Annotated in this window: 52 protein-coding genes and 3 pseudogenes (1 of these 55 only partly in view); 26 read left to right on the top strand and 29 right to left on the bottom strand. The window is 66.3% G+C overall.

The genetic code is table 11. The features are described 5' to 3' along the window. From IQ782_RS22525 to IQ782_RS22510, 4 genes are all read left to right on the top strand, one after another. A protein-coding gene (locus IQ782_RS22525) for an L-idonate 5-dehydrogenase (RefSeq protein ID WP_194136922.1) crosses the window boundary here: on the top strand, positions 1-244 show its 3' end. 797 nt of this gene lie to the left of the window's left edge; the window shows 244 of its 1,041 coding nt (coding positions 798-1,041); its start codon lies off the left edge, out of view; its stop codon occupies positions 242-244. Positions 245-336: 92 nt separating this feature from the next. After that, positions 337-813 carry an NAD(P)-binding domain-containing protein gene (locus IQ782_RS22520; RefSeq protein ID WP_240989487.1) on the top strand — a complete coding sequence of 159 codons (477 nt, stop codon included), beginning with the start codon at positions 337-339 and terminating at the stop codon, positions 811-813. A 79-nt stretch (positions 814-892) separates the two neighbouring features. Then, the gene (locus tag IQ782_RS29930; protein WP_338092627.1) at positions 893-1,072 is read left to right on the top strand and encodes a hypothetical protein; all 180 of its coding nucleotides are present in this window, start codon (positions 893-895) and stop codon (positions 1,070-1,072) included. A gap of 106 nt (positions 1,073-1,178) precedes the next feature. Then, the gene (locus IQ782_RS22510) at positions 1,179-1,790 is read left to right on the top strand and encodes a glutamate synthase-related protein (RefSeq protein WP_240989486.1); all 612 of its coding nucleotides are present in this window, start codon (positions 1,179-1,181) and stop codon (positions 1,788-1,790) included. A 174-nt stretch (positions 1,791-1,964) separates the two neighbouring features. Here the strand turns inward: IQ782_RS22510 and IQ782_RS22505 are convergent, their stop codons facing one another. From IQ782_RS22505 to IQ782_RS22455, 11 genes are all read right to left on the bottom strand, one after another. Further along, positions 1,965-2,696 (bottom strand): HpcH/HpaI aldolase family protein, encoded by a 732-nt coding sequence (locus IQ782_RS22505; protein WP_194136921.1) that lies wholly within the window; start codon positions 2,694-2,696, stop codon positions 1,965-1,967. Next, positions 2,693-3,517 (bottom strand): SDR family oxidoreductase, encoded by an 825-nt coding sequence (locus tag IQ782_RS22500; protein WP_194136920.1) that lies wholly within the window; start codon positions 3,515-3,517, stop codon positions 2,693-2,695. The genes IQ782_RS22505 and IQ782_RS22500 overlap by 4 nt, the downstream gene beginning before the upstream one ends. Beyond that, positions 3,514-5,190 (bottom strand): hydantoinase B/oxoprolinase family protein, encoded by a 1,677-nt coding sequence (locus IQ782_RS22495; protein WP_240989485.1) that lies wholly within the window; start codon positions 5,188-5,190, stop codon positions 3,514-3,516. Before IQ782_RS22495 ends, IQ782_RS22500 begins: the two co-directional genes overlap by 4 nt. 5 nt (positions 5,191-5,195) lie before the next feature. After that, positions 5,196-7,268, bottom strand: a complete 2,073-nt coding sequence (locus IQ782_RS22490) for a hydantoinase/oxoprolinase family protein (protein WP_194136919.1) — start codon at positions 7,266-7,268, stop codon at positions 5,196-5,198. A gap of 160 nt (positions 7,269-7,428) precedes the next feature. Continuing rightward, entirely contained in the window at positions 7,429-8,196 is a 768-nt protein-coding gene (locus IQ782_RS22485) for an ATP-binding cassette domain-containing protein (RefSeq protein ID WP_194136918.1), read from the bottom strand. Then, positions 8,189-8,962 (bottom strand): ABC transporter ATP-binding protein, encoded by a 774-nt coding sequence (locus tag IQ782_RS22480; RefSeq protein WP_194136917.1) that lies wholly within the window; start codon positions 8,960-8,962, stop codon positions 8,189-8,191. The genes IQ782_RS22485 and IQ782_RS22480 overlap by 8 nt, the downstream gene beginning before the upstream one ends. Continuing rightward, positions 8,959-9,972 carry a branched-chain amino acid ABC transporter permease gene (locus IQ782_RS22475; protein ID WP_194136916.1) on the bottom strand — a complete coding sequence of 338 codons (1,014 nt, stop codon included), beginning with the start codon at positions 9,970-9,972 and terminating at the stop codon, positions 8,959-8,961. The genes IQ782_RS22480 and IQ782_RS22475 overlap by 4 nt, the downstream gene beginning before the upstream one ends. Before the next feature lie 60 nt (positions 9,973-10,032). After that, complete coding sequence (locus tag IQ782_RS22470; RefSeq protein WP_194136915.1) at positions 10,033-10,902, bottom strand: branched-chain amino acid ABC transporter permease; 870 nt, start codon at positions 10,900-10,902, stop codon at positions 10,033-10,035. Positions 10,903-10,925: 23 nt separating this feature from the next. Further along, the gene (locus IQ782_RS22465) at positions 10,926-12,101 is read right to left on the bottom strand and encodes an ABC transporter substrate-binding protein (protein WP_194136914.1); all 1,176 of its coding nucleotides are present in this window, start codon (positions 12,099-12,101) and stop codon (positions 10,926-10,928) included. Between the two features lie 176 nt (positions 12,102-12,277). Beyond that, positions 12,278-13,222: a LysR substrate-binding domain-containing protein gene (locus IQ782_RS22460; protein WP_194136913.1), complete on the bottom strand. Its 945-nt coding sequence runs from the start codon at positions 13,220-13,222 to the stop codon at positions 12,278-12,280. 158 nt (positions 13,223-13,380) lie between these two features. Further along, positions 13,381-14,589: an aspartate transaminase gene (locus IQ782_RS22455; RefSeq protein ID WP_194136912.1), complete on the bottom strand. Its 1,209-nt coding sequence runs from the start codon at positions 14,587-14,589 to the stop codon at positions 13,381-13,383. 212 nt (positions 14,590-14,801) lie between these two features. Between IQ782_RS22455 and IQ782_RS22450 the strand changes: the two genes are divergently transcribed. Then, positions 14,802-15,530 (top strand): transporter substrate-binding domain-containing protein, encoded by a 729-nt coding sequence (locus IQ782_RS22450; protein ID WP_194136911.1) that lies wholly within the window; start codon positions 14,802-14,804, stop codon positions 15,528-15,530. 229 nt (positions 15,531-15,759) lie between these two features. Here IQ782_RS22450 and acnA read toward each other — a convergent pair whose 3' ends face one another. The 4 genes from acnA to IQ782_RS22430 all read right to left on the bottom strand — a co-directional run bounded on the left by acnA (position 15,760) and on the right by IQ782_RS22430 (position 21,543). Continuing rightward, complete coding sequence (gene acnA / locus IQ782_RS22445) at positions 15,760-18,369, bottom strand: aconitate hydratase AcnA (RefSeq protein ID WP_194136910.1); 2,610 nt, start codon at positions 18,367-18,369, stop codon at positions 15,760-15,762. Between the two features lie 165 nt (positions 18,370-18,534). Next, a complete protein-coding gene (locus IQ782_RS22440; RefSeq protein WP_194136909.1) occupies positions 18,535-20,073 on the bottom strand; it encodes a tripartite tricarboxylate transporter permease in 1,539 nt (512 codons plus the stop codon). Between the two features lie 9 nt (positions 20,074-20,082). Beyond that, the gene (locus IQ782_RS22435; RefSeq protein WP_194136908.1) at positions 20,083-20,514 is read right to left on the bottom strand and encodes a tripartite tricarboxylate transporter TctB family protein; all 432 of its coding nucleotides are present in this window, start codon (positions 20,512-20,514) and stop codon (positions 20,083-20,085) included. Between the two features lie 57 nt (positions 20,515-20,571). Next, positions 20,572-21,543, bottom strand: a complete 972-nt coding sequence (locus IQ782_RS22430; RefSeq protein ID WP_194136907.1) for a Bug family tripartite tricarboxylate transporter substrate binding protein — start codon at positions 21,541-21,543, stop codon at positions 20,572-20,574. A gap of 138 nt (positions 21,544-21,681) precedes the next feature. On the opposite strand from IQ782_RS22430, the gene IQ782_RS22425 reads away from it, so the two are divergent. From IQ782_RS22425 to IQ782_RS22380, 10 genes and pseudogenes are all read left to right on the top strand, one after another. Then, positions 21,682-22,572 carry a GntR family transcriptional regulator gene (locus IQ782_RS22425; protein WP_194136906.1) on the top strand — a complete coding sequence of 297 codons (891 nt, stop codon included), beginning with the start codon at positions 21,682-21,684 and terminating at the stop codon, positions 22,570-22,572. Positions 22,573-22,576: 4 nt separating this feature from the next. Beyond that, on the top strand, positions 22,577-23,311 hold the full coding sequence (locus IQ782_RS22420; RefSeq protein WP_194136905.1) for a GntR family transcriptional regulator: 735 nt from the start codon (positions 22,577-22,579) through the stop codon (positions 23,309-23,311). A 115-nt stretch (positions 23,312-23,426) separates the two neighbouring features. Continuing rightward, the gene (locus IQ782_RS22415) at positions 23,427-24,347 is read left to right on the top strand and encodes an SMP-30/gluconolactonase/LRE family protein (protein ID WP_194136904.1); all 921 of its coding nucleotides are present in this window, start codon (positions 23,427-23,429) and stop codon (positions 24,345-24,347) included. 41 nt (positions 24,348-24,388) lie between these two features. Beyond that, a complete protein-coding gene (locus tag IQ782_RS22410) occupies positions 24,389-24,922 on the top strand; it encodes a TRAP transporter small permease (RefSeq protein WP_194136903.1) in 534 nt (177 codons plus the stop codon). Continuing rightward, entirely contained in the window at positions 24,919-26,241 is a 1,323-nt protein-coding gene (locus tag IQ782_RS22405; RefSeq protein WP_194136902.1) for a TRAP transporter large permease, read from the top strand. Before IQ782_RS22410 ends, IQ782_RS22405 begins: the two co-directional genes overlap by 4 nt. Positions 26,242-26,268: 27 nt before the next feature. Next, complete coding sequence (locus IQ782_RS22400; RefSeq protein WP_194136901.1) at positions 26,269-27,264, top strand: TRAP transporter substrate-binding protein; 996 nt, start codon at positions 26,269-26,271, stop codon at positions 27,262-27,264. A gap of 493 nt (positions 27,265-27,757) precedes the next feature. Beyond that, a pseudogene (locus tag IQ782_RS22395) lies at positions 27,758-27,922 on the top strand (IS110 family transposase); the annotation flags it as partial. A 60-nt stretch (positions 27,923-27,982) separates the two neighbouring features. Further along, positions 27,983-28,315 (top strand): integrase core domain-containing protein, encoded by a 333-nt coding sequence (locus IQ782_RS30430; RefSeq protein ID WP_420832684.1) that lies wholly within the window; start codon positions 27,983-27,985, stop codon positions 28,313-28,315. Positions 28,316-28,543: 228 nt separating this feature from the next. Beyond that, the gene (locus IQ782_RS22385) at positions 28,544-29,950 is read left to right on the top strand and encodes an aldehyde dehydrogenase family protein (RefSeq protein WP_194136898.1); all 1,407 of its coding nucleotides are present in this window, start codon (positions 28,544-28,546) and stop codon (positions 29,948-29,950) included. Positions 29,951-30,016: 66 nt separating this feature from the next. Beyond that, positions 30,017-31,675: a GMC family oxidoreductase gene (locus IQ782_RS22380; RefSeq protein WP_194136897.1), complete on the top strand. Its 1,659-nt coding sequence runs from the start codon at positions 30,017-30,019 to the stop codon at positions 31,673-31,675. A 52-nt stretch (positions 31,676-31,727) separates the two neighbouring features. Here the strand turns inward: IQ782_RS22380 and IQ782_RS22375 are convergent, their stop codons facing one another. Together IQ782_RS22375 and IQ782_RS22370 are read right to left on the bottom strand one after the other, a co-directional pair. Beyond that, a complete protein-coding gene (locus IQ782_RS22375) occupies positions 31,728-32,678 on the bottom strand; it encodes a helix-turn-helix domain-containing protein (protein ID WP_194136896.1) in 951 nt (316 codons plus the stop codon). A gap of 204 nt (positions 32,679-32,882) precedes the next feature. Next, positions 32,883-33,377, bottom strand: a complete 495-nt coding sequence (locus IQ782_RS22370) for a MarR family winged helix-turn-helix transcriptional regulator (protein ID WP_194136895.1) — start codon at positions 33,375-33,377, stop codon at positions 32,883-32,885. Positions 33,378-33,458: 81 nt separating this feature from the next. On the opposite strand from IQ782_RS22370, the gene IQ782_RS22365 reads away from it, so the two are divergent. After that, positions 33,459-34,331: an EamA family transporter gene (locus IQ782_RS22365; protein ID WP_194136894.1), complete on the top strand. Its 873-nt coding sequence runs from the start codon at positions 33,459-33,461 to the stop codon at positions 34,329-34,331. Positions 34,332-35,039: 708 nt separating this feature from the next. Here the strand turns inward: IQ782_RS22365 and IQ782_RS30515 are convergent. From IQ782_RS30515 to IQ782_RS22315, 12 genes and pseudogenes are all read right to left on the bottom strand, one after another. Next, positions 35,040-35,269, bottom strand: a pseudogene (locus IQ782_RS30515) (transposase); the annotation flags it as partial. Continuing rightward, positions 35,266-35,585 (bottom strand): annotated as a pseudogene (locus tag IQ782_RS29920) (transposase family protein); the annotation flags it as partial. The pseudogenes IQ782_RS30515 and IQ782_RS29920, both read right to left, overlap by 4 nt. Before the next feature lie 97 nt (positions 35,586-35,682). Then, positions 35,683-37,152: a lipopolysaccharide biosynthesis protein gene (locus IQ782_RS22360; protein ID WP_194136893.1), complete on the bottom strand. Its 1,470-nt coding sequence runs from the start codon at positions 37,150-37,152 to the stop codon at positions 35,683-35,685. Between the two features lie 302 nt (positions 37,153-37,454). Next, positions 37,455-38,363: a glycosyltransferase family 2 protein gene (locus IQ782_RS22355; RefSeq protein ID WP_194136892.1), complete on the bottom strand. Its 909-nt coding sequence runs from the start codon at positions 38,361-38,363 to the stop codon at positions 37,455-37,457. 565 nt (positions 38,364-38,928) lie between these two features. Continuing rightward, on the bottom strand, positions 38,929-39,630 hold the full coding sequence (locus tag IQ782_RS22350; protein ID WP_194136891.1) for a GntR family transcriptional regulator: 702 nt from the start codon (positions 39,628-39,630) through the stop codon (positions 38,929-38,931). Positions 39,631-39,740: 110 nt separating this feature from the next. Beyond that, positions 39,741-40,526, bottom strand: a complete 786-nt coding sequence (locus IQ782_RS22345; protein WP_194136890.1) for an alpha/beta fold hydrolase — start codon at positions 40,524-40,526, stop codon at positions 39,741-39,743. Then, positions 40,523-41,803, bottom strand: a complete 1,281-nt coding sequence (locus IQ782_RS22340; RefSeq protein ID WP_194136889.1) for an LLM class flavin-dependent oxidoreductase — start codon at positions 41,801-41,803, stop codon at positions 40,523-40,525. The genes IQ782_RS22345 and IQ782_RS22340 overlap by 4 nt, the downstream gene beginning before the upstream one ends. Then, complete coding sequence (locus IQ782_RS22335; RefSeq protein ID WP_194136888.1) at positions 41,800-42,573, bottom strand: class II aldolase/adducin family protein; 774 nt, start codon at positions 42,571-42,573, stop codon at positions 41,800-41,802. The genes IQ782_RS22340 and IQ782_RS22335 overlap by 4 nt, the downstream gene beginning before the upstream one ends. Positions 42,574-42,607: 34 nt before the next feature. Continuing rightward, on the bottom strand, positions 42,608-43,447 hold the full coding sequence (locus IQ782_RS22330) for a carbohydrate ABC transporter permease (protein ID WP_194136887.1): 840 nt from the start codon (positions 43,445-43,447) through the stop codon (positions 42,608-42,610). Beyond that, the gene (locus IQ782_RS22325) at positions 43,447-44,382 is read right to left on the bottom strand and encodes a carbohydrate ABC transporter permease (RefSeq protein ID WP_194136886.1); all 936 of its coding nucleotides are present in this window, start codon (positions 44,380-44,382) and stop codon (positions 43,447-43,449) included. Before IQ782_RS22325 ends, IQ782_RS22330 begins: the two co-directional genes overlap by 1 nt. A 67-nt stretch (positions 44,383-44,449) precedes the next feature. After that, complete coding sequence (locus IQ782_RS22320) at positions 44,450-45,745, bottom strand: extracellular solute-binding protein (protein WP_194136885.1); 1,296 nt, start codon at positions 45,743-45,745, stop codon at positions 44,450-44,452. Between the two features lie 48 nt (positions 45,746-45,793). After that, positions 45,794-46,864 (bottom strand): ABC transporter ATP-binding protein, encoded by a 1,071-nt coding sequence (locus IQ782_RS22315; RefSeq protein WP_194136884.1) that lies wholly within the window; start codon positions 46,862-46,864, stop codon positions 45,794-45,796. 309 nt (positions 46,865-47,173) lie between these two features. Here IQ782_RS22315 and IQ782_RS22310 point away from each other — a divergent pair, with 309 nt between their 5' ends. The 10 genes from IQ782_RS22310 (at position 47,174) to IQ782_RS22265 (ending at position 56,596) form a co-directional block, all read left to right on the top strand. Beyond that, the gene (locus tag IQ782_RS22310; RefSeq protein WP_194136883.1) at positions 47,174-47,956 is read left to right on the top strand and encodes an SDR family oxidoreductase; all 783 of its coding nucleotides are present in this window, start codon (positions 47,174-47,176) and stop codon (positions 47,954-47,956) included. After that, positions 47,956-49,086, top strand: coding sequence for a pyridoxal phosphate-dependent aminotransferase (locus IQ782_RS22305; RefSeq protein WP_194136882.1), 1,131 nt, complete (start codon positions 47,956-47,958; stop codon positions 49,084-49,086). Before IQ782_RS22310 ends, IQ782_RS22305 begins: the two co-directional genes overlap by 1 nt. Positions 49,087-49,095: 9 nt before the next feature. Continuing rightward, on the top strand, positions 49,096-49,974 hold the full coding sequence (locus IQ782_RS22300) for an alpha/beta fold hydrolase (protein WP_194136881.1): 879 nt from the start codon (positions 49,096-49,098) through the stop codon (positions 49,972-49,974). 3 nt (positions 49,975-49,977) lie between these two features. Further along, positions 49,978-51,258: a M20 family metallo-hydrolase gene (locus IQ782_RS22295; protein ID WP_240989484.1), complete on the top strand. Its 1,281-nt coding sequence runs from the start codon at positions 49,978-49,980 to the stop codon at positions 51,256-51,258. Next, positions 51,255-52,181, top strand: a complete 927-nt coding sequence (locus tag IQ782_RS22290) for a cupin domain-containing protein (protein WP_194136880.1) — start codon at positions 51,255-51,257, stop codon at positions 52,179-52,181. The genes IQ782_RS22295 and IQ782_RS22290 overlap by 4 nt, the downstream gene beginning before the upstream one ends. Further along, complete coding sequence (locus IQ782_RS22285) at positions 52,181-53,122, top strand: nucleoside hydrolase (protein ID WP_194136879.1); 942 nt, start codon at positions 52,181-52,183, stop codon at positions 53,120-53,122. The genes IQ782_RS22290 and IQ782_RS22285 overlap by 1 nt, the downstream gene beginning before the upstream one ends. An 8-nt stretch (positions 53,123-53,130) precedes the next feature. After that, the gene (locus IQ782_RS22280; RefSeq protein ID WP_240989483.1) at positions 53,131-53,958 is read left to right on the top strand and encodes an ABC transporter ATP-binding protein; all 828 of its coding nucleotides are present in this window, start codon (positions 53,131-53,133) and stop codon (positions 53,956-53,958) included. A gap of 63 nt (positions 53,959-54,021) precedes the next feature. After that, positions 54,022-55,038, top strand: coding sequence for an ABC transporter substrate-binding protein (locus tag IQ782_RS22275; RefSeq protein ID WP_194136878.1), 1,017 nt, complete (start codon positions 54,022-54,024; stop codon positions 55,036-55,038). Between the two features lie 14 nt (positions 55,039-55,052). Continuing rightward, on the top strand, positions 55,053-55,838 hold the full coding sequence (locus IQ782_RS22270; RefSeq protein ID WP_194136877.1) for an ABC transporter permease: 786 nt from the start codon (positions 55,053-55,055) through the stop codon (positions 55,836-55,838). After that, positions 55,835-56,596 carry an ABC transporter permease gene (locus IQ782_RS22265; protein WP_194136876.1) on the top strand — a complete coding sequence of 254 codons (762 nt, stop codon included), beginning with the start codon at positions 55,835-55,837 and terminating at the stop codon, positions 56,594-56,596. The genes IQ782_RS22270 and IQ782_RS22265 overlap by 4 nt, the downstream gene beginning before the upstream one ends. Positions 56,597-56,686 lie beyond the last annotated feature (90 nt).

The following is a 56,686-nucleotide window of genomic DNA, read 5'->3' as shown; positions in this document are numbered from 1 at the left end:
GCAGCTCGGCCTCGGCGGCGACATTCCCCTGCCGGTGACCAAGATCGCTGCCAAGGAGCTCGACCTGCGCGGCTCGTTCCGCTTCCACGAGGAATTCGCGAATGGCGTGCTGGCGATGCGCCAGGGACGGCTCGACCTGCGCCCGCTGATCACCCACGAGTTCGCCCTCGAGGAGGCCGAGCAGGCCTTCCTCACCGCCTCGGACCGCAGCCGCGCCATCAAGGCGCAAATCCGGTTCTCGTGACCATCTTTAGTTATCGATATCTATATCGATGCCCGAGCAGACCCGAAGTGAGATCGCCGTGACCCAGACCTCCGACATCGGGCTCATCGGGCTTGGCACGATGGGCGCTGGCCGAGCGGCTGGTGCCGACCGAAGATCTCGCCGCCTTCGTCCGTTCGCTGCAGCGGCCGCGGACGATCATCCTCATGGTGCCCGCCGGTCCGGTGGTGGACCAGCAGAGAGAGGCGCTGCGCGGTCTGCTGGAGCCTAGGGATCTCATCGTCGATGCCGGCAATGCCAATTGCGCCGACACCAACCCGCGGGCCGAGGAGGCTGCAACGGCGCCCCATGACTTTATCGGGATCGGCGTCTCGGGGGGCGAGCAGGGCGCGCGGCACGGGCCGTCGATCATGGTGGGCGGCGACCGCGGCGGCTGGCTGCGCCTGGCGCCGCTGCTGCAGGCGATCGCGGCCAAGCACAAGGGCACCCCCTGCGCCGCCTCCACGGGACCGGCCGGCGCGGGCCATTTCGTCAAGATGGTCCACAACGGAGTCGAATACGCCGACATGCAGATGATCGCCGAGACCTAAAGCCTGAAGGGCCGCAGCCTCGGGCTCGACAAGGCCGGGCAGAAGGGCACCGGGCGCAGGACCGTGACGGCGGCGATCGGTGCGGGCATCGCGGTTCCCGCCCTTTCAGCAGGGCTCGCTTTGGTTCGACAGCCTGCGCACGCGCCGGAGTCCCGCCAACATGATCCGGGCGCAGCGCGATGTCTTCGGCGCGCATGGCATCGAGCGGCGCGACGGTCGCGACGCGCCGCATGAACCTTGGTTTGTAACGTCGGCCTGATACCAACCTGACGCCCCATCGGGGCGCAGCGCTGCTGGCGACGCTCTGCCTGCAGGATCTTTGCGATCTTTGGCAGCGCCGCCATCCGAGCCAGCGCAACCACCCGATGGCCGGACACCAGCGCTGCATCCTCGAGTGCATCCGCCCGGAGATGCGCCAGAACTTCTTCGAGGACCAAGACAAGAAAGCCTCATCGCACGAAGAGCGCACGCTGATCTACCAGCGCACCAGGAACATCGACCGCGCCCGGCCCTTCGGTACGCGCGAGTCGGTCGACTTCGAGCTCTGCCTCGGGCAGAGGCGCGAGCTCGTGCGCCCTGTGAAGGCGATAGTGGCCACCGGCATCACCCCCGACTTCATCGTCATCGGCGGCAAGGAGGGCAGCACGGGCGCGGCACCGCTGGAAGTCGCCAACTCCTTGGGCATGCCGCTGATCGAGGGGCTGGCCTTCGTGCACAACGCGCTGCGGGATGCCGGGCTGCGCGACCGCATCCGCCTTGGCGCCAGCGGCAAGGCGATGGCGCTTGGCGCCGACTGGGGAAAATTCCGTGCGCGGCTTCATGTTCGCTCTGGGGTGCATCCAATCGCAGTCCTGCCACACCAACCGCTGACCGAGATCCCCGGCGCCGCGGAGCTCGACCATCCCGGAGAAGTCCGCCCGCACCACCTGAGACTGCGCGAGAAGAACCGCAACGTGATCGTCGGCAACCAGAGCTAACCCGAGCTGCCGGTCGGCCTCCTGCTCGAGGGGCGGGACGAGGGCGCGGGCGCCCCCGCGCGTTTCAGGCCGACCGATGACGGGCTCTGAGCGCGCCTTCGCTGCCTCGAGCGGACAGGACAATGCCGCCGCCAAGGGAGCTTGGCGGCGGCACATGGCAATCTGGCGAAACCGTCAGAAGGAGGCTGCCATGGCGCTCGGCTGCCCCTGGCGGATGAGCGAATTCATCCGCGCCAGCCCTGCCTTCAGGAAGGGATCGGAATGGATGTAGAGGAATTGCCCGCCCTTCTCCGTCCAGTGGCCGATGTCGGCCTCGCGCACCAGCGTGCCGGTGGCCCGACCGGCGCCGCGGACCTTGCCGAAGACATGCTCGATCGCCTCGACGACCTCGGGCGGGCGCATCTCGGTGGCCGGAAGCGCCGGCGAGTAGCCCATGTTCTGCGACAGGTCCGACGGGCCGACGAAGAACACGTCCACGCCCTCGACCTTCAGCATCTCGTCGAGATTGGCGATCGCCTCGGGCGTTTCGATCATGCAGATCACCAGCCGGTCCTCGTAGGAGCCCGGCAGCGCGTAGCGCACGGCATCGACGACCGCCGCGCATTGCTCGGCAGTGTCGACCATCGGCACCATCAGCCCGTCGGCGCCCGCGTTGAGGTAGCGGATCATCCCCGAGCGGTCATGCGACTGCGGCCGGACGATCCCTGCCCCGCCGACGGACCGCGCCGCCTGCGCGTGGCTGCGGATGTCCTCGTGACTCCACATGCCGTGCTCGCAATCGAGGAAGACGGAATCGGCCCCATGCTCGATCAGCCGCTGCACCAGCCCGGACGAGACGTGGTGGGTGTTGAGCATGGTGATGACCTCGCCCGCACGCAGGCGGGAGCGGAGCTTGGCGCCGTTCATTGCTTTGCCTCCCTGCGCTGCGCGGGCAGGTCCGGAAGATCGTCCGGGGCACCCTGCCAACGGGCGATCTCGAGGTCCTCGCTGATGTCGCGCTGGAAGGTCGGACAGATGTGCAGTTCGGGCACCGTGGCGCGTGCCGGGAGCGACACGCACATCATGACCGCGGCGGCGACGTCCTCGGGGGCCAGCATGCGGGCGCGCTCGCTTTCGCTCGGCGGGCGGGCGCGGTTGTCGAGGATCGGCGTCGCCGCCTCGCCGGGCAGGATGCAGATCGAGCGGATGCCCTGGTGGCGATAGGTGTTGTGCAGGAAGCCCATGAAATTGCGCACCCCGGCCTTGGCCGCGCCATAGGCCGCCCCGCCCAGCAGGTTCGGGTTCACCGCCGCCAGCGACGACACCGTGAGGATCGTGCCCTCGCCCTGCGCCAGCATCCCCGGCAGCACCGCCTGCGAGAAGTTGAACACCGCCGTGAGGTTCACCTGCACGGTCGAGTCGAACTCTTCCTCGGAGAGCCAGCGCGCGTTCAGCACCTTGCTGGCGCTGCCGGCGTTGTTCACCAGGATGTCGATGCAGCCATCGTCGCCGGTCAACCGCTCGGCCAGCGCGAAGATCGCGCTTCGGTCGGTGATGTCGAGCGGCGCGGCCTCGGCGGTGCCCCCCTGCGCGACGATCTCGGCCGCCAGTTGTTCCAGCGGCGCGGCGCGGCGTCCGCAGAGCACGACCCGCGCCCCGGCTTCGGCCAGCGACAGGGCGATCTCGCGCCCCATGCCCGACCCGGCCCCGGTGACGACGGCCAATTTGCCGTTCAGTGCTTCGCTCATGCCTCTTCTCCTTCTTCGTAGCCGTAGGTTTCCGCGGCTGCCGCCGCGGTGACAAGCCCAAGCCGCAGATCCTCGCGCAGCAGGTCCACGGGGCGCGCCTCTGCCGCCCCCCAGCCGCCGCCGCCCGGCGTCTCGAGGGTGAGCCGGTCCCCCTTCTCGAGCGTGACCTTGCCCTTGGGCTGGTGCGGCGCGCCGTTCTTCAGCACCACGCCCTTGCGGCCAGACTGCCCGCCAACCACGCCAAAACAGGGCGTGCGGGTGCGCTCCGACGCGAGGTAGATCGACATCGGGCTGTCGCCGAGGTTCTCGAGGATCGCGCGCTGGCCGAGCCCGCCACGATACTTGCCGGCGCCGCCGCTGTCAGGGATCAGCTCCTTGCAATGGGTCAGCACCGGCACCACCAGTTCGAACATCTCGACCGCGGTGACCTTGCAGTTCGAGGGGAAGGACAGCGTGTCGAGCCCGTCGCTGTCCGAGCGCCCGCCCTGCCCGCCGTGGAAGTTCTGCACCGAGCCGTACTGGCTGCCGTCGGCGCGCTGCCCGACGCAGTTCGCCGCCCAGATCGGTGCGCCGCCGCTGTCGCCGATGACGCCTTCGGGAGCCACCTCCTCGAGCGCCTTGAAGATCAGCGAGGGGATCGCGTGGCCGATGAGGTTGCGCGAATTGCCCGCCGTCCAGGGCTGCGGGTTCAGGATCGAGCCCATCGGCGCCTCGTCGGTGAAGGGCGCGATACAGCCCTCGTTGTTCGGCGTTTCGGGGTCGAGCAGGCACTTCAGCGCATAGGCGGTGTGGGCGTAGCGGTAGTTGGTGCGGCAGTTGATCGAGTTCAGCACCTGCGCCGAGGAGCCGGTGTAGTCTACGTGGATGCGGTCGTCCTCGACCGTCACCGCGGCCTTCAGCACCACGTCCGGGGAGTAGCCGTCGAGCGTCAGCTCCGAGCGGTAGGTGCCGTTTGGCCAATTGCGGATGGCGGCGCGGGTCTGCCGCTCGGACAGGCCCTGGATCACGTCGGCCAGCGTGTCGACCTCGTCGAGCCCGTACTCGTCGAGGAAGCGCAGCAGCTCGCGGCCCATGACGTTGTTCGCCGCCACCATCGAGTCGAGATCGCCCTGCACCTCGGTGGGCAGGCGCACCGAGGCGGCGATCATTGCCAGCACGTCGCGGTTCGGCTCGCCCTTCTTCAACAGCTTGACGATCGGAAAGCGCACGCCCTCCTCGAAGATGTCCACCGCCTCGGAGTGCAGCGGGCGGCCGCCGATGTCGGGGAGGTGCGCGATCGAGCCGGCATAGGCGATGATCTTGCCGTTCTTCCAGATCGGCGTGATCATCGTCACGTCGGGAAGGTGGCCGGTGCCGATCTCGGGGTCATTGGTCGCCAGGACGTCGCCCTCTTCGAGCATGTCCGGGGTGAAGGTCGGCAGGAAGTGCTTCTGCGCCGCCGCCGGCAGCGACGAGATGAAGACCGGGATCGACCAGGTGCATTGCGCCAGCGCCCGGCCCCGGCTGTCGAGCAGCACGGTGACATAGTCGTGGTTCTCGCGCACGATCGGCGAGAAGGCGGTGCGCCCCAGCACGGTGTCGGCCTGGTCGGCGATGAAGATCAGCCGGTTCCACATGACCTGCAGGGTGATCGGATCGGTCAGGTCGGCCTTGAGAGTTTCCATTTTGCCCATGTCGATCACTCCTTGATGTCGATGATGAGGTTGCCCTTGGCGTCCACATGCGCGGTGCCTTCCGGGCCCATGACGATGCTGGACTCGCGCTGCTCGATGATCGCCGGCCCGGCGATGGGCGCATTCACCTCGAGCGCGTAGTGATCGTAGATCGGGGTCTGGACCGCGCGGCCGAGCGTGTCGAAGTAGATCTCGCGGTGCCCCTTCAGCGGCTGCGGGCCGACCTTCACCGCCACCGGCCGGCGCGCCTCGGCCTTCTGGCCGCTGGCCCGCATGCGCCATGTGATGATCTCGATCGCCGAGTTCTCGACCTTGCGGCCGAAGAGCTCGATGTAATGCGCGTAGAAGCGCGCCTCGAGTTCGGCGAGGAACTCGTCCTTCGGCAGCGCGAGGTCCGGCAGGATCACCGAGATCTCGTGGCCCTGCCCGACGTGGCGCATGTCGACCGAGTAGCGCAGGTCGATGGTCTCTGCCGCGACGCCCGCCGCGGTCACCACATCGGCGCCCTGCCGGGCGAGATCGGCCAGCAGCGGCTCGACCGTCGCCGCGTCCCAGTCGGCCAGTGCCATCGGCTGCGAGGCCGAGACGTCCACCGCCACCGGGGCGATCATCAGGCCCAGGGCCGAGGTGACACCCGCCCCCGTCGGGCAGATGATCCGCCGGATGCCGAGCTTGCGCGCGATGCCCCAGGCGTGCACCGGACCGGCGCCGCCGAAGGCGACCATCGGCAGCTGCCGCGGATCGACGCCGAGGTCGGTCGCATGCATCGAGGCGGCCTTGGCCATGGCCTCGTTGACCAGGTCATGGATGCCCCAGGCACAGCGCTCGCGGCTGACGCCCAGTTCCCCCGCCAGCCGGTCGATCGCCTCGATCGCCGCTTCTTTCGAGACCTTGAAGCTGCCACCGACGAAGTTCTCGGTGCCCATGTAGCCCAGCACGATATCGGCGTCGGTGACGGTCGGCTCGGTGCCGCCGCGCTGATAGGCCGCCGGCCCCGGCAGCGCCCCGGCCGAGCGCGGACCGACATTGAGCAGGCCGAGCGGGGTCTTGGCGGCGATCGAGCCGCCACCCGCGCCGATCTCGATCATGTGGATCGACTGGATCTTGAGCGGGAAGCCCGAGCCCTTGCGGAAGCGGTGGTAATGCGCCACCTCGAGCTCCGAGGCAATGGTCGGCTCGCCATTGGGGATCAGACAGAGCTTGGCGGTGGTGCCCCCCATGTCGAAGGAGAGCACGCTGGTCTCGCCGGCGATGCGGCCGAATTCCGCCGCGGCCACCGCTCCGGCGGCGGGGCCGGACTCGATCAGGCGCACCGGCAGCTTGGCGGCACGCGGGCTGGGCACCAGCCCGCCCGAAGAGGTCATCCACAGCAGGTCGCGGTCGATGCCGCGCTCGTGGAAGGCCGAGGCCAGCTCGGCCACGTGCTGTTCCATCAGCGGCCGGGTGTAGGCGTTCGCCACGGTGGTCGAGGCGCGGTCGAACTCGCGCACCTCGGGGCAGACGTCCGACGAGATGGTCACGAAGACGTCCGGCGCGACCTCGGCAAGGATGTCGCGGATCCGGCGCTCGTGGTCGGGGTACTTGTAGGCATGCAGCAGGCACACCGCGACCGAGCGCAACCCCTTGTCGGCAAAGCTCTGGCCGAGGGCGCGCACTGCCTCCTCGTCGAGCCCGCGGACCACCACGCCCTCGGCGGTGATGCGCTCCGGCGCGCCGAAGGTCTCGGCGCGGCTGACCAGCGGATCGGGATACTGGATCTTCAGGTCGTAAAGGTCGTAGCGCCCCTCGTTGCGGATGCGCAGGATGTCCTGGAAGCCCTCGGTGGTGATCAGCCCGGTCTCGGCCCCGCGGCGCTCGAGCACGGCGTTGGTGACAACCGTCGTGGCGCCAAGCACCTGCACGGTGTCGCGGTCGACGGTCTGCGCGTGCTGTTGGAGCAGCTCGCTGACCCCCTGGATCACCGCGTCGGCGGGGTTGAGCGGGGTCGAGAGCACCTTGTGCAGGTGCAACGCCCCGGCGTCGTCGAGCAGCGCGAAGTCGGTGAAGGTGCCGCCGGTGTCAAAAGCTAGTTTCGCCATGGTTGTCTCAGTCCTGAAAGTCTGTGTTTCGGCCGCAGGTCGCCGTTCGCGGCCCGGGCCGCGGTGCTCCTGCTTGTTCGGGAAGTGGGGATCGGCGGTGGCGCCCCTGTCCTGATCAGTCTAGCCGCAGGGCCGGATCAGGCGCCAACACCGGTCGTTACTAGCGCGATAAGGAATTGCTATGGGCAGCCTCCAGCTCGCGTTCGCCGCGCATCTTGCCGGTCAGGAAAAGTTCGCCCAGTTCGTCATGCGTGATCTCGGCCGGGCTGCCGTCCCAGATCACCTCGCCGAGCCGCAGGATGACCGCGCGGTCGGCGACCTCCATGGCCTTCTTGGTGTTCTGCTCGACCAGCAGGATGGTCATCCCGGTGTCGCGCAGCCGCAGGAGCTCGTCGAAGACGATCCCCACCGCCGCCGGTGAAAGCCCGACCGATGGTTCGTCCACCAGCAGCAGCTTCGGCCGCTGCAGCACCGCCATCGCCACCTCGAGCAGTTGCTGCTCGCCGCCCGACATGTTCCCGGCCAGCGTCTTGCGCCGCTTAGCGAGCGAGGGGAAAAGCTCGAGCACGTAGTCGCGCTCGGCCTTCACCTTGCCGTCACGGATCGTGTAGGCGGCCATCTCGAGGTTTTCCTGCACGGTCATCAGCGGGAAGTTGCAGCGCCCCTGCGGCACGTAGGAGATGCCGCGCCCGAGGATCTCGCGCGTGGCGAGCCGCTCGATGTGCTCGCCCTGCCACTTGATCTCGCCGCCCTTGAAGGTGGTCATCCCGAAGACCGTCTTCAGCAGCGTCGATTTGCCCGCGCCGTTCGGGCCCATCAGCGCCACGAACTCGCCCTGCGGCACGTCGAGCGTGACACCGTTGAGAATGTCGAGCGTGGCATAGCCCGCGCGCGCGTCACGGATCGAAAGAGTGATCGGATTATCCACCAAGATAGGCCTCCCGCACGTCCTTGTTGGCGATGACCTCGGCCGGCGTGCCCTCGCAGAGCTTGCGCCCCTGGTCGAGGACGATGGCGCGCGAGCAGAGGTTGGTCACCACGTCGATGTTGTGTTCGATGACGAGGAAGCTGACCCCCATCTCGCGGTTCGCGTATTGAATGGTATCAACCACACGCTCGATGAGCTTGGGGTTGATCCCGGCCATCGGCTCGTCGAGCATGATCAACCGCGGGTCGGGCATCAGCATCGAGGCGAACTGGATCAGCTTCTGCTGCCCGCCCGACAGGTTGCCCGCCGGCATGTGCGCAACGTGGCCGAGGCCAGTCAGCTCGATCAACTCCCGCGCGTGGCGGCGCAGACCGGCGACCCGATCGCGCGCGGCACGCCCGAAGCTGAAGGTCGAGGCGACGCTGGGAAAGGCGAACATCTGCCCGGCGATCACCAGGTTCTCCTCGACGTCGAGCTGCTTGAAGACCACGGTCTTCTGGAAGCTGCGCAGCATGCGGCCCTCGCGGGCGATGCGGTTGAGCGGCCAGTTGGTGATTTCCGTGCCCTCGAGCAGGACCTTGCCGGTGTCGGGCTCGGCAAGCCCGGTGGTGCAGTCGAAGAAGGTCGACTTGCCCGAGCCGTTCGGCCCGATCAGCCCGAGGATCTCGCCGCGGTCGATGTGCAGGTCGACGCTGTCCACCGCGCGCACCGCGCCGTAGCTCTTGGTCAGGCCCTTGACCTCGAGAATGGTCAGAGGTGCGGTCATGCGCTGCCCTCCTTGCGGGTGATGCCGCCGGCGCGGTCCCAGAGTTTCTGCAGCAGCGGCGCGAAGCCCTTGGGGAACTTGAAGACCAGCAGCAGCAGGCACAGCCCGTAGGCGATCATCCGCAGCTCGGGCGTGACGCGCAGCCCCTCGGACAGGCCGACGAAGAGGAAGGCGCCGAAGACCACGCCGGTGATCGAACCCGCACCGCCGCCGAGCACGATGATCAGCATGGTGGTGGTGTAGATGGTCTGGAACATCAGCGGGCTGGCGACCGAGATGTAGTGGACGTAGAGGCTGCCCCCCGCCCCGGCGAAGGCCGCGGCGATCACGAAGGCGGCAAGCCGGTATTTCCAGGTCGGCACACCCAGCGATTCCGCCAGCGTCTCGTTCTCGCGGATGGCCACGAGGTTGCGCCCGGCGGGCGAGCGCACCAGCAGCCAGAAGACGCCCGTCGCCAGCGCGCCGATGGCCAGCGCGAGGTAGTAGGTCTGCACCGGGCCGGCAACCTCGACGCTGGCGCCGAGCAGGCGGAAGGTCGGCTTGTCGATGTTCGACAGGCCCATGTCGCCGCGGGTCACGCTGATCCAGTTCTTCGAGATCGCCTGCCCGATGATGACGAAGCCGAGCGTGCACATCACGAAGGAGGTGGTCCGCAGCCGCAGCGCCGGGATGCCGAGCGGCACGGCAACGATCGCGGCCATCAGCGCGGCGCCAGCGAAGTTCACCGGGAAGGAGGTGCCGAGATGGATCGACATCAGAGCCGAGGTATAGGCGCCGAGCCCGAAGAAGGCCGCCTGCGCCAGCGACAGCATGCCGGTGTAGCCGACCAGCAGATTGAGCCCATGCGCCGGCAGCAGGAAGATCATCGCGATCACCGCCGCGTGCACGGCGTAGGTGCCCAGCACCAGCGGTGCGCAGAGCGCGACCAGCGCAAGACCGAGCACGAGCACCAGCCGCAGCGGCTGCACGCCCCTTGCCCCGTCGGATTGATATGGTTCGGTAAGGTTCATCTGGGTGTCTTTCGGAAGGAGGAACACCGGGCCGCGCCGGGGCGGCCTTCGGGGGCGTGGTCAGAAGCGGGCATGGCTCGAGAACAGGCCATGCGGGCGCCACAGCAGCATCAGGATCAGCGTGACGAAGCCGACGGAGTCGCGGTACTGCAGGCCGAACTGCCCGGCGACGAAGCTTTCCGCGATGCCGAGGATCATCGCCGCGATGAAGGTGCCGCGCACGTTGCCGAGCCCGCCCATGACGATGATCGGCAGCGTCTTGAAGGTGATGATCTCGCCCATGCTGCCATAGACCGACACGTTCACCGGCGCCGTCAGGATGCCCGAGAAGGCCGCCAGAGAGGTGCCGAGCACGAAGGTCGCGATCACCACGGTGCGCACGTCGATGCCGACGACGGCGCAGGCCTCGGTGTTCTGCGACACCGCGCGCATCGCCTTGCCGATGCGGGTGTGGCTGACCATCCATTCGAGGCCGGCGAAGACCAGGATGCACAGCCCGATGATCAGCAGCCGCTGCTGCGCGATGCCGATATCGCCGAAGAAGACCGGCTCGATGTAGCCCTCGGAGAAGAACTTGTAGCTCCCGCCGAAGGCCAGGATGACACTGTTCTGCAGCACCAGCGACACGCCGAGCGTGGCCACGACGCTGGCCTCGGGGGCGGCACCGATCATCCGCTCCATGACCAGGCGGCCGATGACGAAGGCGATCGCCGCCGTCACCGCCACGCCGATCACGATGGCTACGGGGTAGGGCACGCCAAGAGCACTGATCGCGTACCAACCTCCAAATGTGCCCAGCATGTAGTATTCGCCATGCGCGAAGTTGATCGCCCGGAGCACCCCGAAGATCATCGTCATGCCGACGGCGACGATCGCGTAGACGGACCCGGTCGAGATCCCGTTGAGGATCTGTTCAATCAGAAATTCCATTGCGTCTGCCCTACCCCTGGCCCTCAGTTGGCGTAGTCGACTTCGCCGGCGACCGATCCGGTGACCACCGGCTCGCCATCGACGATCTCGAGCATCAGGAGCGGGCGGATTGCCTGGTGGTGGTCGTCGAAGGTGATCGCGCCCATCGGGCTTTCGAAGCTGATCCCCTCCAGCGCCGCGACCACGGCGTCGGCGTCGGTGCTGTCTGCCTCGTCGATGGCCTGCGCGAGCATGTGAACGGTTTCCCAGTGGCCGTAGGCGTGGTTGTTCGGCTCTTCGCCGTCATAGGCCGCCTCGTAGCTGGCGACGAAGGCGGTCGAGCCCTCGGATTCGTAGGCGGGCAGCCAGGCAGCGGCCTCGATCGCGCCGTTCATCGCCTTGGGCGCGGCCTGGATGGTCGCGGCGGCGGAGAACTCGCCGTTGCCGATCAGCGGAAGCTTCCCGGCGAGCCCGGTCTCGATCATCTGGCGGGCGATGATCGGCGTGGTGTCGGCCAGACCGTACATCAGGATCGCGTCGGCGCCGGACTTGCGGATCGTGGTCAGCACCGCGCGGTAGTCGACCTCGCCTTCCTTGTAATAGTCCTCCGAGACCAGCTCGACCCCGGCCGCGCCGGTATATTTCTTGGTGAATTGGATCGCGCCCCGGCCGTAGTCGCTGTCCACCGACAGCACTGCCAGTTTCTTCAGACCCTTATCGGCAGCATATTCGACGATCGAGGCGGCGCGCACCTCGTCGGTGGGATAGTTGCGGAAGCTGTACTTGTAGCCACCGACACCGGCCTTGTAGGTGATCTCGGGGTTGGACGAGGCGGCGTTGAGCAGCACGATCCCGGCGTCCTCGACCAGCGGCTGCATCGCCAGCGTGACCGACGAGCAGATGTCGCCAATGATGAAATCGACCTCGTCCTGGTTGATCAGGCGCTGGGTCGCCGAGACGCCCTCGACCGGGGTGCAGACGCTGTCGGCGGGAATGATCTCGACGCTGTGGCCGTCGATGCCACCCGCATCGTTGATCTCTTTCGCGGCGAGTTCCGCGCCGCGCTGCGCGAAGGCGCCGTAACGGGCGTTGGCGCCGGAATTGGGCGAGACGAGGCCGATCTTGATGACCTCTTGCTGGGCGAATGCAGGGGTTGCGAGGCCGACGCAGAGCGCCAGCGCACTGCAACGCGTGAGAGCGCTGAATGCAGACTTCTTCATTTGATTTTCCCTGTTGATTTCAAATTTTTGATTACATCTTGCGATGCTTGGCAGGTCGCGCAGGGGGCCTGTCATCGAACAGCCATGTTCAAAGGCTGCCCCCTCGCCGTCGCGTCATCCACTCTTTACATTGTATGAGCGTATTCGATTTTCTTATGGCCAGAAGGTGAAGCCTGTCACAAGGCCTTTGCGATGCTCCGCCCCGCGGCGTGCTCCGGAAGGTCGGCAACCACCTGCAAGAGCACCGCCTTCACGGCCAGAGCGGCCTCGCTCATCGGCAGCGGATCGGGGGTGCAGAGGGCGACATCGGCGCTGATCGCGGGCTTGATAAGCGGGTGGGCGCTCAGACGCTCCAGCCCCGAGGTTCCCAGCACCACGGAAAGCGGCAGGATCGCGCCGCCAATTCCTGTGCGAACTGCCTCCGAAAGCGCCGAAATTGATTCAATCTCGGCGGCGATCTCGAGCTCGACGCGCGCGCGGGCAAAGGCATCGTCGATCAACTTGCGCAGGAAATGCCCCTTGCCCGGCAGCACCAGCGGCACGCCTTTCAACGCCTGGACCTCGATCGGCGCGCCCGGTGCGAAGAGCGCGTCCTGATCGGTGCCGCACACGTAATAGAGCTCTTCGGTGAACAGCGGTGCGAGCTGCGTCCCCTTGATCGGGTGGCTGGCGTAGATCACCGCCATGTCCATCCGCCCGCTCATCACCAGTTCCGACAGAATCTGCCCGAAGCTGTCGTTGATGTGCACGGTGATCCCGGGATGCTGGCGCCGCACCTCGCGGATGATCGGCAGAGAGAGGGTGGAGCTGGCGCTGTAGGTGGCGAGCCCCACCGAGACATGCCCGGTCAGGACCTCGCCCGCGCGCTCGACATCCAGCGTCGCCTGATCGAGGTATTTCAGCATGAACTGCGCGTGCCGGTAGAGCACCAGCCCCGCCTGCGTCGGGCTGATTCCGCTGTTGGATCGCAGGAGAAGCTTCTGCCCGAAGTGCTGCTCGAGCGCGGCAAGTTGCTGGCTGAGCGCGGGCTGCGCGGTGTTGAGAAGCGCCGCCGCGCGCGAGATGCTGCCGGCATCGATGATCTTCACGAAGTTCGCCAGTTTTCGGAAATCAACGATCATTGGCGCTCCTGTTATGCCCAAGCGGGGGCGCTGCTTCGCCCTCTGCCCGCAGTCTAGCGAAAGGCGTCGTCACGGCGCAAATGCCGAGCGGGCCGCAGGCACAAAAAAAGGCTGTCCCCGCGGGGACAGCCCTCTGCGCATGCGATTGATGCAGACGGTCAGCTCAATCTGGCGCAGGCCTCCGCGATGCGCGCACAGGCCGCGTCGATGACCTCCGCCGAGGTCGCCGTGGAGATGCGGAAGTACGGCTCGAGCCCGTAGGCCGCGCCATGCACCGCCGCGACGCCCGCCTCTTCGAGCAGGTAGAGCACGAAGTCCGCATCATTCGCGATCTTGCGGCCCGAAGGCGTGGTCTTGCCAAGCGTGCCGGCGCAGCTGGCGTAGATGTAGAAGGCCCCATCGGGAGTCAGACAGGACAGGCCGGGAATGGCATTGAGCCGCTCGACCGCAAGGTCGCGCCGTTCGCGGTAAACGGCGACCTGCGTGTCGACCTCTCCTTGGTCACCGGAGAGCGCGGCGGCAGCGGCTGCCTGGCTGACCGAGGACGGGCAGGAAGACATCTGCGACTGCAGCTTGTTGATCGCCGCGATGAGCGGCACCGGGCCGACGCCGTAGCCGATGCGCCAGCCGGTCATCGCATGCGATTTCGACACGCCGTTGACCACCAGCGCCCGATCGGCCAGCTCGGGGCAGACGGTCAGGATGCTCACCGCGTCGAACTCCGCGAACCAGATGCGGTCGTAGATCTCGTCGCAGAGGACCCAGACATGCGGATGCCGCGCCAGCACCTCGCCGAGCGCACGCAACTCGTCCGCCGAATAGGCAACGCCCGTGGGATTCGACGGCGAGTTCAGGATCAGCCAGCGGGTCTGCGGCGTGATGGCGGCCTCAAGCGCGGCCGGCGTCAGCTTGAAACGCACCTCTTCCGGGCAAGGCACGATCACCGGCGTACCTTCATTGGCGATGACCATGTCGGGATAGGACACCCAGTAGGGCGCGGGGATGATCACCTCGTCGCCTTTCTCGACAGTGGCCATGAGCGCCAGGAAGAGGATCTGCTTGGCCCCGCCGCCGACGCAGACTTGCGCGTCCGTCGCCGGGATGTTCAGGCGGCGTGCAAAGTCGCCGCGGATCGCCGCACGCAGCTCGGGCGTGCCGTTCACCGGCGTGTACTTGGTCTGCCCTGCAGACATGGCTTCCGCGGCTGCGGCCTTGATCGCTTCGGGCGTGTCGAAGTCGGGCTCACCGACAGTGAGGTTGAGAATGTCCTTGCCCTCTGCCTTGAGGTCCCGGGCCTTCTGCGCGGCCTCGGTCGTGGGCGAGACGCGGATGTTCGAAACGCGGGCGGCGGGTCGGAAATTGCTCATGGTACCTCCAGGAAATGCGCGGACCGTTGCGCTCTGGCTTAACACCCCCCTTCCCGCCTGAGATGGCAGGATGACGAACTACCGCCATAAAAAATTCATATGCCCGGCCACCCGGTCCCGCCTCCCGCCATCACCCCGTCCGCCGGCCCGGAAATGGGCTGACAGCAAACCTCTTTGGCTTTATGGATATTCAAAACCATTACGGGATGCCGATGACACTTTCTCCTGAACACCGTGAAGCACTTGCCCCCAGGGGTCACCTGCGCGCCGCGCTGAACCATGGCAACTTCGTCCTCGTGGGGCGTGACCAAAGCCGGAAGCCCTTTGGCATCAGCGTCGATCTTGCCACCGAGTTCGCCAGGGCCTGCGGGCTCGACCTCGAGTTCGTGGAGTTCGAGCGGGCGGTCGATGTCTCGTCGTCCGCAACGGGCGACCTGTGGGACATCTGCTTTCTCGCGGTGGATCCGAAACGCGCCGAGACGATCGACTTCACCATGCCCTACATCCGCATCGAGGGGCGCTACCTGGCGGGTGCGCATTGCAACGCCGCGGATGCCGGCGCTCTGATCTCGTCGGGTGCGAAGGTCGGCTCGGTCGATGGCAGCGCCTACACGCTGACCCTTGCGCGGCAGGAGGGGGCGGAGAACCTCGTGCTCTTCGAAAACCTCGGCGCCGCGCTCGAAGCGCTGGATGGGGGCAAGGTCGACGCGATCGCTGGCATTGGCGATGCCATGGCGCATGAAGGCGCGACGCGCCCCGGCGCGCGCGTGTTGTCGCCGCCCTTCATGGAAATCCGTCAGGCCATGGCAATGCCGCAGGGCCGCCCCGACGCCTCGCGGATCCTCAAGGACTGGCTGTCCGAGGCGGCAAGGTCCGGGCTGACCGGTGACATCCTCGAACGCCACGGCGTCGCGCGCAGCTGCGCCATCCTGCCCGAGTGATCCGCCGCCGCCGGAGCAACCTTCCCGGCGGCGCGCCAAGCGCAGTGCCATGAGCGATGGGCGATGGGCGATGCGCCAAAAGCCTGCCGCGCGCCGTGCTTGGTGCAGGTCGACCAAGGCGCATGGCGGTCCGGCAGTCGGCCGAGCGAAACGTCCCTGATGCGCGCAGCCCTGGAGGCTGGCGACGTCACCCGTCGCCAGCACTCGAAGGACTCTCTTGCGGAACCGGTCAGGCGCTCCGATGCGCCCGCGCCGTATCGTCGAGCCGTTCCGCCAAGATCTTTGGCAGAACGCCCCCCGCCTTCAGCGTCTCGATTTCCTGCGCCGTCTCGACCGCGACCCTTCCCTCGATCCGGGCAATGAGGTCCGAGCGCAGGACCCGCACCTCGGTCGGCTGACCGGGCCGGAGGGTTTCGGCGTCGAGGGTGATCTCGACGGTATCGGTGACCCGGAAACCGCTGGTTTCGGGCTGGAAGGCGCCGTCGATCTCGATCGGGACGATCCCCATGCCGATCAGGTTGGTGCGGTGGATGCGCTCGAAGCTGCGGGCGATCACCGCGCGCACCCCGAGCAGCGCCGCGCCCTTGGCAGCCCAGTCCCGGCTCGAGCCCATGCCGTAGCGCTCACCGGCAAAGATCACCGCCGGCACATCGTCACGCTCCATCCGGGCCGCGGCCTCGTGCAGCGGCAGAACCGATCCGTCCTCCATCCGCAGATGGGCGGGCGGCAGGTCACGGTTCAGGTGGTTTACCGCCATCCGGTTGGTGAAGAGGCCGCGCAGCATCACCTCCCAGTTGCCGCGATAGCTGGCGTAGACGTTGAGGTTTGCCGGATCGCCGCCGCGCTCGATCAGCCAGCGGCCCGCCTCGCTCTCGGGGTCGATCCAGCCCGCAGGAGAAATATGGTCCGTGGTGATGTCGTCGCCGAGCACCAGCAGCGGCCGCGCGGTGATCGTCCCGAGCGTGGGGCCGGTGGCCGCGCGCGCGAATTTCGGACGGCGCAGCGACCGGCTGTCCGGGTCCCAGGGGAAGCGATCGCTGCGCGGCGCTTCGAGCGCGGCCCAGTCGGCGCTGGCCAGCGCGGCACGAAAGTCCGCGTGCACATCCTCGGCACGGAAGGCCTGCGCCATGGCGGCGTCGATCTCGTCGGCAGAGGGCCAGATGTCCGCCAGATACACCGGCCCGCCCGGCCCGGTGCCCAGCGGATCCTTCAGGATGTCGGCGCGAACATGACCCAGCAGCGCGAAGGCCACCACCATCGGCGGCGAGGCAAGGAAGCCGAGGTCGAGCTTGGCATGCACCCGGCCGGGGAAGTTGCGGTTGCCCGAGAGCACGGCGGCGACCGCCTTGCCTTCGGCAAGCGCGTCCTCGACCGCCGCAGGCAGCGGGCCGGAGTTGCCGATGCAGGTGGTGCAGCCGAAGCCGACGATGCCGAAGCCCACGGCGCCCAGATCGTCGAGCAGCCCCGCGCGGGCGAGGTAGCTCGCGGCAGAGGGCGATCCCGGAGCGAGCGAGGTCTTCACCCAATCCGGCGGCGTGAGGCCGCGGGCCCGCGCCTTGCGCGCCAGCAGCCCCGCGGCGATCAGCAGCCGCGGGTCGGAGGTGTTGGTGCAGCTGGTGATCGCGGCAACGCCGATGCCGCCATCCGGCAGCCCCTCGGGGCGCCCGGACAGGGGCGGCAACTCGCGCCCCACGGCCTCGGCCACCGCCTGCCGCGTGTCCGAGGCGGGCAGGCTGTCCTGCGGCCGGCGCGGCCCGGCAAGCGTCGGGGTCAGGACAGAGAGATCGATCTCGATGCCCCGGTCGAAATGCGGCGTCGCCTCGGGATCGAACCAGAGACCCATGGAGCGGAACAGCGGCTCGACGGTTTCGGTGATCCGCGCCGGTCGGCCGGTGCGTTTCAGATAGTCGACACTGCGCGCATCGGCGGCGAAGAAGCCGGTGGTGGCACCATATTCGGGGGCCATGTTGGCGATCACCGCGCGATCGTCGGCCGAGAGGGTCGAAACCCCGGGGCCATGGAACTCGACATAGGCCCCGGTGACCCCGAGCCTGCGCAGCCGCGCGGTGATCTCGAGCGCCAGGTCGGTGGAGAGGACCCCCTCGCGCAGCGCGCCGGTCAGCCGCACGCCAACCACCTCGGGCAGCGCCAGCGAGACGGTCTGGCCGAACATGATACTTTCCGCCTCGAGCCCGCCGATGCCCCAGGCGAGCACGCCGATGCCGTTGATCATCGGGGTATGGCTGTCGGTGCCGAGCATCATGTCGGGATGCGCCCGGCTGCCCTCGATCTCGATCAGCGTCGCGTATTGCTCGAGGTTCAGCGTGTGCATGATGCCGGTGCCGGGCGGGTTCACGTGCACCGTGTCCATCACCTCGGAGGCCCATTTCATGAAGCTGTAGCGCTCGGCGTTGCGGGCGATCTCGTTCTGCTGGTTGATCCGCCAGGCGCCATTCTGGCCGTAGAGGTCCACCGCGAGCGAGTGATCGACCGAGACCTCGACCGGCAGAACCGGCGACAGCACGCGCGGATCGGCGCCGCCCTCGGCGAGCGCATCGCGCAGCCCGGCGATATCGGCGAGCGCGGGCGTGCAGGTGGTGTCATGCATCAGCAGGCGGTTGGGGCGGAAGTCCAGCTCGAACGGCGTCCGGCGGCCCTCGGCCCAATCTTCAAGCGCGGCGCAGAGCGGGGCCGCCTCGCCGCCGTTGCGCAGATGGTTCTCTGCCAGCAGGCGCAGGACGTGCGGCAGGCGCGCCAGCAACTCCTCGCCAAGGACCGCCTTCAGGTCGGTGGCCTCGAGCGCGCCTTGGGGTGTGTCAATCGTGGTGACGGGGATCATTGCGCAATCCTTCTTTCCAATGGACGCCTCTGCGATGTGCCGCCCGCGCCGGTGCGCGCCGGGAGGGGACGGCAACCGGCGCGGGCGGCGTGGCGCGGATCGTGAAACCCGCCGCGCCACTGGCCGGGGCGCACGCACGCCCCGGACCGTCTCTTGTCGTCCCGGTCAGTCGCCGACCGCGATCTCGTCACTTTCCTCGGCGATTGCCCGCTTCACCTTGCGGCCGAAGATCATCGGCGCGACGAAGCCGATGATGGCGAGCGCCCAGAGCGTGATCGAGAGCGGGCTGCCGACGAGGGTCAGCCAGTCACCGTCCGAGAGCGTCATGGCGCGGCGCAGGTTCACCTCCATCTCGTTGCCGAGCAGGATGCCGAGGATGACCGGCACCAGCGGGATGTCGAGCTTGCGGAAGAGCCAGCCGACAACGCCGAAGATCACCATCAGGATGAGATCGAAGGACGAGCCGGAGATGCCGTAGATCCCCACGAAGCTGACCATCGCCACAAGCGGCATCAGGATGTGCACCGGCACCAGCAGCACGCGGCTGAAGAGGCCGACCAGCGGGATGTTGAGGATCAGCAGCATCACGTTGGCGATGAAGAGCGCCGCGATCAGGCCCCAGACCACATCGGGGTTCTGCGAGAAGAGCAGCGGCCCGGGCGTGATGTTGAGCGACAGCAGCACCGCCAGCAGCACCGCCGTGGTGCCAGAGCCCGGCACGCCGAGCGCCAGCATCGGCACCAGCGCACCGCCCGCAGCGGCGTTGTTGCCGACCTCCGGCGCGGCGACGCCGCGCGGGTCGCCCTTGCCGAAGGTCTTGCCGGTCGGATCGACGATCTGCTTTTCGACCGAGTAGGACAGGAACGAGCCCAGCGAGGCCCCTGCTCCGGGCAGCACGCCCGCCAGGAAGCCGATCACCGTGCTGCGCCCGAAGGTCGGAATGCAGCTGCGGATCATGCTCCAGGGTGCCAGGACCCGGCCGATCGAGGTGATGCCCTGCTCCTTGTGGTCCCCGCTGCCCCGGTGCTCGAGGAAGATGAAGACCTCGGAGAGGGCGAAGAGCCCGACGATGGCGATCAGGAAGTCGATGCCGTCGAAGAGATGCACCTCGCCGAAGGTGAAGCGCTGCACGCCGGTCTGGGTGTCGACACCGATCATCGCGATGGCAAGGCCAACGGCGGCGGCGAAGGCAGCCTTGGCCTGGTTGGTCGACGAGATGCCGCCGAGCGTGGCGAAGGCGATGGTGAAGAGCGCGAAATATTCCGCCGGACCGAAGAGCAGCGCGATCTTGACCAGCTGCGGCGCCAGCAGCGCGAGCCCGATGGTCGCGAAGATCGCGCCGATGAACGACGCGATGCCCGAGAGCGAGAGCGCCTCGCCGGCCATGCCCTTGCGCGCCATCGGGTAGCCATCGAGGCAGGTCATCATCGCCGGCTCGTCGCCGGGGATGTTGAGCAGGATCGAGCTGATCCGCCCGCCGTACATGGCCCCGTAATAGACCGAGGTCATCAGGATGAGCGACGGCAGCGGCCCGAGCCCGATCGAGAAGGCGATCGGGATGAGGATGGCGACGCCGTTCGCCGGCCCGAGACCGGGCAGCGCGCCCATCATCGTGCCGAGGAAGGCACCGATGAGGGCGATGCCGAGGTTGGAGAAGGTGAGCGCGGCGTCAAAGCCGACGCCGAGAGACGACAGAAATTCCATGTGCTGACCTCAGATGCCGAGCGGACCCACGGCCAGCGAGAGGCCGAGCACGAGTTTGAAGACGACCCAGATCCCGACCGAGAGGCCGATGCCGGTCAGCACGGCGCCGACGGGCGTGCCGCCGAGGCGCCAGCTCATGTAGCCGGCGGCCAGCGCGGTGCAGATCAGGAAGCCCAGCTTGGGCAGCAGGATCGCGTAGAGCAGGCAGACCGCGATGGCGAAGCCGATCTCGGCCAGCCGGTTGAGCGACGGCCAGACCGGGTCGGGATCGGGCCGCAGGATGAACCAGACCGAGCAGATCGCGATGATCACGCCGATGATGATGGGGAAGGTCGCGGGGCCGACGACATCGGCCATGAAGCTTTCGGGAATGATCGTGGCGGCCCAGATGTAGAATGCGGCAAGGGCAAGCCCGATCCCCCCCATGATGCGATCGCTCATGCGGTGTCCTCTTTTGGTGAGGGGCGGCCGGAGATCACTCCCCGGCCCGCCGATGATTTACTGAATGAGGCCGATTTCCTTCGAGAGCGCGCGGATCTCGGCGACGTTCTCATGCACGAACTTGTCGGCATCGGCGCCGAAGAGGTCGAGCGCCTCGATGCCCTGGTCAGCGCGGATCTTCTGGAACTCTTCCGAGGCGACCATTTTCTGGATCGCCTGGTTCCAGGCGTCATAGGTCTCGTCCGAGATGCCCTTGGGCACGTAGAGGCCGCGCCAGTTCGGGCCGGTCACGTCGTAGCCCTGCTCGATGGCGGTGGGGAACTGGTCGAACTGCTCGAGACGCTCGGGCGAGAGCACCGCGACGATGCGCATGTCGCCCGCCTCGACGAAGCCGCGCACTTCCGAGAAATCGCCCGAGAAGGCGGTGATCGAGCCACCCAGAACCTGGGTCATCGCCTCGCCGCCACCCGAGAAGGCGACGTATTTGACCTGCCGGACGTCCTCGAGCTCGGCCACCTTGGCCAGCTTCAGGATCTTCAGGTGGTCATAGCCGCCGACCGCCGAGCCACCGGCGAAGGAGACCGAACGCGGGTCCGCCTTCATCATCTCGACCAGCTCGGGCAGGTCATCGATCTCGCTGTCGGCAGCCACGGCGATCACGCCGTATTCCGCGCCGAAGGAGGCGAGCCAGCGCACGTCATCCTCGGTCGCGCCGGGGAAGGCGCCCTGGGCAAGGCGGGTGGTGGTGCCGTTCGAGGCGGCGATCAGGAGCTTTTCGTCCTCGTTGCGCTTCGAGACAACGTGGGCATATGCCACGCCGCCGCCACCACCGGTCATGTTGGTGACCTGCATGGTGCCGTCGATGAGCCCCTCGTCGCGCAGGACCTTGGCCACGGTGCGGCAGATGAAGTCCCAGCCGCCGCCCGGCGCTGCGGGGGCGATGCATTCGGTGTTCGAGGGCTTGTCCTGCGCTGCGACCGGCAGGGCGGTAACTGCTGCCAGGACGGCCGCGCTGAGAATGCGAATCATGATTGTCCTCCCTTGATTCCGTCCCCCCTTTTGGACTTTTGACTACATAAATGCAAACCATTTTGGTTTTTGGCACCCGAAAGAGCCAACTTGCACTTTCTCACAAATGAGTGTTCATTTGTACCAAGGAGGACCGGGATGCGCAGCGCTGATCTTGCCCAGAAAATTTCGAACCGGGTGATCCGCGAGATCGCCGAAGGCCACTATAATGCCGGCGACCGCCTGACGACGCAGTCGATCGCGGACCGCTACGGTGTGTCCCGCACACCCGTGCGCTCGGCTCTCGGCCTGCTCGCCGACCAGGGCATTCTCGGGCAGGTTCCGAACCGCGGCTATTTCGTCAGCCGCACGATCCCGGACGGCGCGCTGACCGCGACCAACCAGGACGAGCTCACCCGTGAATACCAGTCGCTTGCCGAGGATTGGATCCGCGACCGGATCCCAGAGGAGATGACCGAGCTCGCGCTTCGAGAGCGCTATTCCTGGACAAAGGTGCGCACGCAGGAACTGCTGGGCCGCGCGCAGCGCGAGGGCTGGGCCGAGCGCAAGGAGGGCTATGGCTGGCGCTTCCTGCCGGTCGCCAAGACGCCCGAGGCCTTTGACCAGATCTATCGCTTCCGCATCGCCAACGAGCCCGTCGCGATGCTGGAGCCCACCTTCAAGATCGATTTCCGCAAGCTGGCGGAATTGCGCGAGGTGCAGGAAAAGCTGGTGCACGCGGATCCGGCGACGATGCCCAACGAGACCATCCTGCAGCACGGCGCCGACTTCCACGAGAGCCTCGTGGCGATGTCCGGCAACCCCTTCTTCCTGATCGCGCTCGAGCGGGTCAACCGGATGCGCCGCCTCATGGAGTATCGCGCGCGGGTGGACCGGGGCCGGCTGGCAAACGAATGCGGCGAGCACCTGGAGATCCTGACGCTGCTCGAGCAGGAGCGCATTTCCGAAGCCTCGGCGCGGCTGCGCCGGCACCTCGAGGACGCCCGCGATCGCAAGGCGCCGAACGCCCGCGCCTGGGCCGAAGGCTGACCCCATGCGCGCGCCCTCTGTCCGGCAGAAGATCTACGAGCACTTTGCCATGGCGCTGCAGACCGGCACCATCGCGCCGGGCGCGCAGCTTCCTACGGAAGCCGAGATCGCGAAGGACTTCGACGTCAGCCGCTCGACGGTTCAGAACGTGATGTCCCGCCTGATGCAGGAAGGCCTGGTGCGCCGCCAGGCCGGGCGCGGCACCTTTGCCTGTCGCCGCGACGACGACATGCAGATCCGGGTCGGGCTCGACATCCACAACATCCAGTCCTTCGAGGACGAGGTGGCGCTGGCTGGCGAAACCGTCTCCTTCCGGCTGCTCAGCTTCGCGCCCAGCCCCCTGCCCGTCCGTGCCGCGCGCAAGCTCGATCTCGAGCCGGGTCTCGAGGTCTTCTGCCTGCGCCGGCTGCGCTTTGTCGCGGGGAAATGCATCGGCAGCGAGACTCGGTGGTTCCACCCGGATCTGGCCATGTCGATGACGGCGCAGGCGCTGGCCACCGAGGGCGTTCACGCGCTGATCAAGGACCGGCTCGGGCTCGAGATCGGGCGCATCGACGCGGCGCTGCGCGCGGTGGTCGCCACATCGCAGGAGGCCCGCGAGCTGGGCATCGAGGAAGGTGCGCCGCTGCTGATGCGCGCGCATGTGCTGCTGACGCCGGACGACGGCAAGATCCTTTACGGCGAAGCGCTTTACGTGGAGCCCTTCGCCTTCCGCTACTCGGCCGGCTTCCAGGCCTGACCCCCAACCAGACCCGCCACACTAAATGAGTAGTCATTTGATCTGACTGCAATCATTTTTCTTGTGCCCGAAACCTCTTTGGCTTTACGTTGTTCAAAAGCCAAAGAGAGTCGCCATGTTCTTCGCCCCGCCATCCGAGCTCACCGCCGAAGTCTTCGCCCGCGTTCCGGCCGAGCTTGCGCCGGTCGACGCATCCGGCTGGGCCCGCGTCCAGCACCCGGGAAAGACGTTTCGGGCCTTTCTTGAGGGACCGTCCTTCGACCGAGACGGCAACCTCTACTGCGTCGACATCTGCCACGGCCGGATCCTGCGCTTCGACCCGCAGGGCGATGTCACCGTCGCCGCCGAATACGACGGCGAGCCCAATGGCCTGAAGATCCACCGCGACGGACGCATCTTCATCGCCGATCACGCCCACGGGCTGATGGTGATGGACCCCGTCTCGGGCAAGGTCGAGCCGTTCCTGACCCGCCCAGGACTCGAGCGGTTCCACGGGCTCAACGACCTGCATTTCGCGCTGAACGGCGATCTGTGGTTCACCGATCAGGGCCAGAGCGGGCTGCACGCGCCCTATGGCCGGCTGTTCCGGCTGACCGCGGACGGCGCGCTCGATTGCGTCATCGACAATATTCCCAGTCCCAACGGCCTGTGCCTGAACGAGGATGAAAGCCAGCTCTTCCTTGCCGTGACCCGAGCCAATGCCGTCTGGCGCGTCCGGTTCCTGCCCGATGGCCGGACCGTGGCGAAATCCGGCACCTTCATCCAGCTCTCGGGCGGGCTTGCCGGGCCGGACGGGCTGGCGCTCGGCACCGGTGGCGAGCTTGCGATCGGCCACATGGGGCTTGGTACGGTGTGGATCATGTCGCGCCTCGGCGAGCCGATGTTCCGCATCCGCAGCCCCGAGGGGCTGCTGACCGCCAACATGGCCTTCGGCGGCCCCGAGGGGCGGCATCTCTACATCACCGAGGCCTCCACCGCCTCGATCCTGCGCGTCGAGCTGCCCTTCGCGGGCAAGCCGATGTTCGCACTGAGCTGAAATCACCATCCGGCGAGGAGAGCGCCGAAGGGAGGAAAGACATGAAAGCGATAGACCGGCTGCTGTCAGCCGTCGAGGTTTCCATCATTCTGATCGGGTCCCTGCTGGGGCTGGGGCTGGCGGTGCTGCAGGTCATCCTGCGCTACGCCTTCAGCACCGGCATCCACTGGCTCGAGGCGGGATCGGTCACCGCGCTGGTCTGGGCGATGCTCATGGCGGCGAGCCGGGCGATCCGCACCGGCACCCACCCCCGTGTCGACCTGCTGGCACATGTCCTGCCTCCCCGGGCCCGCGCCGCGCTGAACACCCTCGCCTTCGGCGCCGCGCTGCTGCTGGCGGCCTTCTATCTTGACGACGCGGTGAGCTACGCGCGCTTCGTCTGGGGCATGGGCGTCACGCATCCGGAGTTCGGCGGCAACCTCGCCCTGCCCTTCGCGATCCTGCCGGTGATCCTCGCCTTCTTCGTGATCCGCTACGCCATGCTGATCATCGCGATGTGGACGGACGTCCGCTTGGAACCTGAAGACGCGTTTCTCGACCGCGTCGGCACCCCCGTCACCAAGGTGCACAAATGACTGTCGCATTCCTCATTGTTCTCTTCTTTGTGCTGATTCTCATCGGCGCCCCGATCGCGGTCGCTCTCGGCGGCTCGGCCGTGCTGGCCTCCATGGTCTTCGCACCGATCCCCGACGGGATTTTCGGCCAGAAGCTCTTCGGGAACGTCAACCACTACACGCTGATGGCCGTGCCCTTCTTCTTCCTCGCCGCCGAATTCATGGAAACCGGCGGGCTGGTGCACCGGCTGATCGGCGTCGCCCGCGTCTTCGTCGGGCACCTGCGGGCAGGCCTTGGCATGACCGCCGTGCTGACATGCATCCTCTTCGCCGCGATCTCGGGCTCCAGCCCGGCGACCGTCGCCGCCGTCGGCAACATCATGTTCCCCGCCCTGCGCGAGGAAGGCTACTCGGACCGCTACGCCATCGGCGCCCTCGCCACGGCAGGCGCGATCGGGATCCTGCTGCCGCCGTCGATCCCGCTGATCCTCTATGGCTTCGTCACCGAGACCCCTATCCCCGCGCTGTTCCTCGCCGGCATCGTTCCCGGCCTCATCTACGGCGCCCTGCTGCTCTTCACCGCGCGTTTCCTTGCCCGCAACGAAAAGGTCACCGTGCGCCCCCGCGCCACCGCCGCCGAGGCCCGGTCCACGCTGACGTCCGCAATCCCCGCGCTGATGCTGCCGGTGTTCATCGTGATCGGCATCTACGGCCTGCCGGCCTTCGACCTTGGCGCCTTCGCCTACGACGGCGGCGCGATCTTCACGCCGACCGAAGCCGCCGCCGTCTCGGCCGTGCTGGCCATCCTCATCGGCCTGCTGATCTACCGCGAGTTGAAACTGCGCGACATCCCGCGCGTCGTGATCGCCGTCGGCCCGCGCGTCGGCATGATCTTCTGGATCACCACCAACGCGCTGATCTTCGGCTACTTCATCACCAAGATCGGCCTGCCCGGCCAGCTGGCGCAGGCGGTGCTGAACGCCAACCTCTCGCCGATCGTCTTCCTGATCTGCGTCAACCTTCTGTTGCTGGTCGTCGGCTTCTTCCTCGAGGCGGTGCCGACCATCCTGATCTTCGCGCCGCTGCTGCAACCTGCGGCGCAGAGCCTCGGGATCGACCCGGTGCATTTCGCGATCATCATGATCGTCAACATCGAGATGGGCATGATCACCCCGCCCGTCGGCATGAACCTCTTCGTCGCCTCGGGTGTCTCGGGCATGTCGGTCTTCGAGGTGTTCCGCGCCACGATCCCCTGGATGCTCGCCACCCTGGTCGCCCTGATGATCGTCACCTTCGTGCCCGCGGTCTCGCTCTGGCTGCCCGGCCCGACCATCCACTGATCCAAAGTTTCACATAGGGAGGACACCATGAAACTGACCGCAACCCTCGCCGGCCTTCTGGTCGCGGCGATGCCCATCCTGGCCACGGCCCAGCCGCTGACCATGGTCCTGTCGAACGACAACAACGCCAAGGGCCTCAAGGGACAGACCTTCGACTTCTTCGTCGAGAGGGCAAAGGAAGCACTCGGCGACGACCTGACCGCGGACATGCACCACGGCGGCACGCTCTTCGACCAGGACAGCCAGGTGGTCGGCACGCAGCTCGGCGAGGCCCAGATCATCGCCCCCGCCATCGGCATCTACTCGCAGCTCGTTCCCGAGGTGAACATGTTCGAGCTGCCGTTCCTACTGTCGAGCCCGGCGAAGATCCAGGCCGCCTTCGAAGACGAGTCCCTGCGCGCGCTCTGGGTGCCCAAGCTCCAGGCCAAGGGGATCGAGCCCGTCGCGATCTGGATGAACGGTCCGCGCGATCTCGGCTATCGCGGCGACAAGCCGGTACTGCTGCCCGAGGATGCGCAGGGTCTGAAGATCCGCGTCCAGTCCGCGCCGGTCTACGTGGCGCCCTTCGAGGCGATCCACTCCAACCCCGTCGGCGTCAGCTGGTCCGAGACCCCGACCGCGCTGGAGCAGGGTGTCATTGACGGCGCCGAGCCGACCCCGAACGCCTGGCGCGGGTCGGGCATGTGGCAGATGATCGACCAGATCACCCTCACCGAGCACATCTACACCGCCTGGATCGTCGGCGCCAACAAGATGTGGTGGGACGGCCTTACGGATGCCCAAAGGGAAGGGCTGCAATCCGCGCTCGACGCCGCAACGGCGTGGAACGCCGAGCAGGCTGACCAGATCAACAACCAGGATCTCGAGTTCTTCGCCTCTGAAGGCAAGCAGATCCACCGGTTGACCGAAGAGCAGCAGGCAGCCTGGAAGGACGCCATGGTCCCGGTCTGGCAAAAGTACGGCACCGAGGTGATCGGCGAAGACGGCATGAACCGTCTCATCGAGATCTCCAAGGCGGAATGAGGCATTTGGGCAGGGCTCGGAGCACTCCGGGCCCTGCTCGGCTGACGCGCACGGGCGGGGTCACCACGTGAGGCCGGAGAAGGCCGAATATGTGACGAGGTCCTCCGTGTGTCCAATCATCTCTCTCCGCGATCATCAGGTTTGGGAATGCGCTTGCGACCGAACGCGCGCACTCCAACGTCGACTGCGGTGGGGAGAAGGTGAACATCCTCACAATTGAGGACTGCGGGTTCGACCAGCAGATGTTCACTGTGTAGCGGCTCGCAACGCTGCCGATCGATCCAACGTGTAGACCTATATCGGGCGCGTGACGCATCTGGGATCTTGGCGAAGCGATCGGCGATGGAGCGGCCCGAGCCTTGCGGCGGGGCAACGACATGCTCTGCCCCCTCCTCGACCGCGCGGGCCCTGCGCGTGGGCAGGATAAGGGAGACGCATCCAAGAAGCCCAGCAGCCCGTCAAGGCGCACCCACAGCAGAGGGGCGACACTGCGCGAAAACGCATGCAGGCGCGCCTGGATCACGTTGCGCGACGCATCGCTTCGGGCAGTTCGAAGCTTGAGGCCATCCGCTGCCTCGAGCGCTACATTGCCCGGGGCGTCTTCGGCATCCTCATGCGTCGGCGCACGGAAATCAATCAGAGCCAGATCGCGGTTTGACACCTAGAAAGGCGTCCAGTTCACCAGCTCGCGCTTCACGCAACCCTTGCTGGCCGTGCCGTGAACGGAGGGCCGCGGGCGCTCGATCGGCAACTTCATGATCGAACGTCTATCGCGATCGTTGAAAGGCGAGTGCGTCTTCCTCGATGCCTTCGCCCCGGCTCCGCCGCCCGGGCCGGCATCGGCACATGGATGACCATCTACAACACCGAGCGCCCACATTCGGCACCCGGACTCAGAACACCGGTCGGGGCCCATCAGGACCCAGACATTCACGCGGCGGAAGGATCAACAGGCAAGCTTGGCAGCGCCGCAGACCTGTCCGGGAAGATGAGGACCACCTCGGAGCCGCTGACAAAGCTGCGTGCCGCCGCGGGGCAGGCTCGATCGTGAACAGAGTATTGCCCGCGCCCCCAAGTGGTATGCAGGACATCTCTTCTGCTTGAGCAAGCAACGGCTGAGACGCCACTGAACAGCATGCCGGTGCGGCTCCCAACGGGCAGTTTGGCGCGATACGCAACAGGCTATGGCGCAGGGTGCAAAGACGGGCGGCCTGCGGCTGTCTAGCTTTGACCGGACATGGCCCGGTGCCTCCGGGTGCCATGACGGGAGGAGACCGACATGCTCGACAAATTCATGACCCGCGAAGCCACGCAGGCCGACCAAGGCGGCAGCTTCGCGGTGCGCAACCCCAGCACCGGCGAGATCGTCGCCCATGTGCCCAACGCCACCGAGGACATGCTGAATGCCGCCGTTGCCGCGGCCAATGAGGCGTTTCCCGCGTGGTCCGCAACGCCTGATGCCGAGCGCAAGGAGATCTGCCGACGCATTGTCGCGGCGCTCGGAGAGCACAGCGAAGAGCTTGCCCGGCTCATCACGCTCGAGCAGGGCAAGCCGCTGAACGGGCTCGGCTCCCGCTGGGAAGTCGGCGGCGCGCAGGCTTGGGCGGCGCATACCGCCGAACTCGACGTGCCGGTGAAAGTGCTGCAGCAGGACGACGGCGGATACGTCACGCTCGAACGTCGGCCGCTCGGTGTCGTGGGGTCGATCACGCCATGGAACTTCCCTCTGATGATCGCCATCTGGCACATCATGCCGGCGCTGCGCACCGGCAATACGGTGGTTCTGAAGCCCTCGCCAAACACGCCGCTGGCGACGCTGCGCATGGTTGAGGTCCTGAACACGCTGCTGCCCGCCGGGGTGCTGAATGTCGTCACCGGCGATGACCGGGAGGTGAACCTCGGTGCCCTGATGTCGGCGCATCCGGGGATCCGCAAGATCGTCTTCACCGGCTCCTGCGCGACGGGGCAGAAGGTGATGCAGAGCGCCGCGCAGACGATGAAGCGTCTGACGCTCGAACTGGGAGGCAACGACGCGGGCATCGTGCTGCCGGATGCCGATCCGCAGGCGATCGCCGAGGGCCTGTTCTGGGGGGCTTTCATCAACAACGGCCAGACCTGTGCGGCGATGAAGCGGCTCTACGTCCACGACAGCATCCATGATGCGGTCTGCGAGGCGCTGGTAGCCTATGCCCGCAACATCCCCGTCGGCGACGGCCTGGACGAGGCCAGCGTGCTCGGCCCGGTACAGAACCAGATGCAGTTCGACAAGCTCAGGAGGCTGGTCGAGGATGCGACGCGGACCGGCACCGTGCTGCTCGGCGGCACGCCGGGCGAAGGTCTGTTTTTCCCACCGACCATCATCTCCGGGCTGAAGAACGGCGATGCGCTGGTCGATGAGGAGCAGTTCGGCCCGGCCCTGCCGGTGATCCGCTACAGTGACATCGAGCAGGCCATCGCCGATGCCAACGCGCTCGAAACCGGGCTCGGCGGCTCGATCTGGAGCAGCGACCCCGCCGCCGCGCGCGCGCTGGCGGCGCGGCTGGAGTGCGGCTCGGTCTGGATCAACAAGCACGGCATGATCCAGCCCAACGCGCCCTTTGGCGGGCGCAAGCAGTCGGGGATGGGCGTCGAGTTCGGCGAAGAGGGGCTGCTCGAGTACACCGACATTCAGGTCATTTTTTCCTGATCTGGACCACTGCGGCGGGCGCAGCCGAGGAGGTGCGCCGCCGCTCACATGCAATGGGAGGAAACCATGACGAAAGATCTTTCCAGCTCGGGCCTGTCCCGGCGCAGTTTCATCGGACGGACGGCGGTCGCCTCGGGCGTCCTCAGCCTGGGCGGCGGCTTGTGGGGCGCCTCGGTCAACCCGGCCAATGCCCAGCAGCAGCAGTATGATTACGTCATCATCGGCGCCGGCAGCGCGGGCTGCGTGCTGGCCAACCGGCTGACCGAGGAGGGTGCACGCGTGCTGCTGATCGAAGCCGGCGGCCCCGACACCTCCGAGATGATCTCGACCCCGATGCGGCTGATCGAGCTCTGGGGCACGGACTACGACTGGGGCTACCAGACCGTGCCGCAGGAGCATGCCGCGGGGCGCCAGCTCTACTGGCCGCGCGGCAAGACGCTCGGCGGTTCCTCGTCGCTGAACGGCATGATCTACGTGCGCGGCAATGCCTCGGATTACGACGCCTGGGCGACCGACTTTGGCTGCGAAGGCTGGGACTACGCTTCGGTGCTGCCCTACTTCAAGAAGTCCGAAGACTTTTCCCGCGGCGCCGACGAATACCACGGTGCGGGTGGCCCGCTGCATGTCACCGCCGATTTCGAACCGCATCCGGTCACCCGAGCCATGGTCGAGGCGGCGCAGCAGGCAGGTCACCCGCTGAACGAGGACACCAATGGCGCGCAGCAGGACGGCGTGGCCTATGTCGACCTCAACACCCATGACGGCAAGCGCGCCTCGACCGCAGTCGCCTTCCTGCGTCCGGCGCTCGAGCGCGAGAACCTGTCGCTGATCACCAATGCCCGCGTGCTGAAGGTCGATCTAGACGGGACCCGCGCCACCGGGGTCACCTACCTGCAGGAAGGCGAGAGCCGCAGCGTGAGCGCCACCCGCGAGGTCATCGTCTGCGGCGGCGCGATCGAGAGCCCGCGCATCCTGATGATGTCGGGCATCGGCCCGCGCGCGCACCTCGAGGAGGTCGGCATCACGCCGCGCCACGACCTGCCGGGCGTTGGCCAGAACCTGAACGATCACACGCTCTGCCCGGTGATCTACGAGGGCGCACAGCAGTTGCCGCCGCCAGACGACATGGCGATCACCGTCCTGCACGCGCATCTCTTCGCCAAATCGGATCCGTCTCTGCCGGGGCCAGACATGCAGCCGCTGTTCTTCAACGTGCCCTATTACGCGCCGGAGATGGAGCAGCCGACGGCCAATGCCTTCACCTTCAATGCCTCGGGGGTGCAACCGGCTTCGAGCGGGGAGATCCGCCTGACCGGCCCGTCGATCGACGATCCGCTGCACATCGACCCAAAAGTGCTGTCGCAGCAGCATGACGTCGACATCCTGGTGATGTCGATCAAGCAGATGCGCGAGATCGCCGGTCAGCCTGCTCTGGCGAAGTGGAAGGGGCGCGAGATCTACCCGGGCGAGGACGTGCAGGACGACGCGGCGCTGGCCGAATATGCGCGCTCGGCGGTGATGTCCTATCACCACCAGAACGGCACCTGCGCGATGGGCACCGGGGATATGGCAGTGGTCGATCCCGAGCTGCGGGTGCGCGGGCTCGAGGGGCTGCGCGTCGTTGATGCCTCGATCTTCCCGAAGGTCATGGCCGGAAATACCAACGCTCCGGTGATCATGGTCGCCGAAAAAGCCGCCGATCTGATCAAGGCGGCGCACAGCTGATCCTGGGTTGTGCGACGAACCACGCCCGCGCCGCTGGTGCGGGCGTGGTCAACTACCTGCGAACACCCTTCCGATAGGTGCCGGGTGACTGTCCGAACCGCGTGCGGAAACTGCGGTGGAAATGCGCGAGGTCATTGTAGCCCGCCTCGAAGGCGATCTCCGCGACGGTGAGCTCGGGCGCCGAGAGCAGGCTTTGCCGGGCACGCGCCAATCGCGCGTCCTGCAACGCTGCGCTCGCCGTCTCGCCGACCGCCGAGAACAGCCGCTGCACGGAACGGCGCGACATCCCAAGGTCGCGGCACAACGCATCCAGATCATAGTCCGCCTGAGCAGCGTGCGACCGGATCAGCGCCCGCGCGCGCTCCAGCCGGTCTGCGTCTTTCGGGGGGAGGGTCGGCACTTCTAGCTCGCGGCAGCGCACGTAGGTCGCCAGGAGCTCGACCAGCATGTCCGAGAGCTGCGGCCGGGCCCTGCAATCGTCCGAGATGATCTTGGCCAGCACCGCCTCGAGCGCCGCCGAAAGCGGATCGCCGGGGTCGATCGGCAGCCCGCCGACGCAGGAGGTGCCCAGTCGGCGGAGGGTCTCGTCGCGCGGCAGATGCATCGAGATTTTCCGCGTCAGCCCGCCCGAGTAGTGGAACTCCGAAGGAAAGGCGGGATCAACCAGGTGGAACGTCCCCGGCGTCAGCACCGTCCGGGTCTCGCCCTGGCAGATCATGCTTTGTCCGGCCTGTTGGTAGATCAGGAAAAGGTGCCGGGCGGGATCCTGCCGGATCATCGCCGCATCCCGCCAGATCGCGCGCAGCTCGGTCGCGACGACGGCTGCATCGAACAGGCCGAAGTTGCGCATCCCGATCGCCCCATCGAACACGTCGCCGCGATCATGCACCGCAAGATCGAAGCGTCCGCAGACACCGACCAGCTTACTGCGGGCATCTTCGACGCGGACCGGCACGGCAGTCTCAAAGGTGCCGGCCTCTGCGACACACAATGGCTGTGACATGACTTCTTCCTCCCGGAAATGAGGCTAGCATGCGGCATGCCGGACGGACAATGTGCACCATCGACCCGCTCACGAAGCGCGTGAGGAACCCGGCCAGCGGTCGCATCCTAAGGGAGAGGCAGTGGCTGCCGCCGGCATCGCAGCGCACGGCCAGAAAGTCACGGGACCGCGTTGGACACGCAGGGGCCCGACGCGAAGGCCAGCCTAGCTCTGCTCAGGTTCAAATTTCGACAGCCAGAGACGCAGGGCGTCCTCCAGGCCCTCGCGGACGTCCGGAGGCAGGTCGGCCAGCATCCGATGCTGGTTGGCGACGTGGTCCGTGACGACGCGCTCGATCAGGTCGAAGCCTTTTTCGGTAAGGGCGACAACCGATCCACGCCGATCGACCGGATCCGGGCGGCGCTCGATCAGCCCGTCCGCTTCCAGGCGATCCAACCGGTTCGTCATCGTGCCCGACGTGACCATCGTCCAGGCGATCAGGGCCGAAGGGTTGAGCGAATAGGGCGGCCCTGAACGACGCAGAGTTGCCAGCACGTCGAAGCTGGCCTGGGTCAGATCGTGCGCCTTGTAGACCTGCGCGTGTTGCTCGCTGAGATGATCCGCCAGGCGCTTCAGCCTGCCCAGCATCGCCATCGGAGCAACATCAAGGTCAGGGCGTTCTTTACGCCATTGGGCGAGGATGAGGTCGACTTGGTCCATGCTCGCTTGCTACGCCCGAACTATCTTGACGTCAAGATTTATGGCAGTTTATCTCGACGTCGAGATATTTTGGAGAGACCGATGTCCCGCACGACAGACGCGCTTCTGGCCGCATCCGCCCCGGTGATCTGGGGCAGCACCTACATTGTCACCACAGAGCTTTTGCCGCCGGGCTATCCGTTCACCGCCGCCGTTCTGCGCGCCTTACCTGCGGGGCTCCTGCTATTGGCGGTCACGCGCCAGATGCCTCCGCGCGCGTGGGTCGGGCGGCTTGCCATCCTTGGTAGCCTCAATTTCGCGATCTTCTGGTCGGCGCTGTTCATTGCCGCCTACCGTTTGCCCGGCGGTGTCGCGGCGACGCTGGGCGCCATCCAGCCGATGATCGTGCTTGTCCTGGCGCGCGTAGTTCTGGGCTCTCACATCACGCTGCGCGGGGTCGGAGCGGCCATCGGCGGGATCGGCGGGGTCGCACTGCTGGTCCTGGGGCCACACGCCACGCTCGATGTCATCGGCGTCGCGGCGGCGATCACCGGTGCCGTCGCAATGGCGGCAGGTGTCGTCCTCACGAGAAAGTGGAGGCCGGATGTTTCGGCGCTGACCTTTACCGCGTGGCAACTGACGGCCGGCGGGCTGCTCTTGGTACCTTTCGCGCTGGCACTCGAGCCGCGGCTTCCCGCTCCGAGCCTCGCCAATCTCGCAGGGTTCATCTGGCTCGGTCTCGCCGGTGCCGCGCTCAGCTACTACTTCTGGTTCCGTGGCATCGAGCGGCTGGGGCCCACCTCGGTGACCGGCTTCGGCTTTCTCAGCCCGCTCACGGCCGTCGCGCTCGGGTGGCTCATCCTCGGTGAGGCGCTCACGCCAATGCAGCTTGCGGGCGCAGCAATCGTGCTAGGATGCGTCTGGCTCGGCGGCCGCCCCGCCCGCGGGCTTGCACCGAAGGGTCAGGGAGCGTGATCGGGCGCGTCTTGAGGTCGGGGCCCATCGAAGCTGTACCTGCGTCCGATGGAGATGTCGGCCACTTCTCCCGCGCGATCTGCTGTGAACACGCGCCAAACTGCGCCAAGGGCGTTCCAGGTGCTCCATCTCCGTTTCGGCGACCATCGCAGTGCAGTGGCATTGCGCGCTCCTGCCCGCCGGGCCGCCCGACCGCGGGGTTCCAAATCCAAATAGGGACCATGAACCGCTGCGGCGCGCCAGGAAGGACCAAGTTCGGCCCGGAGCCATGGGCCGACAATAGTGGGCAAAGACTCTACCGAAGCGTCGAGAAGGGCACGTCGGACAGCAATGCGATGCATGATTGCCAAAGGTTGTCGCTCGGCACGCATGTCATCGCAGCGGAAGGCCGCCGGACGACCGCGCATCTGTGGACCCGCCTAGGCCCAGGACTTCGGTGACGGGTCCCTCGCGGTCAAGGTGTTACGGCCACACGAGTGGACCCCGCCGACGGGACCTCCTGGCCCGGTCGATCCAACTGCCTTCATACGGCGCTGCCGAGAGGCGCTTCGAGAACAGTCTTCGGGTCTTGGTCAGTGCCAGGGCTGCCGACGAGGTGCAGGCTCGACGCAGTTCCGGCGGCTCCATCACATAGGCGCGCTCCGGCGGGCGAAGCGGTTTGGACCAAGTCATAGGCATCGCTGCCGTTCTCAAGGTCGTCCCGTCGATTCAGATGCGATGCAGCGCGACGGCCATGCGCCGCGCCAGAGCGACCATTGCGCGATTGCGGCCGTGGCGCTGACGCCTCGGACGTTCCGTTCTGCGGACGGGCGGCGAAAGGATGTCAGGTCAACCCAGGATCCAACAATTTTCGATGACCGGAAGCGCGACGGGTCGTCGAAGACAGAACGATAGGTGAGTGCGACAATGGCTCAGATGCCGGGCATGGTCATCAGGCGCGTATCCCCTTGCCTTTCAACGGTTCCCGGAACCAGTGAGCCTCGTATCCTCGCTCCCCTGTCCTGCCGAGACGAACAGGTCGATGGGCCGCCCCTGGCTGTCGCAGATGGCGTGCAGCTTCGTGGTCTCGCTCGAACCGGTGGCGCTTGGCCGCTCGCCTCCACCGCTTCCAACGGCTGTAGAGCACCATCTGGGGCCCCTATTCCCTTGGCGCAGATCGCAAGCGCAACCCATTTCGAATGACGAAAGTAATGCCGCCAAGGACGCGCCCGTCATCAAACCGGGGCTTGCGAAACGTGGCTCCAGGGGTGCCATCTACGCCTCTCTCAACCAGAAGAGATCAGACATATCCCCGCTCGATGTTCTCGCCGTGAGCCACGTGCCTCTCCGCCGCGATCAATGGGTCCCGAACCTAAGTTCCGACCTTCTTTCCGAAGTTCAGCTTGAGCCGGTGCCTCAGGAACCGCGCGCCCGCGGTGAACGTCTCGGGCGCCTGGACTCGCAAGGCTATCAGATAGGCGCAGCTATAGGCGGCCATGCCGGCCAGCAACCGCATGAGCTCTGACCCGTCGAGGAAGTGTAGCACCAGAACCGCGGCCAGCGAGGCCGTGCCCGCACAGACCAATGCCGGACGCAGCGCGTCGAAGACCTTGGAAAGCGACAGGTCGATCACCCGTTTGGTCGCGACATAGGTCGGCCAGAAGGGCACGAAGGCCAGCAAGAGCTGCGCCGCCGCAACGGCGGTTATGCCAAAGGGAAGCGCCACGCCAAGGAACAGCGCGATGAACGGCAAGTTAATCAATGAGACACGAAACATCAGATCGGTGCGGCCAACCGTCTTCAAAAGGACGCCGGGCAGCAAGTTGATCACGCTCACCGAGAAGCTCAAGGCGATCAACCGCATGGGCTCGATCATCCCGTACCAGTCTTCCGTGTAGAGTACGTGAACCATTGGACCGGCGAGCACGGCAATGGCCGTTCCGACGCCAAACACCAGCAGAGCGCAATAGCTGAGGGCTTGGTAAAAGAAGCGGGCCAAATCTTCGGCATTGACCTGTATCCGGGACATCACCGGATGCAAAACGCTCCCTGCCACAGATGTGAATGTCTTGATCGCCAATTCCGGTATACGGAACGATATTGCGTAAATCCCCAGCGCGGCCGGTCCGAGAAACTTGCCAACCAAGAGATTGTCCAAAACCCGCGAGGTGGCGCTTATAGTTTCGGCGCCAATCAGGTACGATCCGTAGCGCATCACATGCTTCATCGTCGCAAGGTCCGGCCAAGAATGCGGGCGCCAGGGCCGAATGATGAACAAGGTGATCGAGGCGACAATTGTGCCCGCAACGTAGCCTATGATCAAAGCCCACACGCCGTATCCGGCAATTGCGAGCGCGATAGAGATAAGACCTTTGGCCACACCTTGGGTGACGTCCGGGATTATCTTCTTTCGGAACCCTAGCTCGCGCAAAAGCAAAGAGAAGTGCACCATGCTCGAGGCGCGGATGATCAAGGTTATTGCGATTGCCGTAAGCAAGGGTGCGAGGTCCGGCGCATCGAAGATAGCCGCAAGTGGGCCAGCTCCTTGCCACATGAGAAATGCCATAACTCCCGAACTGATCAGCCCGCAAGCGAACACTGCGACGGCGGTTTCCTCTTGCCTTTCCTGCGCGGAAATCAGCGCGGCACCGAGGCCGAAGCGAGAGATGATGTCGAAGTATCCCATAATTGCAAGGCAGATTGCCATGAGGCCAAATTCAGCCGGAGCGACATACCGTGTAACTATAATTACGGCGACGAAGTTAAGCCCCTTTGTCAGCGCAAAGGAAAGATAGGCCCAAAGCAAATTCTTTTTTGTGGCCTTGCCGGGTGAAAACGCCATTTATAAAAATCCAAAAATAAGAAAGGCAAGGGTAAGAACGTGGTAAGCTGCAAAATCAAGATACACAGGAGAATCACGGGAATCATAGGAGTTCTTGGGGCCGGCGCAACCGCGGAACGGTGTCAGCCCGCGCAACGCACAGGTTTCACGCAGATCCGCGATGGCCTTCTTGTAGAGGGCGGCAGCGGGCTCGCGCGAGCGACTTCCGCTTCGCCGACTGGTCCTTGATGGTCTCGTCAATCACCCTATGCATTGCTAGGTTCGCCTTCGTGGAAGGCGCGGGTATTGGCTCGGCCCCTAAATCAAGCCTTCAAGGCTTGCGCGGTGAGCTTCATCTTTCGCTTCGGGTCAAGAGTGGAGGCCAATATCAATTTAATCTTCGTTATCTTCGAGGCACTCGGATAGGTGAGGGTTATGAATTTGAGGAAAGAATACATCGCATCTTTGCTTTTGGGAATTTTCTCCAAAGTGTCCCCCACGGCCCGCAAATCTATTTGGTATCTCGCAAGAATGTACTTGAAGATATCCATCCTCAATTTGTCGGCACTCTCTTTCATCTGAGAGGTTTGCGAGCGCGAAAGCTGCGTCTCAGAGCGACGATATCTAACCAAAGGTTCGGGCAGATTTCCCAGCTCTCCGAACATGGATACATCAAACCAGAATTTTGAATCTTCGGCGACTGGGTAATTTTTGTCGTAGCGCAAGTTGTTCTGGCTGACCACTGACCGACGGATCATCGAGGACGGGTTCCAAAGCGGGCAGTTGCGTACCGACATAAACAAAAGTACCTCATTGTCGTCTGATTTCCGCGCGATTCTGATATCTTCACCGTTGCCAAATTGCTCTACCGCCGTTCCGCAGGCGACTTTGTGAGGATTGGCCTGCATGTATTCGACTTGTCGGCTGATCCGATCGGGTTGGCTGATATCATCGCTGTCCATCCGGGCAATGTATTCGCCCTTGGCCAACTGCAGAAGGGTGTTTGATGCGTTGATCAACCCACCGTTCTTTTCCAGGTCATGAAACCGAATTCGGGGATCTTCTGCTGCGAACGACCGAATGATTTCGGCTGTGCTGTCCTTGGAGCCGTCATTCAGTATGATGAATTCTATATTTTTGTAGGATTGAGATAATATGCTATTGATTGCTTCGGCAAGGTGCTTTTCGGAATTATAGCACGGCATAACTACGGAAACCAAAGGTTGCGTCATCGCGTTTCCCTAAGATAATATTAATAATGAAATACAAAATTCCAAACGAGAACCACGGGCTCCCGCGGCCGCTGCGCTTGCCAGACGCCGCACAGCAAGTCATGATGATAGCTGAAACTAGAAATAATTAAACACCAGAAGATCTGTACTTCGTTGAAAATTTCGCTATGGCTTGCGAGAATCGGGCACGTGCGTCGGCGGCGCGATGCTCTCGCGCTGCCAAGGCGCGGCGCTCGTTGTGAGCCATCCGCGGTTGCCCGTTGCGCTTCTCTGGGATTGTGCATCCAGGTCGATCCGGGGATGTTGCGTGCGGCCGCAAGCACTTCAGGCTCAGACGTCTCATGACATGTTGACCAGCGCCGTTCTTCCGCGACACCGTCGGGGCCAAGCTTGGCAAAGCGTCCGGTTTTCGGGGACCGCTTTACCCTCTCCAAGCTTCAAGCGGATCGAACTATGTGCCGCTTTGGCCGCGGACCCCGCTCGCTTGTCGCGGACTACGAAACGTTGACCAGCCGTCGGGCGAAATGAGCCTGGGGCCTGGTTCCGGAGCGCTGCCCTGCAAAAATCAACCCAAGAGATGCGGCGGGATCGTCGCGATGAAATCGGAGAGGTGATCGCCCAGAAGCCGCACGTGTTCGCTGGCGGCCGACATTGCCTCGTCGGGATCGCCTGCGTCGATGGCCTCGATGATCCGGCGGTGCTCGGACAACGTCGCGCGCATCTTGCCGGGCTGGAAGGTCACCTGCCGGCGGTAGGGCGACAAGCGCAGCCGCAGCGCGACGGTCTGGTCGGCCAGGAAATGCGTGTGCCCGGCCATGTAGAGCAGGTCGTGGAATTCCTCGTTTATCGCGTAGAAAGCCTCGGGATCATTGTCGGTGAAGGCCTGTTCGAGCCGGGCCTGGATCTCGAGCATCCGCTCCTTCTCCTCGCGGGTGGCGCGCCGCGCGGCGAGCCGGGCGCAGAGACCTTCGAGCGCCGCCATCAGGTCGAACATCTCGATCAACATCGGGATGGACAGGGTCGCGACGAAGGTGCCCTGCCGCCCGCGCACCTCGACGAGCCCGCTGGCCACGAGACCCTTGATCGCCTCGCGAACAGGTGTGCGGGAGACGGAGAAGCGCTTGGCGATCTCGGTCTCGTCGAGCCGGTCGCCGGGCTTCATTTCCCCCTCGACGATCAGCCGCTTGAGGTCCTCCTGCAGCTCTTCGGAGCGGGTCGGCTGGCGCAGTCGCGCCTTTTCCGGTCGCGTGTCGATGATCTGGTTCATTTGATGGGATCCTGCATCAGGGAAACGTCCGGATTAAGCCGAGGGAAGGGCGCTTCCAGTATACCCAAAAGCGAATTGGAATATACAGATCCTCCGCCACGGCATTCATCTCAGTCAATTCCAAATTGGTCAAGTTCAGCCAGCAGGACCGGCAGGAGCCGGTCCGGAGCTTCGATCTGGGGAAAATGGCCCGTGCCGTAGACGGCCTCGGGCACATTGGCGAGACAGGGCAGAGGGTCGCGGGCATGGGCCGCGGCGACCTCGGCCGAGTTCAACAGGCGCAACGGCGGCCGGAGCCGCGGCACGCGGTCGCCGGCACGCCAGGCAAAGAGCGCGTCGCGCAACGCCAGAAGGTCTTCGGCCCGCGCGCGCAGGACGTCGGTAGAGATCGCGTGGACCGTGGCCTCGGCCGTGGAGGGGGCGGCGATCGCCCGGATCATGGCGCGCGTCTGCCCGGTGGGATCGGCGGCGAACTCGGCCCGGCGGGCGACGATCACCGCGGGACTGCTGCCACCGAAGAAAGCACGGTCGGCAAGCGTGTCGAGTCCCAGAAGTCCAGCAACCCGCACAGGGTCCGCGAGCGCCGTCTCGACGATCACCGGCCCGCCCATCGAGTGCCCGACCAGCAGCGCGCCGCGAAGGTCCGCCGCTTCCAGAAGCCGAGCCAGCCCCTGTCCGAGGGTCGCCATGTCGACCGGTCCGCAGAGCGGCGCCCCGGACCCGCCCGGAAGGTCGGCCACGTGGACGGCGAAGCGCGCGGCGAGCGTGGGCAGCAGCGCGCGCCACTGCGCCCCCTGCCCGCCCCAGCCGTGCACCAGCACGAGCGGACGTCCCTGCCCGCCGGTCGCGGTCATCCGGACCGGGCCGGCGGGCGTTTCGGCCTCATGTCTGATCAAGCGGGCAGACCGAGCTTGTCGCGCAGGGTTCCCTCGGCATAGGCGGTCTTGTAGAGGCCGCGCTCCTGCAGGATTGGAAGGACAAGGTCGATGAAATCGGTGAACCCGTCCATGAACCAGCCGGGCATGACATTGAACCCGTCCGCGGCGCCGCTCTCGAACCACTCCTGCAGGGTGTCGGCCACCTGCTCGGCCGAGCCGCAGAGCACCCAGTGCCCGCGCGCGGCCGCCACCAGAGAATAGAGGTCGCGCAGCGTCATGTTCTCGCGCTTGGCCTTCGAGAGCATGGCCTTGGCGAAGGCGTGGTAGGCGTCGTTCTTGCCGAGGTCGGGGATCGGACCGTCGAGATTATGGCCGCGGAGGTCGGTGTTGAACCGCTCCGAGAGCATGCCGAGCGCGGTTTCGTCATCGACGAAGCTCATCAGGCGGGCGAGCTTGGCGCGGGCCTCCGCCTCGGTGTGGCCGACGACCGGCATCACGCCGGGCAAGATGACGAGATCGCTTTCGCGGCGGCCATTCTTCTGCAGGCGCGCCTTCAGCCCGGCGTAGAACTCCGCCGCCTCGCCGCGGTCCTGCGTCACGGTGAAGACCACATCGGCATGTTTCGCCGCCAGCTCCTGTCCGGGCTCGGAGCCCCCGGCCTGCAGGATCAGCGGCCGCCCCTGCGGCGGGCGCGAGATGTTCACCGGCCCCTTGACCTTGAAGAAGGGCCCCTCGTGGTCGACGGCATGGATCTTGCCCGCGTCGAAATAGGTGCCGCTCTCGGGGTCTTTGACCAGCGCGCCCTCGTCCCAGGCACCCCAGAGCTTCTTTACCACCTCGATGAACTCGCCCGACATCTCGTAGCGGCGGGCGTGGTCGGGGTGGGTGGTGCCGAAATTCGCCGCCGCCTGCGGGTTCGAGGTGGTCACCGAATTCCACGCCGCGCGCCCGCCCGAGATGTGATCGAGCGAGGCGAAGCCGCGCGCCAGCGTCCAGGGATCGCCGTAGGTGGTCGAGGCGGTCGCGCCGAGCCCCACGTGCCGCGTATTCATCGCCACCGCCGAGAGCATCGTCAGCGGCTCGAGCCGCGAGCAGTAGGACGGGTGCGCCGCGGGATCGGCGTTGAGGTTGTCGCCCATGAAGATCAGGTCAAAGAGCCCGCGCTCCGCCTCTTGGCAGATCGCGGTGATCTCGGAGATATCCTCGAACCCATCGATCGCCCCCGGCAACCGCCAGCCCGAGATGTGGCTGCCGGTGCCGAGCAGGAACAGGCCGAAACGGATCTGGCGGCTCATGCGCGGTAGCCCGGATCGACGCGGTCGAGATCGCGCATGAGCGCCGGCCATTCACGCTCGCCGGGGATCAGGATATCACCCTTGAGTTCCCAGAACTGCCGCGCCGCCTTCTCGCAGACGTCGTGGTCGGGGATGACCAGCGGCACGCCCGAGGCGCAGGCAGCCTGCATCTGCAACTGGATCTTCGCCGCCCGCTCGAAATAGTAGAGCAGCATGAAGGCCTCGCCCGCGGTGCGCCCGACGGTGAGGATGCCGTGGTTGCGCATCAGCATGACCGGGTTGTCGCCCAGATGCGCGACGATGCGCTGCTGCTCGGCCTCGTCGATCGCCACACCCTCGTAGTCGTGGAACCCCTGCCGGTTGTAGAAGCGCATGGCAAACTGGCTCAGCGGCAGCAGCCCGTCCGGCTGGCCCGACACAGCGGTCGAGGCGTCGGAGTGGGTATGCAGCACGCAGTGCGCGGTCTCGCTCGACTTGTGCACCGCGGCATGGATCACGAAGGCGGCCTTGTTGACCGTGTGCTCGGTCTCTTCGATCACCTCCCCGCGGGTGTTGATCTTGACCAGCGACGAGGCGGTGATCTCGCTGAAGAGCAGGCCGTAGGGGTTGATCAGGAACTGGTCCGAGGTGCCCGGCACGCGCATTGAGATGTGGTTGTAGATGAGGTCATCGAGCCCCAGCCGCGCCACCATGCGGTAGGCGGCAGCCAGCGAGACGCGGGCCTCCCACTCGCCGTCGGAATAGCGCTCGGGTTTCGGGTAATCGGTCATGGTCTGATGTCCTTTGCGTAGGTGGGGTCGGGCGTCAGCCCTTGATGCCGCTCATCGCCATGCCCTGCGTGAAGTACTTCTGCAGCAGCAGGAAAAGCAGGATGAGCGGCAGCGTTGCGACGGTGGCACCGGCGAAGGTCTCGCCCCAGTTGGGCAGCTGCGTGGGCGAGCCCTGCTGCGCGATGGCCACCTGGATGAGCTGGATGTCCGGGCTCTGCGCGATGACGAGCGGCCACAGGAAGCTGTTCCAGGAAAACAGGAAGGTCACGAGGCCCAGCGTCAGCAACGGCACTTTCACGTTGGGCAGGATCACCGAGACGAAGATGCGGACGTGCCCGGCCCCGTCGATGCGCGCCGCGTCCTCGAGATCGCGCGGCAGTTCCTCGAAGGCCTGCTTGAGCAGGAAGAGCCCGAAGGGCGAGGCGATCCAGGGGATCATCACGCCCAGGAGCGTGTTGTTCAGCCCCAGCCCCGAGACCACCTGAAAGAGCGGCACGAGCATCGCCTCGACCGGCAGCAGGAAGGTCAGCAGGATCACCACGAAGACCGCCTTGGCGCCGCGGAAGCGGATCCGGGTCAGCGCGTAGGCGGCCATCGCGCACAGCACCAGGGTCAGCGCGACCTGACCTGCCGAGACGATCGCCGTGTTCAGCAGCGCGCGCAGGATGTTGGTGCGCTCGAAGAGCGTGCGGTAGTTCTCGAGCACCGGCTCTAGCGGCAGGAAGGTGCGCCAGCTGATCGGCGTGACGTCGGCGAAGATCCCGAGCTGCGGCTTGAACGAGTTCGACACGACCCACAGGAATGGCGCGAAGAAGCAGGCGAGGATCAGCAGCAGGACGAGGGTGAGGGCAAGCGGTTTGCGCAGGGCGGTCATCAGTAGTTCCACTTTGCTCGGAGAAGCCACATCTGCAGCAGCGAGATGCCGAGCACGATCAGCAACAGCACCACCGACAGCGCCGAGGCGTAGCCCGCGTTCTGCATGACGAAGGCCATCTTGTAGACGTGGTAGACGATGAGGTTGGTGCTGTCCTGCGGGCCGCCGTCGGTCATCAGGAAGGCCGGGGCGAAGGCCTGCAGCGAGAACACGGTCATGATCACCACGACAAAGAGCGTGGTACGCGACAGCAGCGGCACGGTGATGTTCCACAGCACCTGCCAGCGCGTCGCGCCGTCGATCCGCGCCGCCTCGGCCAGTTCCTTCGGCACGCCCTGCAGTCCGCCGAGGAACAGGATCGCGGCAAAGCCGACCTGCTGCCAGGCAGTCATCACCGAGATCATGATCAGCGCCTGGTTCGGAGAGGTCAGGAAAGGCTGGCGCGGCAGGCCGAGCAGCGAGATCACCCCGTTGATCAGCCCGTTCGACGGGTCGAGCAGGAAGTTCCACATGGTCGCCACGACGACCGCCGAGGTTACCACCGGCAGCATGATGATGGTGCGCACGACGCCGCGCGCGGGCAGGTTCGAATTGAGAAAGAGCGCAAGGACGAAACCCAGCGGGATGACGATCAGCACCACGACGAGGGCAAAAAGGAACGTTGCCGCAAGGCTCTCGCGGGCGTCGTCGAAATGGAGCATGTCCTCGAAGTTCAGCAGCCCGACAAACTTCGCCGCGCCGGGGTTGAGCAGCGAGTAGTCCATGAAGGCGTTCTTCGCCATCATCGCCAGCGGCAGGTACTGGAAGACCAGCAAGAGCAGCAGGAAGGGCGCGAGAAAGGCGAAGGCCGTGCGCGTGTCGCGGCGCTGGCGCGCGGTGCGGTCGGGGCGACGGGCCAGGTTGGGCGCCGTCATCTGTCGGTCTATCGCGGTCATGCCGGCTCCGGAGTTCGGGGAAAGGGCCGGGCACCGTCGCGGTGCCCGGCAGTCAAGGAGGATCTTGTCAGCGGCGCATCGCCCGAGCGACCTCGCGCTCGGCATTCTGCATCGCCTCCTCGGGGTCGCCCCCGAAGGCCACGGAGCGGATCGCGTCGGTTACGATGCGGTCGTACTGGGCGAAGTAGGGGCTCGGCGGACGCGGTTGGCCCCAGCTCTCGAGCTGGTCGACGAAGACCTTCATCGGGTAGTCCTGATAGACCGGGAAGCGGTCGAACAGCGACTTCAGGGTCGGCAGGTTGCCGCGCTGGCTGACGTTCATGTAGGCCAGCTCACCCCAGCTCATGTCGACCGCGAACAGCGCCGCGATCTCGGGGTTCTTCGAGCGCGCGGTCACGCCGATGGTGGTCGATCCGGTGTGCACCACCGGGGACTTGAAGTATGGCATGGGGGTGATGCCCCACTCGATCACCGGCTCTTTCAGCAGTGCCGAGCCCGCGGCCGGGGTGTCGATGTAGAAGCAGGCCTTGCCGTCGAAGAACGCGTTGGGAATGCCGACTTTCGGCGCGACACCCTCTTCGTTGAACAGCGCGCGGTAGAAGGTCAGCGCTTCGATCGCCTCGGGAGTGTCGAGATAGCCCTCGACCGTCGATCCGTCCGGCGCCATGCCCCAGAAGGTCTTGTAGGCCGAGCTTTCGGGATCCGCCTCGGGATCGCCGTTCGAGCGCTGGTAGATCAGGTCCTGATAGACGAGCCCCGGCTGGCCGTTGCCGAAGCGGGTCGGGCCAAGGCCCCAGACGCTCGGCGCGCCGGCCTCGCCCTGCTGGCAGGCCTTGAAGGCCTCGAGCGCCTCGGGCCAGGTCCAGGCCTCGTCCAGAGTCTGCGGCGGGGTGATGCCGGCCGCGTCGGTCAGCGATTTGTTGTAGTACATCGCGACGGTGGTCTGCTCGATACCTGGCGAGTAGACCTCGCCCTCGTAGCTGTGCTCGGCCTTGGTCGCGGGCAGGATGTCGTCGTCCCAGCCTTCCGGCAGGTAGTCGGTGACCGGCAGCAGAATCCCCGCCTTGGCATAGGACTGGGTGTTGGGCCCGTCGTAGACCAGGATGTCGGGCGGGTCGTCCGACGCGGCTTGCACGGCGATCGTGTCGCCGAGTTGGGCGAAGGGCACCTCGTTCACCTCGAAGGTGACGCAGGGATGTTCCTTCTGCCAGGCTTCCATGGCGGCGGGATAGGGGTAGTTGCCGGGTGTGCGCAGGATGCGCAGCGTGACCGGATCCGCGGTGCAGGCCGCGTCCTGCGCAAGCGCGGGGACGGCGCTCATCGCGGCGCCGCCGGCCATGGCGGCAAGGAATAGGCGCTTCATGTCAAGCTCTCCTGTCGGGGATGGGGATGGCCTTGTAGCTCTTGTTGGTCAGACGGCGCGGCCCGAATCCGCGTCGAATAGGGAAATCCGGTCTGGGCGGAGCCCGAGGTGCACCTCCTGGCCCGGCCGCGGCGCCTCGGTCGGCTCGAGCAGCGCGGTGCAAGGCAGGCCGGCATGGGTGAAATGCACGAGCGAGGTCGCGCCCAACAGCTCGACCATTTCGGCCCGCGCGTGGATCAGCGCGGTTTCGGGCGCGGCGAGCCGGAATGCCTCGGGGCGGATGCCGACGTCGACCCGCCGCCCTTCGAGCGGCGCGGCGCGTTCTGCGCCGAGGGCAAACCGGCTCTCGGCGCCGAGGTCGAGCATGCCTTGCGTCACGCGGCCCGCGAGGATGTTCATCTGCGGCGAGCCGAGGAACCCGGCGACGAAGCGGGTCGCGGGCCGGTCATAGAGTTCTTGCGGGCTGCCCTGCTGCTCGATCTTGCCGTCCTTCAGCACCACGACGCGGTCGGCCAGCGTCATCGCCTCGACCTGGTCGTGGGTGACATAGACGGTTGTCGCCGAGAGCTGGTCGTGCAGGCGGCGGATCTCGGTGCGCATCTGGCCGCGCAGCTGCGCGTCGAGGTTCGAGAGGGGCTCGTCGAAGAGAAAGACGCCCGGCTCGCGCACGATGGCGCGGCCCATGGCAACGCGCTGGCGCTGGCCGCCCGAAAGCGCCTTGGGGTGGCGGTTCAGGTAGCCCGAAAGCCCGAGCGTTTCCGCAGCCGCTTCGACCCGCCGCCGAATCTCGGCCTTGGGCACCTTCGCCAGCCGCAACCCGAAGCTCATGTTCTGCGCCACGGTCATATGCGGGTAGAGCGCGTAGTTCTGGAACACCATGGCGATGTCGCGCTCGCGCGGTTCCAGCCCATCAACCCGGCGCGGGCCGATCCATATCTCGCCCGCGGTCGGCTCCTCCAGACCGGCGATCATCCGCAGGGTGGTGGACTTGCCGCAGCCCGAGGGTCCGACGAGGACCAGGAACTCTCCGTCCGCCACCTCGAGATCGAGCCCGTCGATGGTGTTGGCATGAGCGCCTTCATACGTCTTGCCGAGTCCGGCGAGTCTGACCTGAGCCATCTGTATCCTTTCCTTCCGGGAACCGCCCGGGGTGGCAGGGCGACTCAAACCTCAGGTTCATGTATCCGTAAAGCAGTAACCGGTATGCACACTGGCAATTTGGGGACGTAATTCGCCTAATGCCGGATTTTTGAGCGGATTGCGGGAGAGGCTGCATTCCCGTGAGGCACTTCACGACGCTTTTTCCTTTGAACTATAAAAATATGCAGTTTGCTCTGGATTTTTCGGAGCGGGTGAAATTGACCTATGGACAGGATGAAAGCGTTGTGTATGCAAATAGCCAACATTTGCATACACCAGGAGACAAAGATGAAACTCGACCTGTCCGGCAAGACTGCCCTGATCACGGGTGCCTCGAAGGGGATCGGCTACAGCTGCGCCCTGACCCTGGCCGAAGAGGGCTGCAACCTCCATCTCGCCGCACGCAACGGCGAGGCCCTTGCCGCGCTCAAGGCCGAGATCGAGGCCAAGTACGACGTGTCGGTGACCATCCATCCCGCCGACCTCGGCTCGGCCGAGGCGATGACCGCGCTCGACGAGGCAGCGGGCGACTACGACATCCTGATCAACAACGCCGGCGACATCCCCGCCGGCTCGATCACCGACGTCACCGACGAGGCGCTGCGCCGCGGCTTCGAGCTGAAGGTTTTCGGCTACATCACCCTGTCGCGCCTGTTCTGGCAAAAGCGCAAGGGCAAGCCCGACAGCGTGATCATCAACGTCATCGGCAACTCGGGCGAGAACTGGGATGCGGCCTATTTCGCCGGCTCCACCGGCAACGCCTCGTTGATGTCCTTCACCAAGGCACTCGGCGGCCGCTCGCTCGACGAGGGCATCCGCGTCGTCGGCGTGAACCCCGGCCCGGTCGACACCGACCGCATGCTCAAGATCATGAAGCGCAAGGCGATCGACATGCTCGGCGATGAAAGCCGCTGGGAAGAGCTTTACGACAAGTACCCCGGCAAACGCCCCGCGACCGCGCAGGAAGTGGCCGATCTCTGCGCCTTCCTCGCCTCTCCCAAGGCCGGCTACATTTCGGGCACGGTGGTTACAATCGACGGCGGCATCGCTGCACGCGGCTCGGTGATCTGATGAGCAGCCTCGCCGTCCGCAATCGCTATTTCGACGACCTGTTCAACACGCCGGACCTGGCGTGGATGGGGCAGAACACAAACCACATCCCGGCGCATCCCGCGGTCACCGCGGCCATGGTCGAGTCGATCACCAAGGGCGAGTTCAACGCCTATGCGCCCCCCCTCGGCTTCGAGGACCTGCGCGCCGCCATCGTCGAGGACTTCGGCGTACCGGGGCTCGAGGCGCTGGTGACCGAGGGCGGCGTCAACGCGCTGTCGCTGGTCTGCCGCGCCCGCGCCAAGCCGGGCACCACGCTGGTCACCACCGACCCGACCTGGAAATGGCCCTGCCTCTTCGCCGCCCAGCAGGGTGCCGAGATCGTGCAGACGCCGATCTACGGGCCCGAGACCAACTACAAGCTGACGCCGGACATGCTGCGCGCCCATATCGATGAGCGTTGCGCCATCGTCTACGTGGTCGACCCGAACAACCCGCTCGGCGTCACCTACACCGCCGCGGAAATCGCCGAGTTCGCCGCGATCGCCAAGGAAAACGGCGCGCTTCTGGTGCACGATTGCACGTACCGGGACTTCGCCGACGGGCATACACCGGCGGTTTCGGTGGATACAGAGAACTGCATCTGCACCTTTAGCTTCTCGAAGTGGCTCGGCCTCGCCGGCATGCGTATCGGAGGCATCCTTGCCCGCCCCGAGATGATCGCGGAATTCGCCGCCGCTTCGACCTCGGTGCTCGGCGGTTCGGTCGTGGCGCAACGTGGCGCGATGGCTGGCCTCAAGGTCAAGGCCGAGTGGATGGCCGAGGTGCGCCGCATCGACATGGCCAACAAGGTCAAGATCAAGGAGGCCGCGGAGGCGCTCGGCATGTCGGTGCCGGTCTGGCCCTCGCATGGCAACTTCCTGGTGATCGAGATCGACGGCCGCGGCACCACGCCGGAAGCCATCGTCGAGGCCGCGCGGCTTGACGGGGTGATGATCCGCCAGGGGGCCTACCACACCGAAACCTTCGGCAGCCGCTTCATCAAGGTCTCGACCACGGTGCCCGAGGCCTGGGCGGAGAAGCTTGCATCCCACCTCGCGGGTTACGTCGAGACGGCAAAAGGCCTGTCGGACGTGCCGGCCCTGTTCTGAGAGGTTCCCATGTACGCCACCGCCAAGGACGGAACGAAGCTCTACTATGAAACCGCGGGAGAGGCCGGCACGCCGATCCTGTTCATCCACGAGTTCGGCGGCAATTACGACGCTTGGGAGCCGCAGATGAGCGCCTTCGCCCGGCGTCACCGCTGCATCACCTACGCGGCGCGGGGCTATGCGCCGTCGGACATCCCGGTCGATCTCGGGAAATATTCCCAGTCCATCGCGGTGGATGACGCGGTGGCGGTGCTCGACCATCTCGGCATCGAGAAAGCGCATATCGTCGGCCTGTCGATGGGCGGCTTCGCAACCGTGCACTTCGGGCTCAGCTACCCCGAGCGGGCGCTGTCGCTGACCGTGGCGGGGGCAGGCTATGGCTGCGAGAAGGAGACCGAGGAGTATTTCCGCGGCGTCTCGCTCACTGTCGCGGAGAAGTTCGAGGCCGATCCGGTGGGATTTGCGGAGATCTACGGCCGCGGCGCCAGTCGCGTGCAGTTCGAGAACAAGGACCCGCGCGAGCATCTCAAGTTCGTCACCCGGCTTGCCCGGCATGACAGCGTGGGGGCCGCCAACACCATGCGCGGCGTGCAGGCGCGGCGTCCGTCGTTCTGGGACCTCGAGGACGGCCTTCGGGCCTGCGTCCTGCCGACGTTGATCATGGTCGGGGACGAGGACGATCACTGCCTGCAGCCGGGCATCTTCCTTAAGAAGACCATGCCCGCCTCGGGTCTGCTGGTCCTGCCGAAGACCGGCCACACGCTGAACCTCGAGGAGCCGGGGCTGTTCAACAGCCATCTCGCCGAGTTCCTCGCCATGGTCGAGGCCGGGGCCTGGGGCCGCCGCGACGCGCGGGCCGACCCCGGCCAGGTGATGCGGACGGACTGAACGATGACCCCGATGGACCTCTCCCAGCCTCCCCTTCCCCGGATCGACGGGGCGCGGCTCTGGTCGCGGCTCATGTCGATGGCCGAGATCGGTGCCCGCACCGATGGCGGCGTCGACCGCCAGGCCCTCTCCGCCGAGGACCGTGCCGCCATGGCGCGGCTGATCGGCTGGGGCGAGTCCATCGGGCTCTTGCCGAGTTTCGACACGGCGGGAAACCTCTTCCTGACCCTGCCCGGCGCGTCCGAGGGCGCGACGGTGCTGATCGGCTCGCATCTCGACAGCCAGCCGACCGGCGGACGCTTCGACGGCGTCTTCGGCGTGCTGGCCGCCTTCGAAGTGCTCGAGACCCTGCATGACAGGGGCATCGTCCCGCCCCGCCCGATCACCCTCGTCGCCTGGATGAACGAGGAGGGCGGTCGCTTCGCGCCCGGGATGATGGGATCCGAGGTGTTCTCGGGCCATCGCCGCCTTACGCAGATCGGCGCGGTCACCGACGCCGCGGGGGTGAGCGTCGCCACCGAGCTCGAACGCCTTGCCGAGGCCTTCCCAGGGGTGCCACGCATCGCGCCGGGGTTCCCGCTGCACGCCTACATCGAGCCGCACATCGAGCAGGCCGACCACCTCGAACGGGAGGCGCTGGTCATCGGCGCGGTCACCGGCATCCAGGGCAAGAAAACCTACGAGGTCACCCTCTCGGGCCGCGAGGCCCATGCCGGGACCGAGCCCATGGAGCGCCGGGTCGACGCCGTCCAGGCCTTCGCCCGCGTCGCGCTGGCCATGCAGGAGGCCGCGCTTCAGGCCGGGCCCGACATCCGCTTCACCATCGGCCGGGTCGAGGTGCTGCCGAACGCGCCCTCTGTCGTGCCCGCGACGGTGCGCTTCCGCATCGACCTGCGCCACCCCCGGAACGACGTGCTGGACCGGACCGGCCTCGCGCTCGAGGCGGCCGCGCGCGCCGCGGCGGCGCCCTGCATCGCGGAGGTGCAGCCCATGGTCGACGCCCCGGCCAACACCTTCTCGCCCGCGCTGCGCCGCGCCATCCTCCGCAGCGCCGCCGCGCGCGGCCTGCCCGCCACCGAACTGCTTTCCGCCGCCGGGCACGACGCCCGGCATATGGCCCCGCTCGCGCCCTCGGCGATGATCTTTATCCCCTGCCGCGGCGGGCTCAGCCATCACCCCGAGGAATGGGCCGAACCGGCGCATGTGGCGGCCGGAGCCCAGGTGCTGCTCGACACCTGCCTGCACGCCGCCTCCGCCACCCGAGACAAAGGAGATCTCTCATGACGATCAACGATATGGCCGAAATGCCGGTGCAACTGCCGCGCGCGCCGAAAAACGAGGCCGAGGCCCGCGGGCGCTACTTCAACTCGGGCAATGCCTTCAACATCAAGCTGCCGCCGGTGCCGCCGCGGATCCTGCGCGACGAGCCGGCGAAGGCGATGGCCAAGGATGCGACCGGCTGGGTGCTCTGCGACCTCTCCGCCGAGCTCGGCTGCCCCTTCCCCGCCACGACCCCGCTGATGCTGGCGCGCTACGCGACCGTTTTGGCGGGCGAGAGCCTCGACACCACGCTGACCTGCACCGCTTCGATCTGGTACGTGATCGAGGGCAGCGCCACGCTGACCGTCGGCGCCGAGACCGCGACGCTCGGCAAGGGCGACGTCTTCCTGCTGCCGGGCGGGGTGGAGAGCCGGATCGAGGCGACCGAGACCGCGGTGTTCTGGGCCGTCGGGAACGATCCGCAGCTGGCCTTCGAGAAGGCCGCGCCGATCACCGGTGCCGAGGCCGCGACCGGGCTTGTGCATTTCCCCGCCGCCGAGATCGAGCACCAGCTGGACACAGTCTATCAGCGCGACGCCAATGCCACGACCTCGGGTCACGCGCTGATCTTCTCCGCCGCGCAGACCGAGGCGAGCCGCAACATCGCACCGACGCTCACCCTGTCGCTCAACACGCTGAAGCCGCACAGCTCCCAACCGCCACACAAGCACAACTCGGCGGCGCTGACCCTCGCCGTTGCCGGCGACCCGGCCTACTCGATGGTCGATGACCAGAAATGCGACTGGAGCCCCTGGGCCACGCTGCTGACCCCGCCGGCCGCCAAGCACAGCCACCACAACGACGGCGACAGCCGTGCCGAGTTCCTGATCGTGCAGGACGGCGGCTTCTACTACCACGCCCGCACCATGGGGTTCGAGTTCTACTGATGCGCCTCATCATCGACACCGATACCGCGGGTGACGACACCTTCTCGCTGCTCCTGGCGATGAAGACGCCGGGCGTGACACTCGAGGCCGTGACGATCTGCAACGGGAATGTCGATTTCGACCAGCAGGCCGAGAACGCGCTCGCGACCATCGAGGCCGCGGGCAAGTCCGGCGAGGTGCCGGTCTATCTCGGCGCGCGGCGGCCGCTGCTGGCCGACTGGGAGCCGGCGCAGATGCACGGGGCGGACGGGATGAGCGGCGCGGACCTGCCGCGCGCCCGCCAGCGCCCCGAAAAGATGCACGCGGTGGATGCGCTGATCGAGCGGATCATGGCGGCGCCGGGAGAGATCGAGATGATCGCCCAGGCACCGCTGACCAACCTCGCGCTTGCCGTCACCCGCGAGCCGCGCATCGCCAAGGCGCTCAAGCACCTGTGGATCATGGGCGGCACCGACAACTCGGTCGGCAACGTCACCCCCTGCGCCGAGTTCAACTTCTACATCGACCCCGAGGCGGCGGCGATCGTCTTCCGCGCCGGGTTCGACATCACGCTCTCGACCTGGACGCTGACGCTGGGCTCATCGGTCTTCGACGCGGCGCAGCTGGCGCGGATCGACGCGCATGAGACCCCGCTGACCGAGTTCTACCGCAAGGTCTCGGCCACGCCGCGCAAGGTCGCCGAGCAGCGCTACGGCAAGGCGATCTGCACCCATCCCGACACGCTGACCTGCGCCTGCGCGATCGACCCGTCGATCATCACCGCCGCGCGCGATGCCGTGGTGCGGATCGAGACCGCGGGAACCATCACCCGCGGCCATTCCGCCATCCACCCCGCCAGGCTCGGCGCGCGCTGGCCCGAGTACCGCGAGAACGCGCGCGTCATCGAGAGCGCCGACAACGACGCCTTCTTCCGCATGCTCGAAAGGGCCCTGACCACATGAACATGCCAATGACCCACCCCAGCACGATGGAGCCCGCCATGACCCCTGCCGAAGAGCCGATCCTCGATCTGCGCAGGCTTTCGAAGACCTTTGGCGAGGTGCAGGCGCTCAACGGCGTGGATCTCGCGGTCCAGCCCGGAGAGTTCGTCACGGTGGTCGGTCCTTCGGGCTGCGGCAAGTCCACGCTGTTCAACATCGTCGCCGGGCTCGAAGAGCCCGACGCGGGGTCAGTGCTGCGTTTCGAGGGTCAGTCGGTGCACGCGCGCCAGCTGCTCGGGCAGGTGTCCTTCATGCCGCAGCGCGACCTGCTGCTGGCCTGGCGCAACGTGATCGACAACGCCATCCTGCCGCTGGAGATAGAGGGCGCGAACAAGGCCGAGGCGCGCGCCGAGGCGCAGCGCATGCTGCCCGAATTCGGCCTTGCCGGTTTTGCCGACAAGTACCCGCACGAGCTGTCGGGCGGCATGCGCCAGCGCGTCGCGCTGATGCGCACCTTCATGTTCAAGCGCGACCTGATGCTGCTCGACGAGCCCTTCGGCGCACTGGACGCGCTGACCCGGACCATGATGCAGCGCTGGCTGCTCGACGTCTGGCAGAAGCACAAGCGCACGGTGCTCTTCATCACCCATGACGTCGACGAGGCGATCTTCCTTGGCGACAAGGTGCTGGTGATGACCGCCCGGCCCGGCGCGATCAAGCTTTCGCGCAAGGTCGACCTGCCGCGCCCGCGCGGCGCCGACCTCGTCACCTCTCCCGAGTTCATCTCCCTCAAGCGCGAACTGCTCGACGCGATCGAGGAAGAGAGCATGAAGACCTTCGGCCCCGCCTCCCACTGAATCCTGGGGTCCAAGCCACCAAGCCCGGACCAACCGGGTCCATCCCCAACATGGAGTACTGCGATGAAAAGACGTTCCTTCCTCTCCACGCTCGGTCTGGCCGCCTCGACCGCGATGCTCGCCGCGCCCGCCGTGCAGGCAGCCGATCTCGAGTCCGTCTCGCTGCGCCTCAAGTGGCTGCCGCAGGCCCAGTTCGTCGGCTTCTACATGGCCAAGGCGAAGGGCTACTACGAAGACGAGGGCCTCGATCTCGCGATCAATCCGGGCGGGCCGAACCTGCTGACCGAGAACCTCGTGGCCACCGGCGCCGACACCTTTGGCCTGTCGGGCGGCACGGACTCCGTGTTCGCCGCCATCGAGAAGGGCCTGCCGATCACCTGTATCGGCATCTCCCATCAGGAGACGCCCTTCGTCTTCGTCTCCAAGGCCGACGGCCCGGTGCAGGAGATCGCAGACTTCAAGGACGCATCGATCACCACCTGGTTCACCGGGGCGAACTATGTCCTCTTCGGCATGCTGGCAGCCAATGACATCGACCGCACGGATATGAACATCCAGCCGCAGCAGGTCTCGGTCACGCCCTTCGTCGATGGCCAGGTCGATGTGGTCACCGCGACGCGCTACAACGAGTACTACACGCTGATGCAGCGCGTCGGCGAGGAGAACCTCAAGCGCTTCGTGCCCGAAGATTTCGGCGTCTCCTTCCCGCGTGACACGCTGATCGTCGGCAATGACTTCGCCGCCGAGCACCCCGAGCTGGTGCAGGGTTTCATGCGCGCCTCGGTCAAGGGCTGGCTCGATGCCTTCGCCGACAAGGAAGCGGCGATCGACCTGATCATGAAGGAGGCACCGACGCTCGAGCGCCCGCACCAGGAGTTCATGCTCGACGAGGTCGAGAAGATCATGCTCGCCGGCGCCGCCGCCGAACAGGGCTTGTTCACCATCGACATGGATGCGGTGAGCAGCGCGCATCAGATCCTCGTCGACTATGACGTGCTCGGTGGGCCGATCGATCTCGAGGCGGCATTCGACAGCCAGTTCATCGACGCGATCCCCTCGGCCGAACGGCTGCCGGAATGACGGCAGAGGCAAACATGGCGGGCGCACAGCCCGTGGCACGGCGCTTCGGCGCCGTGCTGCCCCTGCTGAAGGGGGTGGTCGTCCTGGCCGCCGTGCTGCTGGCGGTAGAACTTCTGGTCATCGCCTTCGACATCCGCCCCTACGTCCTGCCCCGCCCGAGCGCGGTGCTCGAGGCGATCCTGCGCACCCCCGCCGCCTACCGAGACGCGATGGTCCGCACCGGGCTGGAAACGCTGCTCGGCTTCGGGGCCGGGGCGCTCTTCGGCATCTGGATCGGCATCGCTTTCTCGCGCCTGCGTTTTCTGCGCGAGACCATCTTTCCGATCTTCATCGTCTCGCAGACGATCCCGGTCATCGCCTTCGGCGCGCTGGTCGTCATGTGGTTTGGCAACACCATCCTCGCCAAGGCGGTGATCGTCTTCTACCTGACATTCTTTCCGGTCACGGTGAACGCCCTGCTGGGCATGCGCGCCGTGGACGAGAAACAGGTGCAGCTGCTGCGCAGCTTCGGCGCCTCGGATCGCGAGATCATGCGCAAGCTGCGCTTCCCGACCGCCCTGCCCCACATCTTCGTCGCGCTGCGCATCGCCTCGGCGCTCGGCCTCGCCGGGGCCGTGGTCGGCGAATGGTTCGGCGACACCACCGGGCTCGGCGTGCTGCTTCTGCAGGGCATGTATGCCGAGAACATGGTCGCCATCTGGGCCAGCATCCTGTGCTCTGCGGTGCTGGGCGTCGCCTTCTTCGCCGCCATCGGCCTTGCCGAGAAGCGCATCGTCTTCTGGGGAGGTGAAAGCGCATGACCCAAGATCCCATGTCTCCGTCGCCGCACGCGCTTGCCCGCGGCATCTTCGGCGCGCTCGCCCTTTTCGCGGTCTGGGAGCTCGCGGCCCGGCTCTTCGACCTGCCGAGCTACATCCTGCCCGCGGTCTCGGAGATCCTCGCGCGGTTCTGGACCGCCCGCGCCGTGCTCGGCGAGGCCGCCGCCTACACGCTGGGCGAGGCGCTCGCGGGCTACCTGCTCGGCGGCGCGATCGGCGTCGGCCTCGCGCTTGCCGTCACGCTGGTGCCGCCGCTGCGCAAGGTGATCGTGCCCGCCGCCACGGCGGTCAACTCGGTGCCCGTGGTGGCCTTCTCGCCGTTGATCCTGCTGTGGTTCGGCATGGGGGTCAGCTCGAAGATCGTGATGGTCGCCGTGGCGGTCAGTTTCACCATGTTCGTCTCGGCCCTTGCCGGCTTCGACCGGGTGGACGAGCGCTCGGTCAACCTGATGCGCAGCTTCGGCGCGAGCCGCGCGGCGATCCTGTGGAAGCTGCGCCTGCCGACCGCCCTGCCGCTGATCCTGTCGGGCATGCGCCTGTCGACCGTGCGCAGCCTGATCGTCGCCATCGTGACCGAGATGCTCGGCGCCTACGGCGGGCTCGGCTGGGTGATCTACCAGGCGGTCATCGTCATCGACTTCGTGCAGGTCTGGGCGGCGATCTTCGTCGCCTCGGTGGCCAGCCTGGGTTTCTTCGCGGTGGTCTCGCTGCTCGAGCGCAGGCTGGTGTTCTGGCGCTAGGCGGAGCGGCCGCTCTCGACGACCGGCGCCCTTCCGGTCGTCGAGCTTCTTTCCCGAGGGCGCTGCTGCAAGCGTGCGCATGCCACGCCG

Source organism: Salipiger mangrovisoli, from assembly GCF_015223355.1.
GTDB lineage: Bacteria > Pseudomonadota > Alphaproteobacteria > Rhodobacterales > Rhodobacteraceae > Salipiger > Salipiger mangrovisoli.
Note: the sequence above shows the minus strand (reverse complement) of the source record. Positions and strands in the feature narration are given on the sequence as shown.

Coding starts and splice junctions, on each gene's coding strand:
- IQ782_RS22510 (WP_240989486.1), top strand. CDS start 1,179: ATGGCCGGACACCAGCGCTGCATCCTCGAGTGCATCCGCCCGGAGATG.
- IQ782_RS22505 (WP_194136921.1), bottom strand. CDS start 2,696: ATGAACGGCGCCAAGCTCCGCTCCCGCCTGCGTGCGGGCGAGGTCATC.
- IQ782_RS22500 (WP_194136920.1), bottom strand. CDS start 3,517: ATGAGCGAAGCACTGAACGGCAAATTGGCCGTCGTCACCGGGGCCGGG.
- IQ782_RS22495 (WP_240989485.1), bottom strand. CDS start 5,190: ATGGGCAAAATGGAAACTCTCAAGGCCGACCTGACCGATCCGATCACC.
- IQ782_RS22490 (WP_194136919.1), bottom strand. CDS start 7,268: ATGGCGAAACTAGCTTTTGACACCGGCGGCACCTTCACCGACTTCGCG.
- IQ782_RS22480 (WP_194136917.1), bottom strand. CDS start 8,962: ATGACCGCACCTCTGACCATTCTCGAGGTCAAGGGCCTGACCAAGAGC.
- IQ782_RS22475 (WP_194136916.1), bottom strand. CDS start 9,972: ATGAACCTTACCGAACCATATCAATCCGACGGGGCAAGGGGCGTGCAG.
- IQ782_RS22470 (WP_194136915.1), bottom strand. CDS start 10,902: ATGGAATTTCTGATTGAACAGATCCTCAACGGGATCTCGACCGGGTCC.
- IQ782_RS22465 (WP_194136914.1), bottom strand. CDS start 12,101: ATGAAGAAGTCTGCATTCAGCGCTCTCACGCGTTGCAGTGCGCTGGCG.
- IQ782_RS22460 (WP_194136913.1), bottom strand. CDS start 13,222: ATGATCGTTGATTTCCGAAAACTGGCGAACTTCGTGAAGATCATCGAT.
- IQ782_RS22455 (WP_194136912.1), bottom strand. CDS start 14,589: ATGAGCAATTTCCGACCCGCCGCCCGCGTTTCGAACATCCGCGTCTCG.
- IQ782_RS22450 (WP_194136911.1), top strand. CDS start 14,802: ATGACACTTTCTCCTGAACACCGTGAAGCACTTGCCCCCAGGGGTCAC.
- acnA (WP_194136910.1), bottom strand. CDS start 18,369: ATGATCCCCGTCACCACGATTGACACACCCCAAGGCGCGCTCGAGGCC.
- IQ782_RS22440 (WP_194136909.1), bottom strand. CDS start 20,073: ATGGAATTTCTGTCGTCTCTCGGCGTCGGCTTTGACGCCGCGCTCACC.
- IQ782_RS22435 (WP_194136908.1), bottom strand. CDS start 20,514: ATGAGCGATCGCATCATGGGGGGGATCGGGCTTGCCCTTGCCGCATTC.
- IQ782_RS22430 (WP_194136907.1), bottom strand. CDS start 21,543: ATGATTCGCATTCTCAGCGCGGCCGTCCTGGCAGCAGTTACCGCCCTG.
- IQ782_RS22425 (WP_194136906.1), top strand. CDS start 21,682: ATGCGCAGCGCTGATCTTGCCCAGAAAATTTCGAACCGGGTGATCCGC.
- IQ782_RS22420 (WP_194136905.1), top strand. CDS start 22,577: ATGCGCGCGCCCTCTGTCCGGCAGAAGATCTACGAGCACTTTGCCATG.
- IQ782_RS22415 (WP_194136904.1), top strand. CDS start 23,427: ATGTTCTTCGCCCCGCCATCCGAGCTCACCGCCGAAGTCTTCGCCCGC.
- IQ782_RS22410 (WP_194136903.1), top strand. CDS start 24,389: ATGAAAGCGATAGACCGGCTGCTGTCAGCCGTCGAGGTTTCCATCATT.
- IQ782_RS22405 (WP_194136902.1), top strand. CDS start 24,919: ATGACTGTCGCATTCCTCATTGTTCTCTTCTTTGTGCTGATTCTCATC.
- IQ782_RS22400 (WP_194136901.1), top strand. CDS start 26,269: ATGAAACTGACCGCAACCCTCGCCGGCCTTCTGGTCGCGGCGATGCCC.
- IQ782_RS22385 (WP_194136898.1), top strand. CDS start 28,544: ATGCTCGACAAATTCATGACCCGCGAAGCCACGCAGGCCGACCAAGGC.
- IQ782_RS22380 (WP_194136897.1), top strand. CDS start 30,017: ATGACGAAAGATCTTTCCAGCTCGGGCCTGTCCCGGCGCAGTTTCATC.
- IQ782_RS22375 (WP_194136896.1), bottom strand. CDS start 32,678: ATGTCACAGCCATTGTGTGTCGCAGAGGCCGGCACCTTTGAGACTGCC.
- IQ782_RS22370 (WP_194136895.1), bottom strand. CDS start 33,377: ATGGACCAAGTCGACCTCATCCTCGCCCAATGGCGTAAAGAACGCCCT.
- IQ782_RS22365 (WP_194136894.1), top strand. CDS start 33,459: ATGTCCCGCACGACAGACGCGCTTCTGGCCGCATCCGCCCCGGTGATC.
- IQ782_RS22360 (WP_194136893.1), bottom strand. CDS start 37,152: ATGGCGTTTTCACCCGGCAAGGCCACAAAAAAGAATTTGCTTTGGGCC.
- IQ782_RS22355 (WP_194136892.1), bottom strand. CDS start 38,363: ATGACGCAACCTTTGGTTTCCGTAGTTATGCCGTGCTATAATTCCGAA.
- IQ782_RS22350 (WP_194136891.1), bottom strand. CDS start 39,630: ATGAACCAGATCATCGACACGCGACCGGAAAAGGCGCGACTGCGCCAG.
- IQ782_RS22340 (WP_194136889.1), bottom strand. CDS start 41,803: ATGAGCCGCCAGATCCGTTTCGGCCTGTTCCTGCTCGGCACCGGCAGC.
- IQ782_RS22335 (WP_194136888.1), bottom strand. CDS start 42,573: ATGACCGATTACCCGAAACCCGAGCGCTATTCCGACGGCGAGTGGGAG.
- IQ782_RS22330 (WP_194136887.1), bottom strand. CDS start 43,447: ATGACCGCCCTGCGCAAACCGCTTGCCCTCACCCTCGTCCTGCTGCTG.
- IQ782_RS22325 (WP_194136886.1), bottom strand. CDS start 44,382: ATGACCGCGATAGACCGACAGATGACGGCGCCCAACCTGGCCCGTCGC.
- IQ782_RS22320 (WP_194136885.1), bottom strand. CDS start 45,745: ATGAAGCGCCTATTCCTTGCCGCCATGGCCGGCGGCGCCGCGATGAGC.
- IQ782_RS22315 (WP_194136884.1), bottom strand. CDS start 46,864: ATGGCTCAGGTCAGACTCGCCGGACTCGGCAAGACGTATGAAGGCGCT.
- IQ782_RS22310 (WP_194136883.1), top strand. CDS start 47,174: ATGAAACTCGACCTGTCCGGCAAGACTGCCCTGATCACGGGTGCCTCG.
- IQ782_RS22305 (WP_194136882.1), top strand. CDS start 47,956: ATGAGCAGCCTCGCCGTCCGCAATCGCTATTTCGACGACCTGTTCAAC.
- IQ782_RS22300 (WP_194136881.1), top strand. CDS start 49,096: ATGTACGCCACCGCCAAGGACGGAACGAAGCTCTACTATGAAACCGCG.
- IQ782_RS22295 (WP_240989484.1), top strand. CDS start 49,978: ATGACCCCGATGGACCTCTCCCAGCCTCCCCTTCCCCGGATCGACGGG.
- IQ782_RS22290 (WP_194136880.1), top strand. CDS start 51,255: ATGACGATCAACGATATGGCCGAAATGCCGGTGCAACTGCCGCGCGCG.
- IQ782_RS22285 (WP_194136879.1), top strand. CDS start 52,181: ATGCGCCTCATCATCGACACCGATACCGCGGGTGACGACACCTTCTCG.
- IQ782_RS22280 (WP_240989483.1), top strand. CDS start 53,131: ATGACCCACCCCAGCACGATGGAGCCCGCCATGACCCCTGCCGAAGAG.
- IQ782_RS22275 (WP_194136878.1), top strand. CDS start 54,022: ATGAAAAGACGTTCCTTCCTCTCCACGCTCGGTCTGGCCGCCTCGACC.
- IQ782_RS22270 (WP_194136877.1), top strand. CDS start 55,053: ATGGCGGGCGCACAGCCCGTGGCACGGCGCTTCGGCGCCGTGCTGCCC.
- IQ782_RS22265 (WP_194136876.1), top strand. CDS start 55,835: ATGACCCAAGATCCCATGTCTCCGTCGCCGCACGCGCTTGCCCGCGGC.